This window comes from Citrobacter sp. RHBSTW-00887 (assembly GCF_013728095.1).
Classification (GTDB): Bacteria; Pseudomonadota; Gammaproteobacteria; order Enterobacterales; family Enterobacteriaceae; genus Citrobacter; species Citrobacter braakii.
The window spans coordinates 5232980-5290650 of record NZ_CP056267.1; the positions used below are offsets into that span (position 1 = coordinate 5232980).

Genomic DNA, 57671 nt, shown 5'->3' on the forward strand with positions numbered 1-57671 from the left:
GTTTATTGAGGTAGCGGTTATATTCCAGCGGCTGATGGCTGATGATCGAGTCCATGTTAGGCGCGCGGTTATAGAGATACCAACCCGAACGGTTGGCACGGCCCGGCGGCACATAGATAAAGGTCAGATTCGGTTCCGAGAGATCCGGAGATATCTGCGGGTTCACCAGCGTTACTTTACCTGGTAATGCTTCAAATGCGGCATACAGCTTACGGGTCAGCACGCCGATATCCTGCGGGCTGGCGCTCACGCTGAGGTTATTTCGGCGGGCAAAACGGATCAGGTTACGATAGCTCTGCATCATCGCATCGAGCAGTTCGTTATGCGCTTCGCGTACCTGGTCAATCTTCCAGTTAGCGCGGTTATCCAGCATGGTCAGACGGGCGTCATCCCAGCCCCACTCTTTCACTAACTGACTTAATACTTCACGACGCCAGCCCACGCAGGCACGCTCGCGGCTCAGTTTCTCACACACTTTTAAGTAGAAACATCGACGCACTAAATCCAGACGAGTCGGGTCTTCGATCGCCGTGAGGTACTCGGTAACGCGCTCCAGCATCATGCAGTAAGGGTCGAGACCAAAAGAGACGATCTCGCCATCGTGCAGGCGCTGTTTGATATCTTTCGCCAACAGGCGTGGATTGGGGTATTCCCAGGAATAAGCTTCCAGCAGCAGCGTTTTCAATACCGCTTTGTACGGGGAGTCGATACTCTTGTACAGCTGCCAGAGGCTGGCGCCAAAGTACTCTTCGGCGGAGAGCGAACTGAGTCCGCCGAGATCCAGCCATTCGTTTGGCGTTAACACACCCTGTGCGTAAAGCGTCATGACGTAATCGTCGTAATGCTCTTCTTCGTCGCCCGGCACCATATTCCACAGAATACGTTTACCCGCGAGACGCACAGCGGTGCGATAGAATTCATCAAGCAACAGGATATGCTGCGTCGAGCCACAGTCTTCACCACCCAAACTGCCGCTTTCATTGTGGCGGAAACGGTTTTCATCAATCAGGAAGAAGCTGACTTCCACGCCCAGCGAGGCGGCCCAGCTTTCCAGCAGGCTACATTTACGCTGCAGCAGCTGGCGCTCTTCGCTATCCAGCCAGGATTGATGGCAGACCCAAATATCAAGGTCAGAGGAACAGCTTTGCCCTACCGAAGAGGTGCTGCCCATTGAGTAAACGCCGGTGATAGGCAGTTCGCCCTTGGGAGGATCCTGCGGTGACATACCGCGGTACAGTTCCAGTTCGTTCAGGTAGTGGCGTTGGGTTTCATCAGGCGTGTAAAGGCATATGCCTTTGGGAACGTTACCATCAAGGTAACCCGGCATCAGCGGATGGTGGTAGTGCAATAATGTCGGCAGCAGACTGTATACCTGCTGGAAGGCAGGTCCCATGGCAGCAAGCGCGCGATCCACACGCAGTTGATTTATGGCATCCAGTCTCTGTTTCAGAGTCTCAATATAGAGGTACAAGACGTATCGCCTGATGTTGCTATCCGTCATGTTGTCGATTGCTGCGGCACAAGCGCTCACAATAATCGTCATCAATTCGGATAAACCGTATGTCAAAAATAACCGTTACCTGTTTTTTCGCCCATATTTTTTTATGCTATACAGCCGAAAAAATGGTCTAAAACGTGATCAATTTAACACCTTGCTCATTGACCGTAAAGAAAGATGCGCTACATACAAGTGTAGCACCGTTCGTTACGTGTAAATTCCTTCATACGGTCGGGAGGTTTCTCGTCATTATTCACTGCCAGTGATGATGCAGCGCCTTTTCCTCTCACTCACGTTTGAGCGTAACGCTGACATCCCTTTGATAAGGATGTTAGGATGGTCAATGATTGATAATGACGGTAACAAGCATGTTAGACAATGTTTTGAGAATTGCCACACGCCAAAGCCCCCTTGCGCTCTGGCAGGCACATTATGTCAAAGACGCCTTAATGGCAAACCACCCCGGTCTGATCGTGGAACTGGTTCCGATGGTAACCCGTGGCGATGTGATCCTTGATACCCCGCTGGCGAAAGTCGGGGGGAAAGGGTTGTTTGTTAAAGAGCTGGAAGTCGCGCTGCTGGAAAAACGCGCCGATATCGCCGTGCATTCCATGAAGGATGTGCCGGTTGAATTCCCTGACGGTCTTGGACTGGTCACCATTTGCGAGCGAGAGGATCCGCGTGATGCTTTCGTCTCAAATAAGTACAACACGCTGGATGAACTCCCGGCAGGCAGTATCGTCGGGACATCCAGTTTGCGTCGCCAGTGCCAGTTGGCAAAGCGTCGCCCGGATCTCGTCATCCGTTCACTGCGCGGTAACGTAGGTACGCGTCTGAGCAAACTGGATAACGGCGATTATGACGCCATTATTCTGGCGGTCGCCGGATTAAAACGTTTAGGTCTTGAGTCGCGAGTCCGCACCGCTCTGCCGCCGGAAGTCTCTCTACCCGCTGTCGGGCAAGGCGCAGTTGGCATAGAATGTCGACTGGATGATATGCGCACTCAGGCGCTGTTAGCGCCGCTCAACCATGAAGAGACGGCACTACGCGTCAAAGCCGAACGCGCCATGAATACTCGCCTGGAAGGGGGATGTCAGGTCCCTATCGGCAGTTATGCAGAACTCATTAACGGTGAGATTTGGCTGCGGGCGCTGGTCGGCGCGCCTGACGGTTCGCAGATGGTATGCGGAGAACGTCGCGGCGCCGCGCAGGAAGCTGAACAGATGGGCATCTCTCTGGCTGAAGAGCTGCTGGAGAACGGTGCGCGCACCATTCTGGCTGAAGTTTACAACGGAGAAGCCACCGCATGAGTATTCTGGTCACCCGCCCGTCTCCCGCAGGGGAAGAGTTAGTGAGCCGTCTGCGCACACTGGGGCAGGTGGCCTGGAGCTTTCCGCTCATCGAGTTTTCGCCCGGTCGGGAACTGGCAACGCTTGCTTCCCGACTGTCGGCGCTGACGGAAAACGATCTGGTCTTCGCCCTCTCGCAGCACGCCGTCACCTTTGCAGATGCCGAGCTTCAGCAACAAGGGAAAAGCTGGCCCTCCCTTCCGCGTTATTTTGCCATTGGTCGCACAACGGCGCTGGCGCTGCATACCGTTAGCGGTTTCAATATTCACTACCCTCTGGATCGGGAAATTAGCGAAGTCTTGCTACAATTACCTGAATTACAAAATATTGCGGGAAAACGCGCGCTTATATTACGCGGCAATGGTGGCCGTGAGCTGATAGGTGAAACCCTGACAGCACGCGGAGCTGATGTCGATTTTTGTGAATGTTATCAACGCAGTGCAAAATATTACGATGGTGCAGAAGAAGCGATGCGCTGGCAATCTCGTGGTGTGACCACGGTGGTTGTCACCAGCGGAGAGATGCTACAACAGCTCTGGTCGCTCATTCCGCAGTGGTATCGTGAGCACTGGTTACTACGCTGTCGGCTGCTGGTCGTCAGTGAGCGTCTGGCGCACCTCGCCCGGGAACTGGGCTGGCAAGATATTAAGGTCGCTGATAACGCCGACAACGATGCGCTACTACGCGCATTACAATAACTCTCATAATGGGATGCCATAATGACGGAACAAGAAAAATCCTCCGCCGTGGTTGAAGAGACCAGGGAGGCCGTGGAAACCACGTCACAGCCAGTCAATACTGAAAAAAAGAGTAAGAACAGCACGGCGCTGATTCTGAGCGCAGTGGCGATTGCTATTGCGCTGGCTGCAGGCGTTGGGCTGTACGGTTGGGGGAAACAGCAGGCAACAACGCAGACAGCAACCAGCGATGCGCTGGCGAACCAGCTTACGGCGTTGCAAAAAGCGCAAGAAAGCCAAAAAGCTGAGCTGGAAGGCATTATTAAGCAGCAGGCAACGCAGCTGGATGAAGCCGCTCGCCAGCAGTCCGCGCTGGTCAAACAGCTTGACGAAGTCCAGCAAAAAGTCGCCACTATCTCCGGCAGCGATGCCGGGACATGGCTGCTGGCGCAGGCTGATTTTCTGGTGAAACTGGCCGGTCGCAAATTATGGAGCGATCAGGACGTTACTACCGCCGCGGCGCTGCTGAAAAGCGCTGACGCCAGCCTGGCGGATATGAATGACCCTAGCCTGATTACCGCCCGTCGCGCGATTACCGACGATATCGCGAGCCTCTCTGCGGTGACTCAGGTCGACTATGACGGCATTATCCTGAAAGTGAATCAGCTCTCTAACCAGATTGATAACCTGCGTCTGGCCGACAACGACACCGACGATTCGCCGATGGATTCCGACAGTAGCGAGCTTTCCAGCTCGATCAGCGAATGGCGCGTCAATCTGCAAAAAAGCTGGCAGAACTTTATGGACAGCTTTATCACCGTTCGCCGTCGTGATGAAACCGCCGTCCCGCTGCTGGCACCGAACCAGGACGTTTACTTACGTGAAAATATCCGTTCTCGCCTGTTAGTAGCTGCCCAGGCCGTGCCACGTCATCAGGAGGAAACATATCGCCAGGCGCTGGAAAACGTCTCCACCTGGGTGCGCGCCTACTACGACACCGACGATGCAGCCACCAAAGCTTTCCTTGAAGAGGTAGACCAACTGAGCCAACAAAGCATCAGCATGGACGTACCGGAAACGCTGCAGAGCCAGGCGCTTCTCGACAAGCTCATGCAGACCCGCGTACGTAATTTACTGGCACAGCCTGCCACAGCGCCGGTTGCAGCAGCTCCTGCGCCTTCAGCTGAAACTCCGGCAACTGCGCCGCAAGGAGAATAATGATGCTTAAAGTATTATTGCTCTTTGTGCTGTTGATCGCCGGGATCGTTGTCGGTCCAATGATTGCCGGTCATCAGGGCTACGTGCTGATCCAGACGGATAATTACAATATCGAAACCAGCGTGACGGGTCTGGTGATCATTCTGATCGTCGCAATGGTCGTCTTGTTTGCGATTGAATGGCTGCTGCGCCGAATTTTCCGCACTGGCGCGCATACCCGCGGATGGTTTGTCGGTCGGAAGCGTCGTCGCGCCCGTAAGCAGACCGAGCAGGCGCTGCTCAAGCTGGCAGAAGGCGATTATCAGCAGGTTGAAAAGCTGATGTCGAAAAACGCCGATCATGCAGAACAGCCGGTAGTGAATTACCTGCTGGCGGCAGAAGCTGCTCAACAGCGCGGTGACGAAGCTCGTGCCAACCAACACCTTGAGCGTGCTACCGAACTGGCCGGAAATGATACGATCCCAGTAGAAATCACTCGCGTTCGCCTGCAGTTGGCGCGTAATGAAAATCACGCCGCGCGCCACAGCGTAGATAAACTGCTGGAAGTGACGCCACGTCATCCGGAAGTGCTGCGTCTGGCTGAACAGGCCTACATTCGTACCGGTGCATGGAGTTCGTTACTGGATATCATTCCATCCATGGCAAAAGCGCACGTGGGTGATGACGAGCACCGCGCGATGCTGGAACAGCAGGCATGGGTTGGTCTGATGGATCAGGTTCGCGCCGATCAGGGCAGCGAGGGGCTACGTGCATGGTGGAAAAACCAGAACCGTAAAACCCGTCACCAGGTTGCCCTGCAGGTGGCAATGGCTGAACATCTGATTGAGTGTGACGATCACGATACGGCACAGCAGGTCATCATTGATGGTCTTAAACGCCAGTATGACGACCGCCTGGTGCTGCCGATCCCGCGTCTGAAAACCAACAACCCGGAACAGATAGAAAAAGTGTTGCGCCAGCAGATTAAAGCCGTCGGCGATCGCCCATTACTGTGGAGCACGCTGGGCCAGTCGCTAATGAAGCACGGCGAATGGCAGGAAGCCACGTTCGCCTTCCGTGCCGCTCTCAAACAGCGTCCAGATGCCTATGACTACGCCTGGCTTGCTGACGCGCTGGACAGACTGCATCAGCCGGAAGAAGCCGCCACCATGCGTCGTGATGGCCTGATGTTGACGCTGCAGAACAACAATCCCCCGCAGTAATTCCTTCTTGCCCGGTGACGCTTCGCTTACCGGGCCTACCGTTATTTCATATACACCAAATCATTCGAGATGCTTCGAGGCGACTTGAAGGATGAGGTGTATATGCATAAAAAAACGCCCGCTCTTTTGGAGCAGGCGTTAAACAGGTCTGTATGACAACATAAATGGGTGCTTCACTCAACGTTATGTCCATGGTGTTTGATGAGGCCAGAGCGACATCTGTCTGTGGACGATAAGCACCGTAAACGGCTCTGCATCATTCCTGAGTTTATGAGGCCAGATGGCGAACATAAGAGATGGAATGAGCATCTACCCGTATATTATTGCACAAGGCATGCCACGATTGCACTGCAAAAACAATGGAACCGGACTTTTTAAGACATCAGGAAATTCGGGGAAATAAAGGCTGAGAAGGGAAAATCAGAAAACAAAAAACCCCGCCGAAGCGGGGTTCAAAATTGGTCGGCGAGAGAGGATTCGAACCTCCGACCCACTGGTCCCAAACCAGTTGCGCTACCAAGCTGCGCTACTCGCCGTTTTACTGCTTTTTGAATTTTTAGTTCAATTCTTTAAGTCGTGGTGCGAGGGGGGGGACTCGAACCCCCACATCCTAAGGACACTAACACCTGAAGCTAGCGCGTCTACCAATTCCGCCACCTTCGCATTTCACAACTTTAAATTAATGGGGTGGCTAATGGGATTCGAACCCACGACAACTGGAATCACAATCCAGGGCTCTACCAACTGAGCTATAGCCACCACTGCAAATCTTTTACGCGGTATTAAAACCACCGCAGCTCCGGCACCTTACTAAATGGTGCGCCCGACAGGATTCGAACCTGAGACCTCTGCCTCCGGAGGGCAGCGCTCTATCCAGCTGAGCTACGGGCGCTTAGCGCCGTTGCGGGGCTGGATATTACGGAGGTCTCGGTCTGCTGTCTAGTGCTTTTTTAAAATAAATTATCGTTTGGTCATGGTTTGTGCGTTTTGTCGCTTATTCCTGCAATTTTTGGGCTGTGCCATGACGATTCAGGCCAAAAACCTTATAAATGAGCGTCACGGCCAGTAAGAAGATAATGCCAACAAACAGCGACATTCGGGTATCTTCATTAAAGTACATGCCGATTAATACGCAAATCAGGAACGCCATCGTCAAATAGTTCGCCCACGGGAACAGAATCGAGCGGAAGGGATGACTGGCGATCGCCGCTTTATGCGCCTGACGGAAACGTATCTGGCTTATCAGGATCACAAACCACGGCACCATCCCCGGCAGCACGCTGGCGCTATAGACATAAACGAACACACGCTGCGGGTTGGGAATGATGTAGTTCAGGCACGAACCAACCAGCAGGATCGCGATAGAAATAGCCACGCCGGCAACCGGCACGCCCTGGCGAGAAACTTTTCCAACGGCGGCAGGTAACTGGCGATTCTTTGCCAGCGCGTAAAGCATACGCCCACAGCTGTACATCCCACTGTTACAGCCCGACAGCGCCGCCGTCAGGACCACAAAGTTAATAATCCCTGCCGCGGCGGTAATACCAATCTTGGCAAAGGTCAAAACAAACGGGCTACCGTTACTGCCAATCTCATTCCACGGGAAAATAGTGACGATAACAAAAATCGCACCGACGTAGAAAATCAGAATACGCCACAGCACTTTCCCTACTGCACTACGCAGCGTGACCTGCGGATTCTTCGCTTCACCCGCAGTAATGCCGATCAGCTCCACACCCTGGTAAGAAGCCACGACAATACACAATGCCGTCAGGAAGCCCTTCCAACCACCAGCAAAGAAGCCGCCATGCTCAGTCAGGTTGCCAAAGCCGATCGCCTGACCGCCATTGCCAAAACCGAAGAAAATCACCCCTAATCCAATGACGATCATCACAATGATGGTGGTCACTTTAATCATGGCAAACCAGAACTCAATTTCACCATACAGGCGAACCGCGGCGAGATTTGCCAACGCAACCAGTCCGACAGCTATCAGTGCGGGTATCCATTGTGCCATTTCCGGGAACCAGAACTGGACGTACACCCCGATGGCGGTAATCTCTGATATCCCCACCGCCATCCACATAAACCAGTATGACCAGGCGGTGAGATAACCAAAGAAGGGGCTCATGTAACGATGGGCGTAAACAGCAAATGAACCGGCAACCGGCTCGAGGAATAACATCTCCCCCATAGAACGCATAATGAAAAAGACGAACAGCCCGGCGACAATGTATGCCAGCAGAACCGAAGGTCCCGCCCATTTCAGGGTACTGGCGGCCCCCATAAATAGCCCGACGCCAATTGTCCCCCCAAGGGCAATTAATTCGATGTGACGAGCCTCCAGCCCACGCTGTAGCTCAGGTTTGTTCTCGGCCATAAATCCTCTTGTTGTGTTTGCATACTGTCCGGTATTACCGGTTCTCGTTATGGGTACATCTTGTTATGCCATAACAGGCCATACGGCACCGACCGCTTAACGGTTGGCGTCAAAAACACCACGGCACTGCAATGATTGTTGCGAATGGTTTCCTAAAATCGCTTAAATGGCAATTAAAGCATTCAAAAAATAAATAGATTGTGCGAGAAAGCAGCGATTATGTTGTGAATAAGTAGCGTAATTAGCAGATCACGCTACTTATCAAAGGAGGGAGGGCGTCAGAGGTTGCCGGTATAGTGCCAGCGGAGATAGCGTAATAAGCGAAGTTGACGAGTGATACGGCTTGGCTGCGACAATAAGCGATACAGCCACTCCAGCCCCAGAGTCTGCCAGATTCGCGGCGCACGCTTAACGTGACCGGTAAAGACGTCGTAGGTACCACCGACGCCCATATACAGCGCTTCAGGGTGAATCTTCCGGCAGTCACGCATAAAGATCTCTTGTTTCGGCGAGCCCATCGCCACCGTCACAATCTGCGCACCGCTGGCGTGGATACGTTCAAACAACGCCTGCCGCTGGTCCGGGGTAAAATAACCGTCCTGACTGCCTACAATGTTCACGCGCCACTGGGCACGCAGTTTGGCTTCCGTTTGCGCCAGAACTTCAGGCTTGCCACCAATCAGGAAGACAGGCGTTCCTTCCTGCCCGGCTCGCGCCATAAGCGCTTCCCAAAGATCAGCCCCTGCCACGCGTGAAACCTGCGCCTGCGGAAATTTTTTGCGCACTGAGCGCACCACGCTAATCCCATCCGCATATTTGAACTCAGCGGCGTTGATCAGATCCCGCACTTCAGGGTTATCTTCTGCCGTCAGCATCTTCTCGGCGTTGATTGCCACCAGTGTTCCAGGCCTGAGATGCCCCTCGGCAAACAGGTAATTTAGCGCATGCTGCATATCGCGCCAGCCAATCAATTGTAGCCCGCGCAGCGAGTAGAGTGGCGCAGTTGTGTTATCTGTCATTACGATCCTTCAATCTGTGTCCGGGGCAGCGATTTGATTCGTTTATGGATGAGTCCCGCACTATCGAATAGCCAAAACAGCAGTTTTGCCACCAGCAGACACACGCCGAAAATCACGAGGAAAAAGACCACTCGCGAGACAAACGAATCCAGCCCTTCACGTGCCAACACGATCATATTGAAAATAGCGCCAAAACAGAAACTGTGCAGAATCGCCGCCTTGTAGCGATTGGTTTCGCAGTTGCCTAACTCATACAGCCAGTCAAACCACTTGATGATGAGTCCAACGACAATCGCGCCTAACGGGATAAACAGCGCCCCGCCCATCACCACCAGTGAACCAATTAACGTCGGCGAAATCGCCAGACCTGAGTGGTTGTTCAACACTTCCCAGGTAAAGTAGTTCGCTGAGTTGAGGACAATACTCGGCCGCCCAGGCCAAAGCCAGGAAGGGATAAAGACGTAGAAGTCACGGACAATCGGCGCCAGCCCCTGAAACTCAATATTGTGGTAATTTTGCAGCAACAGCGCCAGATTCTCCCACGGCGAGAAGGTGTCGCGCGTGAGGTACAGGAAGGTATAGAACGCCTCGTCGCCGCTAACGTTCATCCCATAGCGCTTCAGCGCCAGCCAGAACATCCCGACGATACCCAGCACGCCCGCGGCGGCTAGCATCCACAGCGAAATCCAGCCGCGAATGATGCCGATAAACAAGAAGATGGCAAACGCAATGATGATATTGGCGCGCGTCCCGCCAACAATCATATAGGTCAGCAAACCAAACGCGACGGTACTCACCAGGAAGAATAACCACGCTTTGCTGTCCTGACGCAGGAAATAGACCACCAGCATTGCCGGAATGAAGAAGTAGAAGAAACGCTTCAGAGCTACGCCAGAGACTTCGCTGGAAAAAATTTGGCTGTAGGATTGCAGTCTGAACAGCAGGAATCCGTTGTGCATAAAGAAGACGCCCACGCTCACCAATGCAATCGCCATCAGGATAACCCAGGTCAAATGCGCTTCAACGCGATTGATGGTAAATAGCGGCCTGCGTGGCTTATCCTCGACTCGCTTGCGAAGGCGTGTTTTATACGTCACGTAGTAGACGGCATAGAAACAGGCGGCTGACAGCAAGGCCTGCAGCAGGATCTCCGGCGGAGCAACTGCCACATCAAAACGGAACACCAGTATGCTGGTCAACGGGAACCCGAAGAAGAACGTCAGCAAAAACAGCAGTGAGAAGAAAACATTGAAGTTAAAACGCACGCGGCGGAATTCAAACCAGGTCAGCGTGGCGATAAACAAGGTGGAGAGCAGCCATACCACCAGCAGACCGCTAAATTGCATCAGGCTCATACGGTTTCTCCTGAAGCAATACGCAGCGCGTTGCGCCACGGCTGCAGATAATTCGGGCTAAAGAAGGTGATTGTATTTTTATCTACCGATGCCAACTGGCGCTGCGCTTCGCGTACGACGCCTTCATTGAGCTCATCAGTGGTAAATAACACCGGGAGATTCTGTTCCACCATATCCTGCCAGAAGGGATTTTCACGGTTGAGCACGCACGGGATACCGGCCTGAATCAGTAAACACAGGGTACCGATCCCCTGCTGACGGGCAAAAATAAAGTAACCCAAATCACACTGACGTAATAATGTCAGATAGGCATCAAATTCCAGCTTTTCACTTAAAATTTGCAGATTCTCAGCGCTAAACAATGCCAGGCCGGCCTGACGAACCTCGTCGATATAAGCCGCATTATTGGCGGGGTACCCCATCGGTACAATCACATTCACCGTGTCGCCGAACTGCTGATGGACGGCGCGTAGCGCGGCAATATGCTCATTGCTGCGATCGCCAGAGTTGCCAACCAGCACCGTCATCTTGCCGCTGCGCTGACACGCGTTGCTCATATTATTGAGGGAGGGATCCATTCGCGTTGGGAAATAGAGCAACTCGCCACGCACGCGCGGATGCTGTTCGGCGAAATAGCTCAAATCACCCCGCGTGGCAAATACGCAGCCCACGCGATTCTGCGCCATACGGCGAATGGGGTAAAACAGGCGAAATTTCAGTCCACTGGAGACTTCATATAAATCCGCGCCCCAGATATGCCAGTAAAACTGCTCCGGTTTAATTCCCCCGCTCAGCAGCGCTAACCACAGGCTGGTGTTGAACTGACCGTGGAAGAAAAAACGCTGTTGGCGATCCGCTTTTGCTTTCGCGATAACAGCTTCAGCCAGCGCCTTTTTCCCACCATAGAAGCTTAGCGATAACGCCGGGCAGTTCTCACTGAATCCGGCATCCTGACCTGCAACCATAAACGTGCGCGCGTGCTCGCTCGTCGCGGCCAGCGAGTCGTTGAAAAACCGCAGCACGGTTTGGTTATGGTGAGGGATATCCGATCCCAGAACGTGAATCAGTACAGTCATACCCGCCTACGCCAGAGTAAAAACACGCCACAACAAAGAGAGAAATAGACAATGTACGTTGCCATGTAAGCCTGTGCCGCGCCCAGCGCACCATGTGCAGGGATCAGCCAATGGGCAAACGCCGTCAATAACATGAACTGGCTAATTTCTGCCAAGATATAAAACCGCAGCGACGCTTTCGCGATCACCAGATAACCGAAAACATAGGCGCCGACTTTCAGCACATCACCGACCAGTTGCCAGGCGAACAGGTCGCGCATGGCGGTGAATTTAGCGGAGAAAAGCAGCCAGATAGCAAAATCGCGCAGTAGCCAGACGGTAAAGCTTGCGGCAGCAACCGCCGGCAGCACGAATTTCAACGACTTGATCACTTCGCGTGTAATGTCGCGCTTTTCAGTCAAACGCGACAACGTCGGCAGCAAGTAAACGCTGAATGAGGCGGTGATAAATTGCAGATAAGCATCGGAGATACTGCTCACCCCCTGCCAGATCCCCACATCATCCCAGCTGTACTGCGCCGCCAACAGGTTTCGCATCATCACGTATGCCACTGGCAGCGTTACGGAGGTAATCAGCGCCATCAGCGTAAACTTGCTTAACTGCCCTGCCAGACCGTTATCCCACGAGGGTTTCAGGTAATGCAGGGGGATAGTCCCACGCTTAATCAGCATTATAGCGGCAGGGATAGCGACCAGCGCAGGTACCAGCGCCAGGCCCAGCAAGGCGCCTTCATACCCTCCCAGGCGATAACAGCCATAATAAGCCGCTACGCCCACCAGGCTCCCCACAATCAACGACAGCGCGTTACCCGCCGCATCGCGGAAGCCCTTCATCAGCGCCAGCAGCAGGTTCGCCCAGGCTATGCCCATCTGCACCAGCGCAACCAGTCGAACCAGCCCCTGATAATGAGTATGACCAAATAATCCCTGACTGATAGGTGCGGCCGCCAGCAAAAAAATCACCGCCATCAGCGTAGAGAATCCCAGCACCATCGCGGAAGAGGTACCGACCACCTTACGGAGCCGGGCCGGATCGTCATGATGCTGCGCAACGTATTTCGTGACGCCATTGAAAATGCCGGCCCCCGCCAACACGCCAAGCACAGTGACCATCTGGCGGAAGTTACCCGCCAGCCCCACGCCTGCCGGTCCAAACGACACCGCCAGCAACTTCACAACCAGCAAACCTGCACCAATTTTTACCAGCGTACTGGCCGCCGTCCATAAGGACGCTTTTGCAAGCGACATATCAGGCGAAGTAGTTGAGTAAGGTCGTAATGACTGTTCGCTGGTTCACCGGCGACAGATTGTAGAACAGCGGTAAACGCAGCAGGCGTTCGCTCTCTTTGGTGGTGTAACGATCAACACCGGCAAACATGCCGAATTTATCGCCAGCCGGGCAATCATGCAGCGGGATATAGTGGAACACCGCCATAATTTCAGCTTCTTTCAGGAAGTTAATCAACGCCGTGCGATCGTCGATATCGCGCAGTTTGATGTAAAACATATGGGCATTCTGTACGCAACCCTCCGGTATCGAAGGCAGCTCAATACGCCCGGCACGCGCCAGCGGTTCCAGGGCATCGTAATACTTTTGCCACAGCGCCAGACGCTGCTGGTTAATACGATCAGCCGCTTCCAACTGCGCCCACAGATAAGCCGCCTGCAGATCGGACATCAAATAGCTGGAACCGATATCACGCCAGGTATACTTATCTACCTGGCCGCGGAAAAACTGACTACGGTTAGTCCCTTTTTCACGGATGATCTCTGCGCGCTCGACTAATTTTTTATCATTAATCAGCGTCGCTCCACCTTCCCCGCCTGCGGTATAGTTTTTGGTCTCATGGAAGCTAAAGCAGCCGATGTGACCAATCGTACCCAGCGCACGCCCCTTGTAGGTCGACATGACGCCCTGGGCGGCATCTTCCACCACATACAGGTTATGTTTAGTGGCCAGCCCCATGATGGTATCCATTTCGCAGGCCACGCCCGCGTAATGTACCGGCACAATAGCGCGGGTTTTATCGGTGATCGCCGCTTCAATCAGCGTTTCGTCAATGTTCATGGTATCCGGGCGAATATCAACAAAGACGATTTTCGCGCCGCGCAACACGAAGGCATTGGCCGTAGAGACAAACGTGTAGCTCGGCATAATGACTTCATCGCCAGGCTGGATGTCCAGCAGCAATGCCGCCATCTCAAGCGATGCGGTGCAGGAAGGCGTCAGCAGCACTTTCTCACTGCCAAAATGCTGCTCCAGCCACTGCTGACAGCGACGGGTAAAGCCACCGTCACCACACAGTTTGCCGCTATTCATCGCAGACTGCATGTAATCGAGTTCAGTTCCCACCACCGGCGGTGCATTAAATGGAATCATCGTGTCACCTGTATAACCAATACGCGGTGCTTTCCACATTCGCACCACTGTGTATATAACGTTTAAGCGCGGCGGTGTTACCCATTTGGGTCGCCACGCGCAATGTTGTTTTACCGCGGGCCTGTGCCCAACAAAGCGCGGCCTGCATCAGTTCTGCACCCGCACCACGCCCGGCCAGCAGGCCAATTCTCGCCTCGGTCGCATTCAGTTCACGCAGCGAGACATAGCCACGAATCTCACCAGTCGGTTTACGAAAAATGAGGCATTGATGATCAAACGTCCCCAGCACCGCGTTTTCAATCCACTGTGCGTAGAAACGCGCGCTGGCATCTTCGGCATACCACGGGGCGCGAAAACGGCTTTGCGCAAATGCCTGTCCTGCCAGATGGCGTAATACCGGGATATCCGTAGGTTGCGCGACCTGCGCACCGGGGTCGCCGCTGGCACACGTTACCGGCAGTACAAAATCGACTTCACCTTCTACCAGTGAGAAACCCAAATGCTGCAGAGCATCTAATTCATGGCTATTTGCGGCAAGTATTTTTGCTTGTACACGCGACCAGGGCAGCAACGCATCCGCAGTTAGAACCGGCGCGCGTTGGTCAAAACGGACAATGGCGCTATTCACGCCAAAGAACGTATTTTCCCAGCTAAGCGGCTCAATACTGGCGCGGACGAGCACGGAGCAGCTCCAGCAGGTATTGACCATAACCCGTTTTGGCCAGTGAACTGGCGGCACGCTTCACGCCTTCGTCATCCAGCCAACCGTTACGCCAGGCGATTTCTTCCAGACAGGCTATTTTAAAGCCCTGGCGTTTCTCCACCGTCTGCACAAAAGTGCTCGCTTCGATCAAACTGTCATGCGTACCGGTATCCAGCCAGGCAAAGCCACGCCCAAGCAATTCAACCGTCAGATGTCCGTCATCAAGATACATCTGGTTGATAGACGTAATCTCCAGCTCCCCACGCTCAGAAGGTTTCACGCGTTTCGCGTATTCCACCACTTTGCTGTCATAAAAATAGAGCCCTGTCACCGCCCAATTAGATTTCGGCGCTTTCGGCTTCTCTTCCAGAGAGACTGCGCGAAAATTGTCATCAAACTCAACAACACCAAAACGTTCAGGGTCCATGACCTGATAGCCAAACACCGTCGCACCTTGCGTTCTGGCGGCCACATGACGCAGTTTTGGACTGAATCCTTGACCAAAGAAGATGTTGTCCCCTAACACCAGGCACGATGGTTCACCGTTAAGAAACGTTTCACCGATAATAAAAGCCTGCGCTAATCCATCCGGGCTCGGTTGCTCAGCATAGTGCAGTTCAATGCCGAACTCAGATCCATCGCCCAGCAAACGCTGGAAATAGCCTTTATCTTCCGGAGTGGTGATAATCAGGATTTCGCGAATTCCCGCCAGCATCAGTACCGATAGCGGGTAGTAAATCATCGGCTTATCGTAAATGGGCAATAGTTGCTTCGATACGCCCCGCGTAATGGGGTACAGGCGAGTACCTGAGCCACCCGCCAGAATGATACCTTTCATGCGTTGCCTCCTCCGCAAAACCAGGCTGTTAGCCCTTCAGACCTAAACGTTCGCCCTGGTAACTGCCGTCCTGCACGGGTTTCCACCATGCCTGATTATCCAGATACCACTGCACGGTTTTGCGCATTCCACTTTCAAACGTTTCCTGCGGCATCCACCCGAGTTCACGCGCAATTTTTGAAGCGTCAATGGCGTAACGTAAATCATGGCCTGGGCGATCGTCCACAAAAGCGATCAAGTCGCGGTACTGCGCGATGCCCTGCGGTTTATGCGGAGCCAGCTCTTCCAACAGGCTGCAAACCGTTTCGACAACATCCAGGTTTTTACGCTCGTTATGGCCACCAATATTATAGGTTTCCCCAACCGCGCCCGTCGTCGCCACGCAATAGAGCGCCCTGGCGTGATCTTCTACATACAACCAGTCACGGATCTGTTGACCATTGCCATATACCGGCAACGGTTTGCCCGCCAGTGCGTTGAGGATCATCAGCGGAATCAGTTTTTCCGGGAAATGGTACGGACCATAGTTATTGGAACAGTTGGTAATCAGCGTTGGCAGACCGTAGGTACGCAGCCAGGCGCGAACCAGATGATCGCTGCTGGCTTTCGACGCGGAATAAGGGCTGCTCGGCGCATACGGCGTGGTTTCGGTGAAGAAATCATCTGTGGAATGGAGATCGCCATACACCTCGTCAGTCGAGATATGGTGGAAACGAAACGCCAATTTTTCCTCACTGGCTAATGTACTCCAGTAAGCGCGCGCTGCTTCCAACAGCGTGTAGGTTCCCACAATGTTGGTTTCGATAAAGGCGGCCGGACCATCAATTGAACGATCGACATGGCTTTCTGCAGCCAGATGCATCACGCAGTCCGGCTGATATTGTTGAAACACCCTGTCGAGCGATGCCCGATCGCAAATATCCACTTTCTCAAAGGCAAAACGGGAATTCTGCGCAACCGGCTCCAGCGACATCAGGTTTCCGGCGTAGGTCAGCTTATCGACCACAACCACCGCATCCTCGGTATCATGAATGATATGTCGCACAACCGCCGAGCCGATAAATCCCGCTCCACCGGTAACCAGAATTCGTTTCATTAGCGCCAGACCCCTTTGGTATCAACGATGTACTGCTGTTGAACCGCATCGCCTTTGATGCCTTTAAATTCATTATGGTCAACCAACATGACCAACACATCAGCACGTGCCAGAGCATCGTCCAGCGTCGCCAGTTGGCAAATACCATCCAGTTTTTTCGGCAGTTGATGGATGTTCGGTTCCACCACCAGCATTTCGCCTTTGTGCCATTGCGCAATATTCTGCGCAATTCCCATCGCCGGGCTTTCACGCAAATCGTCAATATTGGGTTTGAATGCCAGACCAAAACAGGCAATTTTCACTTCGCTAGCCCGTTTGTTGGTATCCGCCAGACAGTCGGCTACGGCAGCCTTTACCCGATCGACCACCCAATGCGGTTTACCATCGTTTACCTCACGCGCGGTGCGGATCAATTTCGCCTGCTGCGGGTTCTGCGCCACGATAAACCACGGATCGACCGCGATACAGTGTCCACCTACGCCAGGGCCGGGCTGCAAAATATTCACGCGTGGATGGCGGTTTGCCAGGCGAATCAGTTCCCAGACGTTGATCCCCTGATCGGCGCAAATCAGCGACAGTTCATTGGCGAAGGCGATATTGACATCGCGAAAGCTATTTTCCGTCAGCTTACACATTTCTGCGGTGCGGGCGTTGGTCACCACACATTCGCCTTCGAGAAAGATGTTGTACAGCTCGCTGGCGCGCGCGGAACAGACGGAGGTCATTCCTCCAATCACCCGATCGTTTTTAATCAGTTCGACCATTACCTGACCCGGCAGTACGCGCTCTGGGCAATAAGCAATGTTAACGTCCGCCTGTTCACCGACCTGCTGCGGGAAAGTCAGGTCAGCCCGCATTTCTGCAAGCCATGCGGCCATCTGTTCAGTTGCCCCGACAGGTGAGGTGGATTCCAGAATCACCAATGCGCCTTTTTTCAAAACTGGCGCAATAGATTTCGCCGCGGCTTCTACGTAGACCATATCGGGTTCATGATCTCCCTTGAACGGGGTAGGCACCGCAATCAGATACGCATCAGCATCTACGGGTGTCGCGCTCGCACGTAAAAACCCATTTTCGACCGCCGTTTTCACCACCGCCCCCAGATCGGGCTCAACGATGTGAATTTCGCCGCGATTAATGGTATCCACCGCATGTTGATTTATATCTACGCCAATTACGTGTTTTTGACGGGAAGCAAAGGCAGCCGCCGTTGGCAGTCCGATATAACCCAACCCAATGACAGAAATGGTCGTAAAACTCATAGCGATATCCGATTATTTTTTAATGCATCTAAAATGCGGTCACATGCCAGCCCGTCTCCATACGGATTATGGGCGCGGCTCATGATCTGATATTCATTGTCGTCATGCAGCAAACGCGTGACTTCTTCAACAATCCGCTGTGGGTCTGTACCTACCAGGCGTACAGTCCCTGCGGTAATAGCTTCCGGGCGCTCCGTTGTTTCACGCATTACCAGCACAGGTTTCCCCAGAGACGGCGCTTCTTCCTGAATCCCGCCAGAATCAGTAAGGATCAGCCAGGCGTGATTCATCAGCCATACGAATGGCAGGTAGTCCTGCGGTTCAATCAACACCACGTTTTCAACGTGACCCAGGATGCGATTGACCGGCTCACTGACGTTAGGGTTCAGGTGTACCGGATAGACAATCTGCACATTTTGGTTACACGCGGCTATTTCCGCCAGGGCGTGACAGATTTGCTCAAAACCGCGACCGAAGCTTTCCCGACGATGACCGGTCACCAGGATCATCTTTTTATCAGAGCTCAGGAAAGGATAATGTTCTGCCAGTTCAGCACGCAATGCATCGCTCGCCAGTACGCGATCCCGAACCCAGATCAACGCGTCAATAACCGTATTACCCGTGACGAAAATACGATCATCAGGGATAGCTTCTCGTAACAGATTTTGGCGCGAGTTTTCTGTTGGGGCAAAATGATACATTGCCAGACGCCCGGTCAGCGTACGATTAGCCTCTTCCGGCCATGGTGAATAGAGATCGCCTGTACGTAAACCAGCCTCTACATGCCCCACCGGGATGCGCTGATAGAACGCGGCCAGACTGGTAGCAATCGTGGTTGTGGTATCACCATGAACCAACACCACATCGGGTTTGAATTCAGCCAAAATAGGCTTTAACCCTTCCAGGATGCGGCAGGTTATTTCTGTTAGTCCCTGACCTGGCTGCATAATATTGAGATCGTAGTCAGGTACAATGGAAAAAAGATTCAACACCTGATCGAGCATCTCCCGATGCTGCGCCGTAACGCAAACTTTCGCCTCAAAATCAGGATCTTTTTCCAGCGCATGAACCAGAGGAGCCATCTTAATGGCCTCCGGTCGCGTACCAAATACAGTCAGTACTTTCACATCGATTCTCTTCGGATTGGCAGTGAGAGCCCAGCCCCTCACTGCAACGGCATTGCTAAATCGTACGGCGACGGGTTAACGCGACACCAGCACCGATCAGAGCCCCAACGATACCCCACATAATCATCAGGAAGGCGCGACGAGGGCTGTCACGTTTTACCGGCTCTTCCGGCGTTCTCAAATAACGATAGGTCTGAAAACGCGGATCTAAAGTTGGTCCAACGTTCAGGGTGTTCAGCATGGCCCTGTTCTGGAAATAGTCCAGATCGAAATCCGGACCAATTGACTGCAGATTCTCAAGTCGCGCCTGCAACATTGGACGTCCGAGTAAGAACAATTCTGAATCCGGCAATTCATCAGCTGGAACATCTGTGGAAGTACGCGAAATATTATGCTGCTCAGCAATTTTAAGCGCTTGTTCAATGCTGTGGACGCGGCGAGAGAAAATGGATTTTGCCACTTCTTCCTGACGTTTGACCTGCGCTTTCATCTGCACAGTGCGTGCGGCCCATGCGCCTTTTAACTCATCATTCAGATGACGTGCCGCGCGTTGGCTGGCAAACGCGACGTACTGGCGCAGCAAATTGTTGGCATCAGGAGCCGTCTCGGCAATCAGCTTCACGCTGTCATTGGTATTACGCAGCGTATCGCCAGGCAAAAACTGAATGTTATTGATCAGTTCATCCAGCATCGCCGCATCGGCTTTGCTATTACCGACCATACGCTGCTTAAAGTAATCAGTCTGCTGCCAGAATTCTCGGCGTGTATCCCAGGAGGCAAGCTGCATAATGAATTCTTTATAGGCCTCATCCATTACTGACGGTTGGTCCGTGGACGCGAGACTGGCCTTAATATCCAGGTTGCGTAAAAACTGTTGTTGAGAGTAAAAGCCACCCAACATATTGACCGTTGGCCTGTCAGTAATCGCCGTGGCACTCCACTCCTGACGCGCAAAAAACGTATAGGCGAGGGCCGCTATCGCGAAGGCGAGAGCCATACCGACGATCCACACCTTCCCTGACCACAAGGTACGAAACAACCCACGGATATCCAGTTCATTTTCAGCGCTCACGGCATCTTCCCCCGGTAATGGTTGTCTCATCGTACCCTCAATTTATTTGGTTAAGTCTGGTTTACTTTCACGGTTTCTACGCAACTTGCGCTTCAAACGTTTGATAAATCTCGCTACCTTCCAGGCCCGTTTAATACAGATGTCGTACAAGACAAACGCCAGTAAAAAAAACACCAACATCACCCACTCCGGGACAATGCGAGAATATTCAGCCAGCACGCCAATAGATGCCAGAATAGCTGCAGCCAGGGTAATCAGGACAAAAGCCTGTCGGGAGGTAAATCCGGCGCGCATGATTAAATGGTGAATATGTTGGCGATCCGGGGAGAAAGGGCTCATGCCCTTGCGTAAGCGACGATACATAATTGCCACCATATCCATTAACGGAATGGCAATAATCCACAAAGCGGTGACCGGGCTGATAGGATGCGTTGGCCCCTGGGTAGTCTCCAGCAGGATCCAAATCACCGTGAAGCCAATCAGCGTACTGCCCGCATCCCCCATAAAAACTTTATAGCGGCGTCCGAGAATACCCAGATTCAGCAGGATGTAAGGCAGAATGGCGGCGATCATGGCAAAACACCAGATGGCCAGGCTTGTTTGCCCATCGAACCACAGGATAAGCCCCATAGCGGCGAATGACACGCTAGATAATCCACCCAACAGACCATCAATCCCATCCACCATATTGAAGGCGTTTATTGCCGCCCAGACGGCAAACAGGGTAAGGAAATATCCAAAAGGACCGAGCACCATCTCCCAAGGGCCGAAAATATAGCCAAGGCTTAGCAGATAGAGTTTACCCACCGTCATCATAATGATGCCGATAAGGGCCTGGATGGTTGCGCGGATTTTTACACTGATATCAAAACGATCGTCCAGGGCACCGATAAACACCAGTACACCAGCACAACCCAGGTAGAGAGTAGCATGCGGGATATAGTAATCGGCGATAAGAAACGTAAAGCAAATGCCTGCGTAAACCGAAATCCCTCCAACCAGCGGAATCAGTCCCTGATGACGTTTGCGGAAGTTGGGTTTATCCACCAATCCAATCTTTTTCGCGACCTTGCGGGCAAAGAAAAGAAACAGCGTTGTGAATAAAAAAATACTGATGAGATCAGTACTTGCTGTCAATAAATTCACTATACATGCTCTCAGAGAATATCAATACACGAAGTATAACCATCCAGCCAATTATTCAGAAGAGAAACCCGACTCAATATCAGGTGGTTCTATATGATTAGCAACCACAAAATACGAATTTCAACCCTTCTTCGCCATGCGGTATGTCATACCGTATTATCGTTATTGTGTCGTTAAGATTACAGCCACAAAAGCAAAACGCCACGTAAAAACGTGGCGTTTTCGGATGAGACCTGAATTACGAACGCTTCATCATATCGAAGAAGTCGTCGTTAGTCTTGGTCATCGCCAGCTTGTTAATGAGGAATTCCATGGCATCAATCTCACCCATCGGATGGATGATTTTGCGCAGGATCCACATTTTCTGCAGCTCTTCCTGGGTGGTGAGCAGCTCTTCTTTACGGGTACCGGAACGGTTGTAGTCGATAGCCGGGAAGACGCGTTTTTCAGCAATCTTACGAGAGAGATGCAGTTCCATGTTGCCGGTACCTTTAAACTCTTCGTAGATAACTTCATCCATTTTAGAGCCGGTATCGATCAGCGCAGTCGCGATGATGGTCAGGCTACCGCCCTCTTCCACGTTACGCGCCGCACCGAAGAAACGCTTCGGACGATGCAAGGCGTTGGCATCAACACCACCGGTCAGAACTTTACCGGAAGCCGGAACCACGGTGTTGTAAGCACGCGCCAGACGGGTGATGGAATCGAGCAGAATGATAACGTCTTTCTTGTGTTCAACCAGACGTTTCGCCTTCTCGATAACCATTTCCGCAACCTGAACGTGGCGGGAGGCTGGTTCGTCAAAGGTAGACGCAACCACTTCACCTTTCACCAGACGCTGCATCTCGGTAACTTCTTCCGGACGTTCGTCAATCAGCAGCACCATCAGCACGCAGTCCGGATGGTTGTAAGCAATGCTCTGCGCGATGTTCTGCAGCAGCATGGTTTTACCTGCTTTCGGCGGAGCAACAATCAGACCACGTTGGCCACGACCGATCGGTGATGCCAAATCCAGTACACGCGCCGTTAAGTCTTCAGTAGAACCGTTACCACGTTCCATACGCAGACGAGAGTTTGCGTGCAGCGGTGTTAAGTTCTCAAAGAGGATTTTGTTACGGGCGTTTTCTGGTTTGTCGTAGTTAACTTCGTTAACTTTCAACAGCGCAAAGTAGCGTTCACCTTCTTTCGGCGGGCGAATCTTACCAGAGATGGTATCACCAGTGCGGAGGTTGAAACGGCGGATTTGGCTGGGAGAAACGTAGATGTCATCAGGACCGGCGAGGTAGGAGCTGTCTGCAGAGCGGAGGAAACCAAATCCATCCTGCAATATCTCCAGCACACCGTCACCAAAGATATCTTCGCCACTCTTTGCGTGCTGCTTCAGGATGGCAAAAATAATGTCCTGCTTGCGCATACGAGCCAGGTTTTCAAGGCCCATATTTTCGCCGAGAGTGATCAGCTCAGAAACCGGCGTATTCTTTAATTCGGTAAGATTCATAATGGTGTGAGTTCTTAAACTTGGGGTAAATCTCGAACTTAATGTTGTGAATGGTATGGCAGGGTCATCCATGCCTGTTTACGGCCATCAACTCATGTCTGTTCGCTGTCTGGTCACAGGAAAGTACGCAGAACTGAAACGACAAGACGGATTGAGTGACAAGCCAGGAATCTGTCCACTTCTCGCGCGAGAAACAACGGGAAGTATTGGATATAACTAGATTCAAACTTAATAAGGTATGTTTAATACGAAGTCAACACTAACTTAGCACGACTCAAGTCGGGCGTCCAGTCATCCGAATCATTTCGAAGTATGGTCGCCCGATCATGAGACTTCCTTACGCTAAATTAGCGTCGAGGAATTCTTTCAACTGACCTTTGGATAGTGCGCCGACTTTAGTCGCCGCAACTTCGCCGTTTTTAAACAGCAGCAGGGTCGGGATGCCACGGATACCATACTTCGGCGCGGTGCCTGGGTTTTGGTCAATGTTCAGTTTAGCAACCGTCAATTTGCCCTGATATTCGTCAGCGATTTCATCCAGAATTGGAGCGATCATTTTGCACGGACCGCACCACTCTGCCCAGAAATCAACGAGGATAGCTCCGTCCGCTTTGAGTACATCCGTGTCAAAACTGTCGTCAGTCAGGTGAATAATTTTATCGCTCATATTAACTCCACAGGAATAAGCCTGGTGCGTTGGTGTACTCTTAATCAACGACGTGTTGATGTAGCATTAACCAACTAAAGGTTGACTTTATTTCACCGGATACGCTTTCGTAAAGCAATAGTAAGCTGATATTCTACCACACTATGAGCAAAACACATTTAACAGAACAGAAGTTTTCCGACTTCGCCCTGCACCCAAAGGTGATAGAAGCCCTTGAAAATAAAGGCTTTCATAACTGCACGCCCATTCAGGCCCTCGCGCTGCCGCTAACGCTGGCAGGTCGTGATGTTGCAGGGCAGGCGCAAACCGGTACCGGAAAAACGATGGCGTTCCTGACGTCAACGTTTCATTATCTTCTCTCTCATCCCGCGATTGCCGATCGCAAGGTGAACCAACCGCGTGCGTTAATTATGGCGCCAACGCGTGAGTTAGCCGTGCAGATCCACGCTGACGCCGAGCCGCTGGCACAGACCACCGGTTTGAAATTAGGCCTGGCTTATGGCGGCGACGGTTACGACAAACAGCTGAAAGTGCTGGAAAGCGGCGTCGATATTCTTATCGGCACGACCGGTCGTCTCATCGACTATGCAAAACAGAACCACATTAACCTGGGCGCGATTCAGGTCGTGGTGCTGGATGAAGCCGATCGTATGTACGATCTGGGCTTTATCAAAGATATCCGTTGGCTGTTCCGTCGTATGCCGCCAACCACCCAACGTCTGAACATGCTGTTTTCTGCAACCCTCTCTTACCGCGTTCGCGAACTGGCGTTCGAACAGATGAATAACGCCGAGTACGTTGAAGTCGAACCAGAACAGAAGACAGGTCACCGTATTAAAGAAGAGCTCTTCTATCCTTCCAACGAAGAGAAAATGCGTTTACTGCAAACGCTGATTGAAGAAGAGTGGCCAGATCGCGCCATCGTCTTTGCTAACACCAAGCATCGTTGTGAAGATATCTGGGGTAGCCTTGCCGCTGACGGTCATCGCGTCGGTCTGTTGACCGGTGACGTGGCGCAGAAAAAACGTCTGCGTATCCTTGATGAGTTCACCCGTGGCGATCTCGACATTCTCGTTGCGACGGATGTCGCCGCGCGTGGTCTGCATATCCCAGCCGTAACGCACGTATTTAACTATGACCTGCCGGATGACTGTGAAGATTACGTTCACCGTATCGGTCGTACCGGTCGCGCCGGAGCAAGCGGTCACTCTATCAGCCTGGCCTGTGAAGAATACGCGCTGAATTTACCAGCAATCGAGACCTATATCGGTCACTCGATCCCGGTCAGCAAGTACAACCCGGATGCGCTGATGACCGATCTGCCGAAGCCGTTACGCTTAACGCGTCCGCGCACAGGCAATGGCCCACGCCGTACCGGTGGTGCTCCGCGTAATCGTCGTCGTTCAGGTTAACGTTAGATATGCTCACAACCACTTCGCTGTACGCCGCAATTGATTTAGGCTCGAATAGTTTTCATATGCTGGTTGTACGCGAGGTGGCGGGAAGCATTCAGACGCTCACGCGTATTAAACGCAAGGTGCGTCTGGCCGCTGGCCTCAACAGCGACAACGTTCTTTCCGCTGAAGCTATGGAGCGCGGCTGGCAATGCCTGCGCCTGTTTGCTGAACGCCTGCAGGATATCCCTCAGCCGCAAATCCGCGTGGTCGCCACGGCAACATTACGCATCGCGGTAAACGCCGATGAGTTTATCGCCAAAGCGCAAGAGATCCTCGGCTGCCCTGTCCAGGTCATCAGCGGTGAAGAAGAAGCGCGGCTGATTTATCAAGGTGTTGCCCACACCACCGGCGGCGCCGATCAGCGTCTGGTCGTTGATATTGGCGGTGCCAGCACTGAACTGGTTACCGGCTCCGGCGCGCAAACCACCTCTCTGTTCAGCCTGTCAATGGGCTGCGTCACCTGGCTCGAAAGGTATTTCACCAATCGTAATCTGGCACAGGAAAACTTTGACGAAGCAGAGAAAGCGGCTCGCGAAGTTCTGCGCCCGGTCGCCGACAAACTGCGTTTTCATGGCTGGAAAGTTTGCGTTGGTGCCTCTGGCACCGTCCAGGCGTTACAGGAAATCATGATGGCGCAAGGCATGGATGAGCGCATTACGTTGGCCAAGCTTCAGCAGCTTAAACAGCGCGCCATTCATTGTGGTCGTCTGGAAGAGCTGGAAATAGAAGGGTTAACGCTGGAACGCGCACTGGTTTTTCCCAGCGGACTGGCCATTCTGATCGCCATTTTCACCGAACTGAATATTCAATGCATGACTCTGGCCGGCGGCGCACTACGCGAAGGTCTGGTCTACGGCATGCTGCACTTGCCGGTTGATCAGGACATTCGCAGCCGTACGCTGCGTAATATTCAGCGTCGATTTATGGTCGACACCGATCAGGCGAATCGCGTCACGCAATTGGCTGTACATTTACTCGAACAGGTGAAAGATGAGTGGCATCTTGAAGCCATTAGTCGTGAACTGCTGCAAAGTGCCTGTCAGTTGCATGAAATAGGACTGAGCGTAGAGTATAAGCAGGCGCCACTGCATGCCGCCTGGCTGGTACGTAATCTCGATCTCCCGGGCTTTACTCCCGCGCAGAAGAAACTGTTAGCCACGCTGTTGCTCAACCAAACTAATCCGGTCGATCTATCTTCACTCCACCAGCAAAACGCTGTGCCACCACGCATCGCGGAGCACCTTTGCCGTTTGCTACGCCTGGCGATCATTTTCGCCGCTCGCCGTCGCGACGATTTAGTGCCACATATCACCCTGCAAGCTCAGGATGAGAATCTGACGTTAACGCTACCGGAAGGCTGGCTGGAACATCATCCATTAGGTACAGAGTTAATCGATCAGGAAATACAGTGGCAAAGCTATGTCCACTGGCCGCTGGAAGTGCATTAGATGCTGGCTGCCGGATAGCGCTTACGCTTATCCGGCCTACAAAATACCTATTTCTCTTTGGCTTTCGCCATCATTGCCCGAATGTTAGCAATGCTGGCCTGCCCTTTTTGCATCCGCTCCTCGGCACTCACCACTTTACGTTCCTGTTCCCAGATAACGTCATCTTGTGGTAGTTCCAACAGGAAACGGCTCGGTTCAGGTCGTACCAGTTCACCGTACTGACGGCGCTCTTTACACAGCGTGAAGATAAGTTCTTTCTGCGCACGTGTAATCCCGACGTAAGCCAGACGACGCTCTTCGTCGATGTTATCTTCATCGATGCTGCTCTGGTGCGGCAAAAATCCTTCTTCCATTCCCACCATAAATACGTAAGGGAACTCCAGTCCTTTTGAAGCATGCAGCGTCATCAACTGCACCTGATCCAACTCCTCTTCGCTCTCTCCGCGCTCCATCATGTCGCGCAGGGTAAAGCGGGTAACGACCTGAGTCAGGGTCATTGGCTCTTCCAGCTCACTACCTTCCAGCATCTCCGTCATCCAGCTGAACAGCGTGTTGACGTTTTTCATACGCATTTCGGCCGCTTTCGGGCTCGGCGAGGTTTCATACAGCCAGGATTCGTAATCAATGCCGTGGATCAGATCGCGTACGGCGGCAACCGGCTCGCGCTCCGCCAGACGTTGAATTTCACCCAGCCAGTGCGTAAAGCGGGTCAGAGAATCATATCCACGCCCGGTTAGCATCTGGCTAAGTCCCATATCAAAGCTAGCGGTAAACAGGCTTTTATTACGCGTCATCGCCCATTCCCCCAGCTTTTGCAGCGTGGCCGGACCGATTTCACGCTTTGGCGTATTTACGATGCGCAAAAATGCACTGTCATCATCCGGGTTGCTGAGCACGCGCAGATAGGCCAGCAAATCTTTAATCTCCGGACGTGAGAAGAACGACGTCCCGCCGGAAATTTTGTACGGGATGCGGTTTTGCATCAGAAACTTTTCGAACACTCGCGACTGATGATTACCGCGATACAGGATGGCGTAGTCTTTATACTGCGTCTTGTTCACAAAGTGATGGGCAATCAGTTCCCCGGTCACGCGTTCTGCTTCGTGCTCTTCATTATTCGCACTCAACACCTTCAGCTCAGCGCCGTAGCCCAGCTCAGAAAAGAGCCGTTTTTCAAAGACGTGTGGGTTGTTAGCAATAAGGATGTTCGCCGCCTTCAGGATACGCCCTGATGAACGATAGTTTTGCTCCAGCTTCACCACCTGCAGCGCCGGAAAATCTTTGCTTAACAGTACCAGGTTCTGCGGACGTGCACCGCGCCAGGAGTAGATCGACTGATCGTCATCACCCACGACGGTAAAGCGCGCGCGTTTCCCCACCAGCAACTTCACCAACTCGTACTGGCTGGTGTTGGTATCCTGATATTCATCCACCAGCAGGTAGCGGATTCGATTTTGCCAACGCTCACGTACTTCTTCATTGCGCTGCAACAGCAGCGTGGGGAGCAGGATCAGATCGTCAAAATCGAGGACGTTACACGCCTTCATATGCGCGTCATACAGACCATAGCAGTGGGCAAAAATACGATCGCGTTCACCCTTTGCACTGGCTGCCGCCTGCGCTGGGGTCATCAGATCGTTTTTCCAGTTGGAGATCGTTGAAATCAACTGTTGAAGGATAAGCTTATCGTCTTCAATTAGCCCTTCGGTCAATTCCTTAAGCAGGGCCACCTGGTCAGTATCATCAAATAACGAGAAGTTCGACTTCATCCCCAGCGCGGCGTATTCACGCTTAATGACATCCAGTCCCAGAGTGTGGAAAGTAGAGATCATCAACCCGCGCGCTTCTTTACGACCCAACGTTTGCGCCACACGCTCTTTCATCTCGCGCGCAGCCTTATTGGTAAAGGTTACTGCCGCAATATGTCGTGCCTGATAGCCACATTCACGGATCAGATGTGCGATTTTGTTAGTGATAACACGCGTCTTACCGGAACCCGCTCCCGCCAGCACCAGGCAAGGTCCGGTGACGAATTCGACGGCTTGTTGTTGTCCGGGGTTCAAACGCATAGAGGATTGCTCAATCTGTAAACACGGGGATGTGGATTGTAGCAGAAAGTGACGCCAGGGGGATCGGTCATAGCCCATCGTCGAAGACCATGGATTACATGCTACTATTGCGCCCTGATTTATCACTCAACTCAGAGCACAAACCATGGCAAAAACAGCATCAGCAGTGCATATCCTTGTTAAAGAAGAGAAACTGGCTCTCGATCTTCTGGAACAAATCAAAAATGGCGCCGATTTTGGTAAACTGGCGAAGAAACACTCTATCTGCCCGTCGGGCAAACGCGGCGGCGATTTAGGCGAATTCCGTCAGGGCCAGATGGTTCCGGCGTTTGATAAAGTGGTGTTCTCCTGCCCGGTGCTGGAGCCAACCGGCCCACTGCACACTCAGTTCGGTTACCACATCATTAAAGTGCTGTACCGTAACTAATAGAAAGCCCGGTGTGTTCAACCACCGGGCTTTTTTTTGCCGAATGGCAGCCTCTTAGCCAGCTACAGCAATACGTTTCATATCAGTCATATAGCCACGCAGTTTCTGGCCCACTTTCTCGATAGCATGGCTGCGAATAGCATCGTTTACGTCGCGCAGCTGCGCGTTGTCTACCGCACCTTCGGCAATCGCTTTGCCCAGATCCCCGGTTTGCAGGGTAGTCATGAACTCTTTCAGCAGCGGTACGCACGCGTAAGAGAACAGGTAGTTACCGTATTCTGCGGTATCGGAAATGACAACGTTCATTTCGTACAGGCGCTTACGGGCGATGGTGTTCGCGATCAGCGGCAGTTCGTGCAGTGATTCGTAGTAAGCAGACTCTTCGATGATGCCGGAATCCACCATGGTTTCAAACGCCAGCTCAACGCCAGCCTTCACCATCGCGATCATCAGCACGCCTTTATCGAAGTACTCCTGCTCGCCAATTTTACCTTCAAACTGCGGCGCGGTTTCGAACGCGGTTTTGCCGGTCTCTTCACGCCAGGTCAGCAGTTTCTTATCGTCGTTGGCCCAGTCAGCCATCATGCCTGAAGAGAATTCGCCGGAGATGATGTCATCCATGTGTTTCTGGAACAGCGGCGCCATGATCTCTTTCAGTTGTTCGGACAGCGCATAAGCACGCAGTTTCGCTGGGTTAGACAGACGCTCCATCATCAGGGTGATACCGCCCTGCTTCAGCGCTTCGGTGATGGTTTCCCAGCCGAACTGAATCAGTTTTTCGGCGTAAGCCGGGTCAGTACCTTCTTCCACCAGCTTGTCGAAGCACAGCAGAGAGCCTGCCTGCAGCATACCGCACAGGATTGTCTGCTCGCCCATCAGGTCAGATTTCACTTCCGCAACGAAGGACGATTCCAGCACGCCTGCACGGTGACCGCCAGTGGCCGCAGCCCATGCTTTGGCAATCGCCATGCCTTCGCCTTTCGGATCGTTTTCCGGGTGAACGGCGATCAGGGTTGGAACACCAAAACCACGTTTGTACTCTTCACGCACTTCGGTACCCGGACACTTCGGCGCAACCATCACCACAGTGATATCTTTACGGATCTGCTCGCCCACTTCGACGATGTTGAAACCGTGGGAGTAGCCCAGCGCCGCGCCATCTTTCATCAGCGGCTGTACGGAACGTACAACGTCGGAGTGCTGTTTGTCCGGGGTCAGGTTAACCACCAGATCTGCCTGCGGGATCAGTTCTTCATAAGTACCTACTTTGAAGCCATTTTCGGTCGCTTTGCGCCACGAAGCGCGCTTCTCAGCAATCGCTTCTTTACGCAGGGCGTAGGAGATATCCAGACCGGAGTCGCGCATGTTCAGGCCTTGGTTAAGCCCCTGAGCACCGCACCCGACGATGACCACTTTTTTACCCTGAAGGTAGCTTGCGCCATCGGCGAATTCGTCGCGACCCATAAAGCGACATTTGCCCAGCTGCGCCAGCTGCTGACGCAGGTTCAGTGTATTAAAGTAGTTAGCCATGGTGATACCTCGTGATGTTGTACTGTCTTATTGTTCGGTTCGCGTTTCAGCGAGAATGAACCCACATTACAACAGGAAATTTATTGCGGAAATTGATATATTCACAACATCACATTGCAATATCTGCAACGTAGAAAATCGGAGGCTCGTCCGTGGATTTACGCGATCTGAAAATGTTCCTGCATCTGGCGGAAAGCCGCCACTTTGGCCGCAGTGCGCGGGCGATGCACGTCAGCCCCTCCACACTCTCACGCCAGATCCAACGGCTGGAAGAAGATCTCGGCCAGGCGCTGTTTGTGCGCGATAACCGTACGGTCACGCTGACCGAAGCAGGCGAAGAGCTGCGAGTATTTGCCCAGCAGACGCTGTTGCAGTATCAACAATTGCGCCACACCCTCGATCAGCAGGGACCGTCGTTGTCGGGCGAGCTGCATATCTTCTGCTCGGTTACCGCCGCCTACAGCCACCTGCCGCCAATTCTCGACCGCTTTCGCGCCGAGCACCCCTCGGTTGAAATTAAGCTCACCACCGGCGATGCCGCTGATGCGATGGACAAAGTGGTCACCGGAGAGGCCGATCTGGCAATAGCGGGTAAGCCAGAGACGCTGCCCGGTGCTGTGGCATTCTCGATGCTGGAGAATTTAACGGTAGTGTTGATCGCACCAGCATTGCCTTGCCCGGTACGGAATCAGGTTTCGGTCGATAAACCAGACTGGTCGACGGTGCCGTTTATCATGGCCGACCAGGGGCCGGTACGCCGCCGCATCGAGTTGTGGTTCCGCCGTCACAAAATCAGCAACCCATCGATTTACGCCACCGTGGGGGGGCACGAAGCGATGGTCTCGATGGTGGCGCTGGGTTGCGGCGTGGCGCTGCTGCCGGAAGTGGTGCTGGAAAACAGCCCGGAGCCGGTACGGAATCGCGTGATGATTTTAGAACGCAGCGACGAAAAAACGCCGTTCGAGCTGGGCGTCTGCGCGCCGAAAAAACGGCTGCATGAGCCGCTGATCGACGCGTTCTGGAAGATTGTTCTGGAGCGTAAATCCGCCGAGTAGCACCAGCGTCAGGCCTAAAATCAGTGGTAGATTCAGTATTGGCGCTCCTTTTCTGTATAATGTCCCGTGCCATAATAGATGTGGGGGGCTTGTTAACCATCACGTTTAGCAAGCCAGAACAGACGGTGTCATTGCGCACTTGACAGCGAAAATACAAACTTAATTAGCCATCATTATGATAATCAAACCAAAAATTCGTGGATTCATCTGTACAACGACCCATCCGACTGGCTGCAAAGTCAATGTGGAAAAACAGATCGATTATGTGAAGAAAAACGGGAAAATCGCTAACGGCCCTTCCCGCGTGCTGGTCATCGGTGCTTCCACCGGTTACGGCCTTGCTTCCAGAATTTCCGCCGCGTTTGGCAGCGGAGCCGCCACTATCGGCGTATTTTTCGAAAAACCAGGCACGGAAACCAAGCCAGGTTCCGCGGGCTGGTATAACTCTGCAGCCTTCGATGAGGCCGCAAAACGTGAAGGTCTGTATTCCAAAAGCATCAACGGCGACGCGTTCTCCGACGAGTGTCGCGACGAAGTTATCAAACTGATCAAAGAAGACCTGGGTCAGATTGACCTGGTGGTTTATTCACTGGCATCTCCGGTACGTAAAATGCCGAAAACCGGTGAAATCGTCCGTTCTGCGCTGAAGCCAATCGGTGAGGTTTATACCTCTAAAGCGATCGATACCAACAAAGATCAGATCATAACCGCCAGCATTGAGCCGGCAACCGAAGAAGAAGTTCAGAACACCGTCACCGTTATGGGCGGCGAAGACTGGGAACTGTGGATGGGCGCGCTGAGCGAAGCAGGCGTGCTGGCTGACGGCGTGAAAACCGTTGCCTACTCCTACATCGGTACCGACCTGACCTGGCCAATCTACTGGCACGGCGCGCTGGGCAAAGCAAAAGAAGATCTCGACCGCGCGGCAGGCGCGCTGCGTAATCAACTGGCTCCGCTGAACGGTTCCGCTAACGTTGCTGTACTGAAATCCGTTATCACGCAGGCTTCTTCTGCTATTCCGGTGATGCCGCTGTACATCTCCATGGTCTTCAAGCTGATGAAAGAACAGGGCATTCATGAAGGCTGCATCGAACAGATCAACCGTCTGATGACCACCAGCCTGTACGGCGATAAAGTGGCGCTTGATGACAACCAGCGTATCCGTATGGATGACTGGGAACTGCGTGAAGACATTCAGCAGGCATGCCGCGATCTGTGGCCGCTGATCACCACCGAAAACCTGGCGCAAAAAACGGACTATGCAGGATATAAGCAGGAATTCCTGAATCTGTTCGGTTTTGGTCTCGACGAAGTGGATTACGATGCGGATGTAAACACCGAAGTCGAATTCGAAGTCATCACGCTGTAATCTGCTGATACAGTTGCAAAAAGGGTTCATGTTTTTACATGAACCCTTTTTTAATGGCTGCTGCTAACCCGCCAGGAAGAACCTGAACGCCGGGTTATGCGTTTCATCATGACAGTCATAACCCAGTTCGTTCAGTCGCGTTTCGAAATCAGGCTCGTGCTCACCCAACTCAAACGCCGCCAGTACGCGACCATAATCGGTTCCGTGACTACGATAGTGGAACAACGAAATATTCCAGTGCGTCCCCAGGGTATGCAGGAATTTGAGCAACGCCCCCGGAGATTCCGGGAATTCGAAGCTGTACAGCCGCTCCTGCAAGGGTTTCGACGGGCGCCCACCGACCATGTAGCGCACGTGCAGCTTCGCCATTTCGTCGTCGGACAAATCCACCACGCTGTAGCCGCCCTCGTTAAGCAACTGGAGGATTTCCTTACGCTCTTCCAGCCCACGGCTCAGACGGACGCCAACAAAAATACAGGCGTCTTTCGCATCAGCAAATCGGTAGTTAAACTCGGTAACCGAGCGTCCTCCCAACAGCTGGCAAAACTTCAGGAAGCTGCCCTTTTCTTCCGGAATAGTTACGGCCAGCAACGCTTCGCGCTGTTCGCCCAGCTCGCAACGTTCGGAAACATAACGTAGGCCATGGAAGTTAACGTTAGCGCCAGAAAGGATATGTGCCAGACGTTCGCCACGAATGTTGTGCTGGGCAATGTACTTTTTCATCCCCGCCAGCGCCAGCGCACCGGAAGGTTCCGCCACCGCGCGCACATCCTCGAACAGATCTTTCATTGCCGCGCAGATAGCGTCGCTATCGACAGTGATGATGTCGTCGAGATACTCCTGGCACAAACGGAAGGTTTCGTCGCCGATACGTTTCACCGCCACGCCTTCAGCAAAGAGGCCAACACGCGGAAGATCGACCGGTTGACCGGCATCCAGCGCCGCTTTCAGGCAGGCTGAGTCTTCAGCTTCAACGGCAATCACTTTGATCTGCGGCATCAACTGTTTGATCAGCACCGCCACACCTGCCGCTAATCCGCCACCACCCACAGGCACGAATACACGATCAAGGTGGGCATCCTGCTGCAATAACTCCAGTGCCAGCGTGCCCTGCCCGGCAATCACCATCGGATGGTCGAACGGAGGAACCCAGGTAAAACCCTGCTGCTGCGACAGCTCAATCGCTTTGGCTTTGGCTTCATCAAAATTCGCGCCGTGTAACAGTACTTCACCACCGAAACCGCGAACGGCATCGACTTTGATATCAGCGGTAGCCGTAGGCATGACAATCAGCGCCTTCACGCCTAATCGCGCAGAAGAGAAAGCTACGCCCTGAGCATGATTACCCGCCGATGCGGTGATTACGCCATGCGCTTTTTGCTCTTCGGTCAGACCGGCCATCATGGCATAGGCACCGCGCAGCTTGAAGCTGTGAACGGGTTGACGGTCTTCGCGCTTCACCAGAATCACGTTATCGAGGCGCGAAGAGAGTTTTTCCATTTTTTGTAGCGGTGTGACCTGCGCCGCTTCGTATACCGGCGCACGCAGCACTGCTCTGAGATACTCGGCGCCTTCTGGAGCGCCGGAGAGGGGTTGAGAATCCGCCATGGTCATTATCCCCCTAGTTTCGACTTATCGCGCACCGCACCTTTGTCGGCGCTGGTTGCCAGGCTGGCGTAAGCGCGCAGCGCAAAGGAGACCTGACGCTGACGATCTTTTGGCGTCCAGGCTTTGTCACCACGAGCTTCTTGCGCTTCACGGCGCGCAGCGATTTCCGCATCGCTCAGTTGCAGTTGAATGCCTCGATTCGGGATATAGATAGCAATCATGTCGCCATCTTCGATAATTGCGATATTACCGCCGCTGGCCGCTTCAGGAGAAACGTGACCAATGGAAAGCCCCGAAGTACCGCCAGAGAAACGACCGTCGGTAATCAGCGCGCAGGCCTTACCGAGACCCATCGATTTCAGGAAGGAGGTTGGGTAGAGCATTTCCTGCATGCCTGGCCCGCCCTTCGGCCCTTCGTAGCGAATCACCACCACGTCGCCGGCAACCACTTTACCGCCGAGGATAGCTTCAACCGCATCGTCCTGGCTTTCATACACTTTTGCCGGGCCGGTGAATTTCAGGATGCTGTCATCCACACCAGCAGTTTTTACGATACAGCCGTTTTCCGCGAAGTTACCGTACAGGACTGCCAGGCCGCCGTCTTTGCTGTAAGCATGTTCCAACGAGCGAATGCAACCTTCTGCGCGGTCATCATCCAGGGTGTCCCAACGACAATCCTGCGAGAACGCCTGGGTGGTACGGATGCCAGCCGGACCTGCGCGGAACATTTTTTTCACCGCGTCGTCTTTGGTCAGCATAACGTCATAACTATCGAGCGTTTGCGGCAGAGTCAGCCCCAGCACGTTTTTCACGTCGCGGTTCAGTAGCCCGGCGCGATCCAGCTCACCTAAAATGCCCAGTACGCCGCCCGCGCGGTGCACGTCTTCCATATGGTATTTCTGCGTACTCGGCGCAACTTTACACAGCTGCGGGACTTTGCGGGACAACTTATCAATATCACTCATGGTGAAGTCGATTTCCGCTTCCTGCGCGGCCGCCAGCAGGTGCAGAACGGTGTTGGTGGAGCCGCCCATCGCGATATCCAGCGTCATGGCGTTCTCAAACGCCGCCTTGCTGGCAATGTTGCGCGGCAGGGCTGAAGCGTCATCCTGCTCGTAGTAGCGTTTGGTCAACTCGACTATGCGTTTACCTGCGCTGAGGAACAGCTCTTTACGGTCGGCATGAGTCGCCAACAGCGAACCGTTACCCGGCTGCGACAGACCCAGCGCTTCGGTCAGACAGTTCATCGAGTTGGCGGTGAACATCCCGGAGCACGAGCCGCAGGTCGGACAGGCCGAACGTTCAACCTGCTCGCTCTGCGAGTCGGAGACTTTCGGGTCTGCGCCCTGAATCATCGCATCAACCAGATCAAGCTTGATGATTTGGTCAGAGAGCTTGGTTTTCCCGGCTTCCATTGGGCCGCCGGAAACAAAGATCACCGGAATATTCAGCCGCAGAGAGGCCATTAACATCCCGGGGGTGATTTTATCGCAGTTAGAGATGCAGACCATCGCATCGGCGCAGTGGGCGTTAACCATATATTCCACTGAATCGGCGATCAGCTCACGCGACGGCAGTGAATAAAGCATGCCGCCATGACCCATGGCGATACCATCATCCACGGCAATGGTGTTGAACTCTTTCGCCACGCCGCCTGAGGCTTCGATTTGTTCGGCAACCAGCTTACCGAGATCGCGCAGGTGGACGTGGCCCGGCACAAACTGGGTAAAGGAGTTCACCACAGCGATAATCGGTTTACCGAAGTCATCATCGGTCATCCCGGTGGCGCGCCACAGTGCGCGGGCACCCGCCATATTGCGGCCGTGGGTGGTGGTGGCAGAACGATACTTAGGCATGCTTGATTAACTCCCGTCTGTCTTTCCCCTGCATATTTCACGCCGAAGGTGCGTTGGCTGCCTCGCTCCCCCCAGTCACCTACTAAAGTAAGCTCCTGGGGCTCGCTGCGTTGCCGTCTTTCTGCAACATGAACTATTTTGGGGAAATATTAATTTTGTTATTGGTTTACTGAATCCAACCAGCCGTATTTATCTTCCGTTTCACCGGTGAAGAGGCCAAAGAAGGCCTGCTGGATGCGTTTGGTGACCGGACCGCAGCGGCCTTCGCCCACCTGAATACCATCGACGCTGCGTACTGGGGTGATTTCGGCCGCGGTACCGGACATGAACACTTCGTCGGCCAGGTACAGCGATTCACGAGACAGCACCTGCTCACGCACTTCGATATCGAGATCTTTCGCCAGCTTAATGATCGCGTCACGGGTGATACCCGGCAGCGCGGAAGAGGTAAACGGCGGGGTAAACAGAATGCCGTCTTTTACTTCAAACAGGTTTTCGCCCGCACCTTCGGAGATGTAGCCATTCACATCCAGCGCAATGCCTTCCTGGTAGCCATGACGACGCGCTTCACTACCCACCAGCAGCGAAGACAGATAGTTACCACCTGCTTTAGCAGCGGTAGGAATCGTGTTCGGCGCAACGCGGTTCCAGGAAGAAACCATCGCGTCGATCCCCTGCTCCAGCGCTTCAGCACCGAGGTAAGCCCCCCATGGGAATGCGGCGATTATCACATCAGTGGTATATCCCGCAGGCGGGTTAACGCCCATCCCTACGTCGCCAACAAACACCAGCGGACGGATATAGGCGCTGGTCAGGTTGTTTTTACGAATCACCTCACGGCAAGCTTCCATCAGCTCATCAACGCTCTGAGAAACGGGAAAACGATAGATCTTGGCTGAATCACGCAGACGCTGCATATGTTCGCGATGACGGAACACTACCGGCCCTTTGTGAGAATCGTAGCAACGGATCCCTTCAAATACAGAAGTACCGTAGTGCAGCGCGTGGGACATCACGTGGACCTTCGCGTCTTCCCAACGAATCATCTCGCCATTAGACCAAATGTAATCAGCTTTTTTCGTCGTCATTTTTCTTCCTTTTGCGCTCAGGCGCGGATTTGTTGTGATGTGGTTGTGCTCTGGCAGATAGCAACATGTGCAACATCTACCAGTTTACTTAACTGACTAAACAGTAAGTCGACCGACCGGGGGCTGGCAACGGTCAATTCGATATTTATATTCTGCGCATCGCTGGCGGCTTCCATATTCATGGAGCACACCAGAAAACCACGATGGCGTACCACGCGTAAAACACGTTCTAACGTTTCCGGATTGAAACGAGCCTCAACGGCGACCTGATGTTGCATCATGATAATTTCTCCAGCATTTCTGAGTTACTGGCGCCAGGTGGCACCAGAGGCCAGACATTCTCAAGTTCGTCGATTGAGACATGAAGCAAGTATGGCCCCTCGCTGTTCAGCATGGTGTCGAGTGCCGCTTCAACCTGGTCTTTACGGGTGATGTGTTGACCAGGAATGCCGAAGGCTCTGGCCAACATGAGGAAATCGGGGTTATCGGTAAGGGTGGTTTCGCTATAACGTTCCTGGAAAAACAGCTGCTGCCATTGTCGCACCATGCCTAACCGCTGGTTGTCGAGTAAAACTATCTTCAGCGGCAACTGCTTGCGTTTTACGGTGCCCAATTCCTGTACATTCATCATGAAGGAACCGTCACCGGAGATACATATTACCGTATCATTCGGGCGAGCAACCTGCGCGCCAACCGCTGCTGGCAGGCCAAAGCCCATCGTCCCCAGACCGCTCGACGTGATGAAGTTTTCAGGACGAGTGTAGGTCATATGCTGTGCCGACCACATCTGATGCTGGCCAACATCCGTTGTCACTACGCTATCCGCAGGTTTGCGATCGGATAACTGCTTTAACAACAGTGGCGCATAGATAGCTTCCCCCGGATGGTCGTAGCGCCAGATATGTTCTGCGCGCAGTTCAGCGCTGTGCTGACGCCATTCGTCAATCTTCATCAATTGCTGTAATGCTGGCAGAAGAGAATTTAAATCCCCCTGCAGCGCCACGTGTGCCTGGCGCAGTTTGTTCATTTCCGCCGGGTCGATATCCATGTGGATTACGCTGGCGTTCGGTGCGAAGGTATTCAGCTTGCCAGTCACCCGGTCATCAAAACGTGCGCCAACCGCAATCAGTAAATCGCACTCTTGCACCGCGAAATTCGCGGCTTTAGTACCGTGCATTCCCAACATCCCCAAATAGTACGGGTAGTCAGCATCTACTGCGCCCAGACCTTTCAGCGTGCAGGCGACCGGCATTTGGGTTACCGCGATAAATTCACGCAGGGCCGGGACCGCCTGCGCCATACCTACGCCACCACCTACGTACAGGATGGGTTTTTGTGCCTGCGCCAGCATATTACGTGCCTGCTCAACGTCAGCGTGCGGAAACGTCTCTACGTTTTCGACGGTCGTAAAATATGGCTCCAGCGTACCGCTGGCTAATTGGATGTCTTTCGGGATATCAACCAGAACCGGACCCGGACGACCGGAATTCGCCACGGAGAAAGCCTCAGCCATGATACGCGGCAGTTCTTCGAGTGACTGTACCAGGAAGCTGTGTTTGGTGCAGGACAGAGACATCCCCAGCACGTCCACTTCCTGGAACGCATCCGTTCCGATGAAAGGTGATGCCACCTGACCGGTGATCGCCACCACTGGAACAGAATCTAACAGCGCATCGGCAAGGCCCGTGATCAGGTTGGTTGCGCCAGGGCCGGAAGTAGCGATACAAACGCCGGTTTTACCGGTCGCACGGGCATAGCCAATCGCCGCCATTGCCGCACCCTGCTCGTGTCGGCACAACAGGTGCTCTACGCCGCCGTCATACAACGCATCGTAAACCGGCATAATTGCGCCACCAGGATAACCAAAGACGGTTTGAACCCCTTGTGCACGCAACGCATGTACCACCCACTGTGCCCCATTCATAGTTACATCCCCGCCGTAAATCTTGAGAAACAGAATTTTATGCTACCGTTCACTTTCTGCTCCTCGTGTATGTTTTTAAGGTCAAAAAAAACCCCCGGACCTTTCGGTGCGGGGGTCTTAGTTCGTTAAGGCTTGTTTTCTAAGCCTTTCCTCGTCCAAGTGCAGCCCCGCACGGTGGGATAATAATCACCACCACGCTAATCACGACCAGGCTAATCACTCGTAGAAGGGCTGTCATTTTTGTATTTTCTTGCATCTTGTTCGAAGGAATACCTAAAGAGTTACCATAGAATTTGCAGATGACACAAGATATTTTTTTATTCGTTTTTCTGACGTCGTTAACGGTTTAGATAAATACCGTTGTTTTTTATACAAAAAAATCAAAAATGAAAATATTTCACGCTTCAGGCGATCATCGGTAACCCGATCCCCAATACAAACACCATTCAAAAGCATTTGCGGGCGTCATTCCAGGCTTAATGCAAGCAGTTATACGTTGCGCAAAAATACGGGAATCAGCATCTAAAAACCGTAATTATATGAAATCTTGCCGCGATGTATTACGACATAATACTTTTATCAGGAGGGATTATGTCACTATCGATTGTTCACACACGCGCCGCGCTAGGCGTGAATGCGCCAGCCATTACCATCGAGGTACATATCAGCAACGGCCTGCCTGGTTTAACCATGGTGGGGCTGCCCGAAACGACGGTGAAAGAGGCTCGCGATCGGGTACGCAGTGCGATTATTAATAGCGGTTATGAATTCCCGGCAAAGAAGATAACTATAAACCTCGCTCCGGCCGATCTCCCGAAAGAAGGGGGGCGATATGATTTACCTATCGCTGTTGCGCTTCTGGCCGCTTCTGAGCAGCTTACACCCCACAATCTCGACACCTACGAGCTGGTAGGTGAATTAGCGCTTACAGGCGCGCTACGCGGCGTTCCCGGCGCGATATCAAGCGCAACCGAGGCCATTCGTGCAGGCAGGCGAATTATTGTCGCAAAAGAGAATGCCGCTGAAGTTGGACTGATACACGGCGAAGGGTGCCTGATCGCCGATCACCTGCAGACCGTATGCGCATTTCTCGAAGGTAAGCATGATTTAGACAGGCCATCATCCGCAGATTTTACGCCTAACGCATTAGCTGATGATCTGAGCGATGTTATCGGCCAGGAACAGGGTAAACGCGGGCTGGAGCTTACCGCAGCAGGCGGCCACAACCTCTTGCTCATCGGCCCGCCTGGTACGGGAAAGACTATGCTAGCCAGTCGACTCAGAGGGCTACTCCCTCCACTTAGCAACGATGAAGCGCTGGAAAGTGCCGCGATACTCAGTCTGATCCATTCCGACACGATACAAAAACAGTGGAAGCAGCGCCCTTTTCGCTCGCCACATCACAGTGCTTCATTAACCGCCATGGTCGGTGGAGGCTCTATTCCTGCGCCAGGAGAGATCTCTTTGGCGCACAACGGCATACTGTTTCTGGATGAACTACCCGAGTTTGAGCGGCGCACGCTGGATGCACTGCGCGAACCCATCGAGTCCGGGCAGATCCATCTATCCCGCACCAGAGCAAAAATAACCTATCCCGCACGCTTTCAACTCATAGCTGCGATGAATCCAAGCCCGACGGGCCATTATCAGGGGAACCATAACCGCTGTACCCCAGAACAGACACTGCGCTACCTAAATCGATTGTCAGGTCCATTTCTTGACCGCTTCGACCTCTCCCTCGAAATTCCCTTACCGCCGCCCGGTATACTCAGCCAGAGCGCGATGAAAGGGGAAAATAGCGCAACGGTGAAGCAACGTGTTATGGCAGCGCGAGAGCGTCAGTATCAGCGACAAAATAAGTTAAACGCACATCTGGACAGTCAGGATATCCATAAATACTGCCTACTGCGTAGCGACGATGCACAGTGGCTTGAAGAAACGCTCGCTCATCTCGGATTGTCTATCCGCGCCTGGCTGCGCCTGATTAAGGTCGCTCGAACGATTGCGGATATCGAACAATGTGATCACATCTCTCGCCAGCATTTACAGGAGGCCGTTGGGTACCGAGCGATAGACAGGTTACTCATTCATCTGCAGAAATTACTGACATAAAAAAAGGGCTTTCGCCCTTTTTTTATTAATCATCAGATTCGGTGTAGTCTTCTGCGCCTTCCACCTGAGGTTTCCCACCCGATAAGGTGTGGAAACGTTTTGGACGCTTAATACGCGTCATGTATTTAGACCACACACGTTCAGCTTCGGTAACCGGCTCACGTTCACCACGGCATACCGCAACAAACAGTTTTTCTTCTTCAGTTACCGGCTCACGCTTGCCCAGATCCAGCTCGTTGAAAGCATAACCGTGACGCTCAAGCAGTTGTGCTTCTTTAATGGTGAAATCACCATGACGGGAGAATCCGCGGGGATAATATTTATTATCGAAATATCGATTAGTCGTCGTAAAGCTTTCCGCCATCCTGCACGCTCCTAATTCTTTGGCCGAGCTATTTATGGCGCGGAGTATTAGTTACGCTTGACAGAGCGTCAAACAAAAGATTTAAATCATAACGACAAATAATTTTATGGAGCGAGTTGTGGATACGGAATTGTTAAAAACTTTCCTGGAAGTTAGCCGGACACGCCACTTTGGCAGGGCTGCTGAAGCGCTCTACCTGACCCAATCAGCGGTTAGTTTCCGGATCAGACAACTGGAAAATCAATTGGGTGTAAACCTGTTCACCCGACACAGAAACAATATCCGTTTAACCGCTGCAGGTGAAAAATTATTGCCTTACGCCGAAACGTTGATGAATACGTGGCAGGCAGCACGTAAGGAAGTCGCGAATACCTCGCGGCATAACGAGTTTTCTATCGGCGCCAGCGCATCTCTCTGGGAGTGCATGCTTAATGACTGGTTGAGGCGTTTGTATCAATCTCAGGAGCCACAATCCAGCCTGCAGTTTGAAGCGAGGATCGCTCAACGCCAATCGTTAGTAAAACAGCTTCATGAACGACAGCTTGATCTACTGATTACTACCGAAACACCCAAAATGGACGAATTTAGCAGCCAACTGTTGGGATATTTCACGCTGGCGCTCTATTGCAGCTCTCCTTCGCAAACCAAAGATGAGCTGAATTATTTACGCCTGGAATGGGGACCCGATTTCCAACAACACGAAGCGGGACTAATAGCGGGAGATGAAGTGCCGGTACTCACCACCAGTTCGGCAGAATTGGCCAGGCAGCAACTTTCAGTGATTAAGGGCTTTAGCTGGCTTCCCGTCAACTGGGCCAAAACCAAAAGCGATCTCCATACTGTTACCGACAGTACAACGCTTTCACGTCCTTTATATGCAGTTTGGCTGCAAAACAGCGATAAAAATGGACTAATTTGCGATCTGCTGAGAACAGATATTCTGGAAAATTAAAGAAAATATAGGCAAGGATGCCGGGAGTAAAACAGCAGGAAGGCATAATTCAAATTGCAGGTAAAAAAAAATCCTTAGCAAAAATGCTAAGGATTATTTCTGGCAGGGGCGGAGAGACTCGAACTCGCGACACCCGGTTTTGGAGACCGGTGCTCTACCAACTGAGCTACGCCCCTAAATTTTCTTATCATTAAGCCTGCTTGGTAGCAGGCTTAATTTTCTAATAAGTGGCGGAACGGACGGGACTCGAACCCGCGACCCCCTGCGTGACAGGCAGGTATTCTAACCAACTGAACTACCGCTCCACCGAATTTCTTTGTCACTACCCGGATTATTCATCCCGGTTTACTGCAATTTGATGCCTGGCAGTTCCCTACTCTCGCATGGGGAGACCCCACACTACCATCGGCGCTACGGCGTTTCACTTCTGAGTTCGGCATGGGGTCAGGTGGGACCACCGCGCTACAGCCGCCAGGCAAATTCTGTCTATCAACACACTTTTCGCATGTCGATGTAATCTGTAATCAAGCTGAATTTCGATGTCTCATCCGCCAAAACATCTTCGGCGTTGTAAGGTTAAGCCTCACGGTTCATTAGTATCGGTTAGCTCAACGTATCGCTACGCTTACACACCCGACCTATCAACGTCGTCGTCTTCAACGTTCCTTCAGGACCCTTAAAGGGTCAGGGAGAACTCATCTCGGGGCAAGTTTCGTGCTTAGATGCTTTCAGCACTTATCTCTTCCGCATTTAGCTACCGGGCAATGCCATTGGCATGACAACCCGAACACCAGTGATGCGTCCACTCCGGTCCTCTCGTACTAGGAGCAGCCCCCCTCAATTCTCCAGCGCCCACGGCAGATAGGGACCGAACTGTCTCACGACGTTCTAAACCCAGCTCGCGTACCACTTTAAATGGCGAACAGCCATACCCTTGGGACCTACTTCAGCCCCAGGATGTGATGAGCCGACATCGAGGTGCCAAACACCGCCGTCGATATGAACTCTTGGGCGGTATCAGCCTGTTATCCCCGGAGTACCTTTTATCCGTTGAGCGATGGCCCTTCCATTCAGAACCACCGGATCACTAAGACCTGCTTTCGCACCTGCTCGAGCCGTCACTCTCGCAGTCAAGCTAGCTTATGCCTTTGCACTAACCTCCTGATGTCCGACCAGGATTAGCTAACCTTCGTGCTCCTCCGTTACTCTTTAGGAGGAGACCGCCCCAGTCAAACTACCCACCAGACACTGTCCGCAACCCGGATTACGGGTCTACGTTAGAACACCAGCCATTAAAGGGTGGTATTTCAAGGTTGGCTCCATGCAGACTGGCGTCCACACTTCAAAGCCTCCCACCTATCCTACACATCAAGGACCAGTGTTCAGTGTCAAGCTATAGTAAAGGTTCACGGGGTCTTTCCGTCTTGCCGCGGGTACACTGCATCTTCACAGCGAGTTCAATTTCACTGAGTCTCGGGTGGAGACAGCCTGGCCATCATTACGCCATTCGTGCAGGTCGGAACTTACCCGACAAGGAATTTCGCTACCTTAGGACCGTTATAGTTACGGCCGCCGTTTACCGGGGCTTCGATCAAGAGCTTCTCCTTACGGATAACCCCATCAATTAACCTTCCGGCACCGGGCAGGCGTCACACCGTATACGTCCACTTTCGTGTTTGCACAGTGCTGTGTTTTTAATAAACAGTTGCAGCCAGCTGGTATCTTCGACTGATTTCAGCTCCATGAGTAAATCACTTCACCTACATATCAGCGTGCCTTCTCCCGAAGTTACGGCACCATTTTGCCTAGTTCCTTCACCCGAGTTCTCTCAAGCGCCTTGGTATTCTCTACCTGACCACCTGTGTCGGTTTGGGGTACGATTTTGTGTTACCTGATGCTTAGAGGCTTTTCCTGGAAGCAGGGCATTTGTTACTTCAGCACCGTAGTGCCTCGTCATCACACCTCAGCGTTAACAAGACTCCGGATTTACCTGGAATCTCCGCCTACATGCTTAAACCGGGACAACCGTCGCCCGGCTAACATAGCCTTCTCCGTCCCCCCTTCGCAGTAACACCAAGTACAGGAATATTAACCTGTTTCCCATCGACTACGCCTTTCGGCCTCGCCTTAGGGGTCGACTCACCCTGCCCCGATTAACGTTGGACAGGAACCCTTGGTCTTCCGGCGTGCGGGTTTTTCACCCGCATTATCGTTACTTATGTCAGCATTCGCACTTCTGATACCTCCAGCATGCCTCACAGCACACCTTCAACGGCTTACAGAACGCTCCCCTACCCAACAACACATAGTGTCGCTGCCGCAGCTTCGGTGCATGGTTTAGCCCCGTTACATCTTCCGCGCAGGCCGACTCGACCAGTGAGCTATTACGCTTTCTTTAAATGATGGCTGCTTCTAAGCCAACATCCTGGCTGTCTGTGCCTTCCCACATCGTTTCCCACTTAACCATGACTTTGGGACCTTAGCTGGCGGTCTGGGTTGTTTCCCTCTTCACGACGGACGTTAGCACCCGCCGTGTGTCTCCCGTGATAACATTCTTCGGTATTCGCAGTTTGCATCGGGTTGGTAAGTCGGGATGACCCCCTAGCCGAAACAGTGCTCTACCCCCGAAGATGAATTCACGAGGCGCTACCTAAATAGCTTTCGGGGAGAACCAGCTATCTCCCGGTTTGATTGGCCTTTCACCCCCAGCCACAAGTCATCCGCTAATTTTTCAACATTAGTCGGTTCGGTCCTCCAGTTAGTGTTACCCAACCTTCAACCTGCCCATGGCTAGATCACCGGGTTTCGGGTCTATACCCTGCAACTTAACGCCCAGTTAAGACTCGGTTTCCCTTCGGCTCCCCTATTCGGTTAACCTTGCTACAGAATATAAGTCGCTGACCCATTATACAAAAGGTACGCAGTCACCCCATAAAGAGGCTCCCACTGCTTGTACGTACACGGTTTCAGGTTCTTTTTCACTCCCCTCGCCGGGGTTCTTTTCGCCTTTCCCTCACGGTACTGGTTCACTATCGGTCAGTCAGGAGTATTTAGCCTTGGAGGATGGTCCCCCCATATTCAGACAGGATACCACGTGTCCCGCCCTACTCTTCGAGTTCACAACACATGCACTTTTGTGTACGGGGCTGTCACCCTGTATCGCCGGACTTTCCAGACCGTTCCACTACCACACATGCTGATTCAGACTCTGGGCTGCTCCCCGTTCGCTCGCCGCTACTGGGGGAATCTCGGTTGATTTCTTTTCCTCGGGGTACTTAGATGTTTCAGTTCCCCCGGTTCGCTTCATTACGCTATGTATTCACGTAATGATAGTGTGACGAATCACACTGGGTTTCCCCATTCGGAAATCGCCGGTTATAACGGTTCATATCACCTTACCGACGCTTATCGCAGATTAGCACGTCCTTCATCGCCTCTGACTGCCAGGGCATCCACCGTGTACGCTTAGTCGCTTAACCTCACAACCCGAAGATGTTTCGTAAAACACTTCAGCATTGCGAAAATTTGAGAGACTCGGACACACCGCTTTTCATTTCTTATTACGGAGAAATGAAACAGTGTGTCGTTTCAATTTTCAGCTTGATCCAGATTTTTAAAGAGCAAATATCTCAAACGAGACTCGAAAGTCTGTTTTGAGATACTTCGGTCGGCGACTTTCACTCACACATACCAGCAAGTGGCGTCCCCTAGGGGATTCGAACCCCTGTTACCGCCGTGAAAGGGCGGTGTCCTGGGCCTCTAGACGAAGGGGACACTGAAGTCTCAATCGCAAGACGCCTTGCTATTTACTTTTCATCAGACAATCTGTGTGAGCACTACAAAGAACGTTTCTTTAAGGTAAGGAGGTGATCCAACCGCAGGTTCCCCTACGGTTACCTTGTTACGACTTCACCCCAGTCATGAATCACAAAGTGGTAAGCGCCCTCCCGAAGGTTAAGCTACCTACTTCTTTTGCAACCCACTCCCATGGTGTGACGGGCGGTGTGTACAAGGCCCGGGAACGTATTCACCGTGGCATTCTGATCCACGATTACTAGCGATTCCGACTTCATGGAGTCGAGTTGCAGACTCCAATCCGGACTACGACATACTTTATGAGGTCCGCTTGCTCTCGCGAGGTCGCTTCTCTTTGTATATGCCATTGTAGCACGTGTGTAGCCCTACTCGTAAGGGCCATGATGACTTGACGTCATCCCCACCTTCCTCCAGTTTATCACTGGCAGTCTCCTTTGAGTTCCCGACCGAATCGCTGGCAACAAAGGATAAGGGTTGCGCTCGTTGCGGGACTTAACCCAACATTTCACAACACGAGCTGACGACAGCCATGCAGCACCTGTCTCACGGTTCCCGAAGGCACCAAGGCATCTCTGCCAAGTTCCGTGGATGTCAAGAGTAGGTAAGGTTCTTCGCGTTGCATCGAATTAAACCACATGCTCCACCGCTTGTGCGGGCCCCCGTCAATTCATTTGAGTTTTAACCTTGCGGCCGTACTCCCCAGGCGGTCGACTTAACGCGTTAGCTCCGGAAGCCACGCCTCAAGGGCACAACCTCCAAGTCGACATCGTTTACGGCGTGGACTACCAGGGTATCTAATCCTGTTTGCTCCCCACGCTTTCGCACCTGAGCGTCAGTCTTTGTCCAGGGGGCCGCCTTCGCCACCGGTATTCCTCCAGATCTCTACGCATTTCACCGCTACACCTGGAATTCTACCCCCCTCTACAAGACTCTAGCCTGCCAGTTTCGGATGCAGTTCCCAGGTTGAGCCCGGGGATTTCACATCCGACTTGACAGACCGCCTGCGTGCGCTTTACGCCCAGTAATTCCGATTAACGCTTGCACCCTCCGTATTACCGCGGCTGCTGGCACGGAGTTAGCCGGTGCTTCTTCTGCGAGTAACGTCAATTGCTGCGGTTATTAACCACAACACCTTCCTCCTCGCTGAAAGTACTTTACAACCCGAAGGCCTTCTTCATACACGCGGCATGGCTGCATCAGGCTTGCGCCCATTGTGCAATATTCCCCACTGCTGCCTCCCGTAGGAGTCTGGACCGTGTCTCAGTTCCAGTGTGGCTGGTCATCCTCTCAGACCAGCTAGGGATCGTCGCCTAGGTGAGCCGTTACCCCACCTACTAGCTAATCCCATCTGGGCACATCCGATGGCAAGAGGCCCGAAGGTCCCCCTCTTTGGTCTTGCGACGTTATGCGGTATTAGCTACCGTTTCCAGTAGTTATCCCCCTCCATCGGGCAGTTTCCCAGACATTACTCACCCGTCCGCCACTCGTCACCCAAGGAGCAAGCTCCTCTGTGCTACCGTTCGACTTGCATGTGTTAGGCCTGCCGCCAGCGTTCAATCTGAGCCATGATCAAACTCTTCAATTTAAGTTTGATGCTCGTGAATTAAACTTCGTAATGAATTACGTGTTCACTCAGAGACTTGGTATTCATTTTTCGTCTTGCGACGTTAAGAATCCGTATCTTCGAGTGCCCACACAGATTGTCTGATAAATTGTTAAAGAGCAGTGCCGCTTCGCTTTTCTCAGCGGCGCGGGGTGTGCATATTACGCCATCCCGCTACAGAGTCAAGCGTTTATTTTCGCTTTTCTCCGCTGACCCGGCGGTTTGTAATCCGTTGTTCCGTGTCAGTGGAGGCGCATTATAGGGAGTTATTTCAGGCTGACAAGGGGAAATTTAAAATAACTTTCCGAGTGCGTGTTTTTTCAGCAAAACCACCATTAACATGCCATAAAATAAGCAAATTGCCGTTTTTGCAGCCGCAATAACACTTCCAGGTGGCATACTAATGAATAAGAAATAAAGTAAGGAAAACCATTCATGCCGTTAAATGCCCAACAGCTAGCCGCACAGAAAAACCTGTCCTACGTTCTGGCCGAAAAGCTGGCTCAGCGAATATTAAAAGGTGAATACGCACCGGGCGCTATATTGCCTGGCGAAATAGAGCTGGGCGATCAGTTTGGCGTGAGTCGTACCGCGGTAAGAGAAGCGGTAAAGACGTTAACGGCAAAAGGTATGGTATTACCGCGCCCGCGTATTGGTACACGCGTCATGCCGCAGGCAAACTGGAACTTCCTCGACCAGGAGCTACTCACCTGGTGGATGACGGAAGATAATTTCTCTCAGGTCATTAAACATTTTCTGGTGATGCGTATCAGCCTGGAGCCTCAGGCGTGTTTACTGGCGGCGACTATAGGTACGGCAGAACAGAAAGCGCATCTCAACACGCTGATGGAAGAAATGGTCGAGCTGAAAAGAAACTTCAGACGCGAGCGTTGGATTGAGGTTGATATCGCCTGGCATGAACACATCTATGAAATGAGTGCGAACCCGTTCCTTATCTCCTTCGCGTCACTCTTCCATTCCGTTTACCAGACCTACTTTACCTCTATTACCTATAACGACGTGGTCAAGCTGGATTTACACCAGGCCATTGTCGACGCAATAGATGAGAGCGATGGCGATCGCGCCTTCGCTGCCTGTCAGGCATTGCTGATAGCACCGAACGTGCTACCGGATAAATAATATGTCAGAAAAGAAATCACGCAGTATGGCCGGGCTACCGTGGATAGCAGCCATGGCCTTTTTTATGCAGGCACTAGACGCCACGATCCTCAATACCGCCTTACCCGCAATAGCACACAGCCTTAACCGCTCTCCGCTCGCCATGCAGTCAGCCATTATCAGTTACACCCTGACGGTCGCGATGCTGATCCCGGTGAGTGGATGGCTGGCAGACAGGTTTGGTACCCGGCGCGTCTTTATGATAGCTGTTAGCCTGTTTACGCTGGGTTCGCTGGCCTGTGCGCTGTCCAGCTCCCTAAGCGAACTGGTGATTTTCCGCATCATTCAGGGCATTGGCGGCGCTATGATGATGCCCGTTGCCCGTCTGGCATTATTGCGTGCTTACCCCCGCAGCGAACTGCTTCCCGTGCTTAACTTCGTAACCATGCCTGGACTTGTGGGGCCGATTTTAGGTCCGGTATTGGGCGGTGTACTGGTCACGTGGGCCAGTTGGCACTGGATCTTCCTGATTAATATTCCAATTGGGGTTGCCGGTATCTTCTATGCCCGCAAATATATGCCGAACTTCACCACGCCGCGCCGCGGTTTTGATATGACCGGTTTCTTTCTGTTTGGTTTGAGCCTGGTGTTGTTTTCCAGCGGGGTAGAGCTGTTCGGTGAGAAGCTTGTCGAGACCTGGATAGCGCTCAGCATTATTCTTGCCAGCATTCTGTTACTGCTCGCCTACATTCGCCACGCGCGTCGTCACCCAACGCCGCTTATATCGCTTCCTATATTTAAGACCCGAACTTTTTCCGTCGGGATCGCCGGAAACCTTGCCACTCGTCTGGGTACAGGGTGCGTGCCCTTCTTAATGCCGCTGATGTTGCAGGTAGGCTTTGGATACCCGGCGCTGATCGCCGGTTGCATGATGGCGCCAACGGCGCTGGGATCAATACTGGCGAAATCAATGGTGACGCAGGTGCTGCGCCGGCTCGGCTACAGAACCACACTGGTGGGTGTTACGGTATTTATCGGCCTGATGATTGCGCAGTTCGCATTGCAATCTCCCGCCATGCCGGTCTGGATGTTGATCCTGCCGTTGTTCATTTTGGGTATGGCGATGTCCACCCAGTTTACCTCCATGAATACCATCACTCTGGCGGACCTGACCGATGAAAACGCCAGCAGCGGCAACAGTGTGCTGGCCGTTACTCAGCAGTTATCAATCAGTTTAGGGGTCGCCATCAGCGCTGCCGTTCTGCGTATCTATGAAGGTATGGAAGGAACCAATACGGTCGAGCAGTTCCACTACACCTTTATGACGATGGGCGCTATCACGGTAGTGTCTGCGCTGATGTTCATGCTGCTAAAAGCAAAAGATGGACGTAACCTGATTAAAGAGCGACATAATCCTAAACCGACCCCCGCTCCATCAAAACAGGAGTAAGTTGCAGGCGCTGTTGCTGTAATGCGGGCTGCGCCATCCGGTGGATTAATACATCGATGGCCAGTTCGCCCAGTTCATCTTTTGGTTGATGGATGGTCGTCAGCGGCGGCGTCATATAGCGCGCCAGCTCGATATCATCATAACCCACCACCGCCATATCCTGCGGAATGCGCAATCCCGATTGGTACAGTGCCTGATACGCGCCAACCGCCATGGCATCATTGCCGGTAAAAACGGCCTGCGGTCGCTGTTTATGCGACAGCAACGTTTGCATAGCTTCAAAGCCGCCGCCGAACTCAAAGTCACCGGTAATCTCGTAACCTTCCGGGACCGGCAGCCCCGCCCGCTTCATTGCCGCCCGATATCCTTCCAGACGTAAACGCGCCGGGGTTTTATCCAGCGGCCCGGTGATGCAGGCAATGCGCGTAAAACCTTTTTCGATAAGATGTTGAGTGGCTAAATCCCCGCCCAACAGGGAGTTATCCTGGATCAGATCGCTTTCACCATCAAAAGGCGACCAGTCCATCATGACGGTCGGTATAGAAGGATAGCGTTGCATGATCTCCCTGGAAGGTTGATGTGTTTCCGTGCAGAGCAGCAGCAAGCCGTCCACCCGTTTTTGCATTAACGTTTCCAGATTGCGGTTCATGCGCTGTTCATCACCTTCGGTATTGCACAGCACCAGGCTATAACCGCGTTCAAAACAACTACGTTCAACGCCGCGCACCAGCTCGGAATAAAAGGGGTTGGTACTGGCAGTGATTAACATGCCAATAGTGTGGGTCTGGTTTAACTTGAGACTACGCGCCAGCGCTGAGGGCGCGTAGTTAAGCTCTTTAATCGCCGCTTCAACTTTGTCAGTGACAGACTCACTGACAAAGCGATCTTTATTAATGACGTGAGAAACCGTCGACGTGGAAACCCCCGCCAGGCGGGCGACGTCCTTCATTGTAGCCAAGCGTTACCTCTGTTGACTTAAAAACGCTTCTATTTCTTCGCGCCATGGAACGGAAGGCTGTGCACCCTTACGGGTGACCGCAATCGCCGCAGCGGCATGTGCAAATCGGATAGCTTCAGGCAGCGGAGTCTCTTCCAGTAACGCTGTAATTAACGCGCCGTTAAAGGTATCCCCAGCGGCGATGGTATCAACAGCGTCCACTTTAAACCCAGGCACACGCTGACCTTCACCATTTACGCTGGCCCACACCCCGCGACTGCCTAAGGTAATCAGTACAGTATGGATCCCCTTCGCGTGCAATGCCTGCGCAGCTTTGGCCGCGTCTTCATCGTTTTCAACCCGGATCCCCGTGAGCTTTTCAGCCTCGGTTTCATTCGGGGTAATAATATCCACCAGCGCCAGCAGTTCGTCAGAAAGTTCACGTGCCGGGGCCGGGTTAAGGGCTACCGTAGTCTTATTTTGATGTGCAATCTTTGCCGCAGCCAGTACGCTTTCGATCGGCGACTCTAACTGCATCAGTAAGGCAGACGCCTTGGCAATACGCTCATGCTGAGCTTCCACCAGCGCAGGCGAAAGTGCCGCGTTCGCACCAGCATGAATGCCGATGACGTTCTCACCTTCACCATTCACAAAAATCAACGCCACACCGGTCGATTCCCCCGAAATTACGCTAATCGGCGCAATATCGATATTATCTTTAGCTAACTGTTTACGAACACTTTCGCCAATATCATCATCACCCGTACAGGCAATAAATGCGATATTCGCGCCACTACGCCCCGCAGCAACAGCCTGATTCGCGCCTTTACCACCAAATGCGACCTGATAATGGTTACCGGTTACGGTTTCACCAGGTGTCGGGAAAGAGTTAAGGTTGAGGATGTGATCGGCATTGATACTGCCAAGAACAACGAGGTTGCCTGCGGTTTTCATATTTGGTGTTCCAAGTCAAAGTGCGCCACCGGATTAGGGTGGCGCGTGCCCTGCTTTTCTTTTTACGCTTTCATCCCCAAAACCCGATACGGGGATGGCGTCTTTATGTCTCCATCAGGCCGCGAACGACCTGAATCGGTATTACTGCTTGATGACCAGCTTCAGGTCAACCGGATATTTAGCCTGAACCTTCTCGCCTTTCAGGACTTTATCCGCAGTCTCAACGCCTTTCGCGCCGATCTGATCCGGCAGCTGAGCAATGGTCGCAGCCAGTTTGCCATCATTTACTGCTTTTTCGCCATCTGGAGTACCGTCAAATCCAACCACCATCACATCAGATTTACCCGCAGTTTGCAGTGCGCGCAGCGCACCCAACGCCATTTCATCGTTCTGGGCAAATACGGCCTGCACGTCAGGATGCGCGGTCAGCAGGTTCTGCATGACGTTCAGACCTTTGGTGCGGTCGAAGTCGGCCGGCTGGCTGGCCAGTACGTTAAATTTGTGTGCCGCAACAGCCTGCTGGAAACCTTCGCCACGCTCACGCGCCGCTGAAGTACCGGCAATACCCTGCAGTTCGATAACTTTCGCGCCTTCACCCGCTTTCTTCGCGATGTAATCGCCCGCAATCTTACCGCCCAGCACGTTATCAGATGCAATATGGCTTACTACTTCGCCTTTGGACGCAACGCGGTCAAGGGTGATAACCGGAATTTTCGCCTGGTTAGCCATCTTCACAGCGTTACCAACAGCATCGGAGTCCGTCGGGTTAATCAGCAGAATTTTAGTTCCACGAACCGTTAAATCCTGAACGTTAGCCAGCTCTTTCGCCGGGTTGTTCTGTGAGTCCAGAATCACCAAGTTGTAGCCCAGCTTATCGGCCTCTTTTTGCGCCCCATCCTTCAAAGAAACAAAGAACGGGTTGTTGAGGGTGGAGACCACCAGCGCAATGGTATCTTTCGCCATCGCATTCGCGCTCACGGTGGCGCTCAGCGCAACAGCAGAAACCAGGGTAGCCAGTTTTTTCATGTTCATATTTAAGATGTCCTGTAATCGTTGTTACTGCTTTTTGTTGTCTACCAGTACCGCCAGCAAAATCACCACCGCTTTGACGATCATCTGGTAATAGGAGGATACACCTAACAAATTCAAACCATTATTGAGGAAACCAAGAATCAATGCGCCGATCAGCGTCCCAACAATACGTCCTTTACCACCCGCCAGGCTGGTACCACCTAACACCACCGCGGCGATAGCATCCAGCTCATAGCCAGTACCTGCCGTCGGTTGCGCAGAGGAGAGGCGCGCTACTTCAATGATGCCCGCCAGCGATGCCAGCAGACCACACAGGGAGTAAACGATAATTTTGATTTTACTTACGCTGATACCGGACAGGCGCGTTGCCGCTTCGTTACCGCCCAGCGCATAGATATAACGACCCAGACGAGTGTGGTGCAGCATGTACCACGCCGCGAGGAAGACAATCCCCATAATCCACACAGGCGTAGGGACGCCTAACGGACGACCAATACCAAACCAGCCAAACAGATCGGCATTGTCAGTAAACCCGGTATTAACCGGACTGCCGTTGGTGTATACCATGGTCACACCACGCAGCAGCAGCATCATCACCAGGGTCGCGATAAACGCCTGTACCCGGCCTTTCGCGACAATCACCCCGGTTACCGCGCCAATAGCAGCACCGAGCGCCAGAGCCGCAGCGACAGCCACCAGCGCATTGACTTCAATCCCTACAATGGAAGCCGCAACCGCACCGGTAAGCGCCAGCAAAGAACCGACAGACAGATCAATCCCCGACGTCAGGATAACCAGCGTCATGCCAACGGCCATGATGGCGTTCACCGACGTTTGCTGGAGGATGTTGAACAGGTTATTAACGGTAAAAAAGTTAGGGCTCATGGTGGAAACAATCGCGATCAGCACTAACAGAGCGATGAGCGACTTTTGCTCCAGAAGCCATGCTTTAGTGAAATAACGGCGACCAGAAACAGCCTGGGTAGTCATCTTTTTTACTCCTGATTCACGCGATTAAGCTTGCCCACAGCGGCAGCCATTAATACTTCTTGAGTGGCCTGCTCGCGAGTGAACTCACCGCCGAGATGCCCTTCATGCATAACGATAATTCGATCGCTCATGCCCAATACTTCTGGCATCTCAGAGGAGACCAGAATGATGCTCAGCCCATCGGCCTTAAACTGGTTGATAAGCTGATAGATTTCTTTTTTAGCCCCAACGTCAACACCGCGCGTTGGTTCATCGAGGATCAGGACTTTTGGTCGGGTCATCAGACCGCGCGCAATCGCCACTTTCTGCTGATTACCGCCAGAAAGCAGGCCGATAGCCTGTTCCATCGATGGCGTTTTAACATTGAACAGACGAATAAAATCACCTACCGCCTGCTGCTCGTCTTTATGTTTAAGGCTTCCACCAGCGCGACTGAAATAACGCAGCGCGGTTAGTGACATGTTCTCTTTCACCGACATGCCCAGCACTAAACCATCGCGTTTACGGTCTTCAGAAATATAGACGATGCCGTTAGCCAACCCATCCTGCGGCGAACGGGTGACCACTTCATGGCCATCAAGCGTGACGTAACCGCTGGTGCGCGGCAATGCGCCGTACAACACTTTCATCAGCTCGGTACGTCCGGCACCCATCAGCCCCGATACGCCAAGGATCTCGCCTTTACGTAGCGTGAATGAAACATCGTTTACGCCAGGGCCGCACAGGTTATCGACCTTCAGGCGAATATCACCCGGCGCTTTTTCCAGGCGCGGGTATTGATCTTCCAGCTTACGTCCCACCATCATTTCAATCAGCGAGTCTTCGGTCAGCGAGGCGACTTCACGCTCGGCAATAAACTGCCCGTCGCGAAAAACGGTCACGTCGTCACAAATCTCGAAGATCTCTTTCATGCGGTGAGAAATATAGACAATACCGCGTCCCTGGGATTTCAGTTCGCGAATGACGCGGAACAGGGATTCGGTTTCGGTATCAGTGAGCGCATCCGTCGGTTCATCCATAATGATGACCTTCGATTCAAAGCTCAGCACTTTGGCAATTTCAACCATCTGCTGATCGCCAATCGACAGTTCACCGACCAGTCTGTCGCTTTTAAAGCGCAGATTCAGTTTGGCAAGCAGCAGATCGGCTTCGGCGTACATCTTCTTCCAGTCAATTTTGCCAAAGCGATTAACGAACTCACGGCCAAGAAAAATGTTCTCGGCGATAGTGAGTTGCGGGATCAAATTCAGCTCCTGGTGGATGATACCGATTCCAGCTTCCTGGGAGGATTTAGGGCCGTTAAAGGTGGTCTCTTTTCCCAACCACAATAAAGAACCGGCATCACGAGTATAGATCCCGGTCAGCACTTTCATCATGGTAGATTTGCCCGCGCCGTTTTCGCCCACCAGCGCCATTACGCGGCCTGGGTAGACATTCAGCGCGGCGCCGGATAGCGCTTTTACGCCCGGGAACGCTTTATCGATCCCTTTGAGTTGCAGTAATGCGTTCATGATGGCCTCAGAACGTGACGCCAGCACAGAGAATGATATTCGCATACGGAGAACACTCTCCGCTGCGAATTACCGCCTGACTGTCTGCGGTTTGTTTTTTGAATTGTTCATGCGTGGTGTAACGAATTTCTATGGTGTTTCCCTGGTGTTGTTGCAGTTGCTCAATGTGGCTGAGCAACGTTTCGTGGAGTTGCGGATTATGTTGTTTAATTTCCGTCGCGAGAATGGCCGCCTCGACCTGCATTTCACGTGTCACCACATCCAGTACCTGCATAAAAGAAGGTACGCCCTGGGTTAATGCCATATCGATACGCGTTGTGCTATTCGGGATGGGTAAACCTGCATCACACACCACCAGCGTATCGGTATGCCCCAGACGGGAGATCACCGATGAAATTTCAGAGTTGAGTACCGTGCCTTTCTTCATTTTCTTTCCCCACTAGCGAAACGTTTCGCTGAAGATAAGTGTAGAGCGAAGAGTGGAGATAAAACCACCGCAAAGTTACGAAAATGTGATCGCCATCGAAACGTTTCGCAAGGATTATCATTCGATAAAATGAAAACTGGGAGGGACAAAACAAAACGCCCCCTTTCGCGATGAAAGAGGGCGTCGATGAGATTAAATCTCGACCTGAGTACCGAGCTCAATAACCCGGTTCGGTGGGATTTCAAACTGGTCCGGGGCGCGCAGCGCATTGCGTTGTAGTAGCAGATACAGCTTGCCGCGCAGACGCAGATACCATGGTCGTTTGCCAACAATCAACGACTCGTGCGACATGAAGAACGAGGTTTCCATCATCCGACAGCTTAAGCCTTCCAGACCGCAGCGATGGAACACTTCTTCAACGTTCGGCGTTTCGCGCCAACCGTAGCTGGCTACCACGCGCCAGAAGGTGGGCGATAACTGCTCAATCTGCACCCTACGCACGTTGTGAACATATGGTGCATCTTCCGTGCGCAGCGTCAGCAGAATAACGCGTTCATGCAGCACCTTGTTATGTTTGAGGTTATGCAGTAGCGCAAACGGGATGACGTTCAATGCACGAGACATGTACACCGCCGTTCCCGGCACGCGTACCGGTGGTGATTTCTCCAGAGAGGCAATCATCGCCTCCAGAGAGTTGCCGTGCTCATGCATGCGACGCAGCAGACGGAAACGCTCGCTTTTCCAAGTAGTCATGATGGTGAACATCACCAGACCCAGCGTCAGAGGCAGCCAACCACCGGAAATCAGTTTATCGAGGTTCGCGGAGAACAGCGGAACATCGACGCACAAGAACGCCACCAGGATCAGGAAGACGAAGTATTTATTCCAGTGCCAGTTTTTGCGCGCCACGGTGGTCGACAGAATTGAGGTCAGCACCATCGTCCCCGTCACCGCAATCCCGTACGCCGCAGCCAGATTGCTGGAGTGTTCAAAGCTCACAATAACAATAAC

Annotated in this window: 46 protein-coding genes, 7 tRNA genes and 3 rRNA genes (2 of these 56 running past the window's edge); 13 read left to right on the forward strand and 43 right to left on the reverse strand. The window is 52.6% G+C overall.

The window, feature by feature from the left end; translation table 11 throughout:
• Nucleotides 1-1471 carry the 5' portion of a class I adenylate cyclase gene (gene cyaA, locus HV314_RS24975; protein ID WP_181548130.1) on the reverse strand. Its footprint begins 1076 nt before the window's first position, so 1471 of the gene's 2547 nt are visible here — the first part of the coding sequence; the start codon lies at nt 1469-1471; its stop codon lies off the left edge, out of view.
• 395 nt (nt 1472-1866) lie between these two features.
• On the opposite strand from cyaA, the gene hemC reads away from it, so the two are divergent.
• Genes hemC through hemY form a run of 4 tightly spaced genes read left to right on the forward strand, consistent with a single transcriptional unit; the run spans nt 1867 to nt 5944 of the window.
• Nucleotides 1867-2808: a hydroxymethylbilane synthase gene (gene hemC / locus HV314_RS24980; RefSeq protein ID WP_181546969.1), complete on the forward strand. Its 942-nt coding sequence runs from the start codon at nt 1867-1869 to the stop codon at nt 2806-2808.
• Nucleotides 2805-3545, forward strand: coding sequence for a uroporphyrinogen-III synthase (hemD, locus tag HV314_RS24985; RefSeq protein ID WP_016155122.1), 741 nt, complete (start codon nt 2805-2807; stop codon nt 3543-3545). Before hemC ends, hemD begins: the two co-directional genes overlap by 4 nt.
• A gap of 21 nt (nt 3546-3566) precedes the next feature.
• Nucleotides 3567-4742, forward strand: coding sequence for a uroporphyrinogen-III C-methyltransferase (gene hemX / locus HV314_RS24990; RefSeq protein ID WP_181546971.1), 1176 nt, complete (start codon nt 3567-3569; stop codon nt 4740-4742).
• Nucleotides 4743-4744: 2 nt separating this feature from the next.
• Nucleotides 4745-5944: a protoheme IX biogenesis protein HemY gene (gene hemY, locus HV314_RS24995; protein WP_047499566.1), complete on the forward strand. Its 1200-nt coding sequence runs from the start codon at nt 4745-4747 to the stop codon at nt 5942-5944.
• Nucleotides 5945-6403: 459 nt separating this feature from the next.
• Here hemY and HV314_RS25000 read toward each other — a convergent pair.
• The 20 genes from HV314_RS25000 to trxA form a co-directional block, all read right to left on the reverse strand.
• Nucleotides 6404-6480 (reverse strand) — tRNA-Pro (locus tag HV314_RS25000).
• A 41-nt stretch (nt 6481-6521) separates the two neighbouring features.
• Nucleotides 6522-6607, reverse strand: a tRNA-Leu gene (locus tag HV314_RS25005).
• 20 nt (nt 6608-6627) lie between these two features.
• Nucleotides 6628-6703 (reverse strand) — tRNA-His (locus HV314_RS25010).
• 56 nt (nt 6704-6759) lie between these two features.
• A tRNA-Arg gene (locus HV314_RS25015) sits at nt 6760-6836 on the reverse strand.
• Between the two features lie 102 nt (nt 6837-6938).
• Nucleotides 6939-8324, reverse strand: coding sequence for a bifunctional threonine/serine APC transporter ThrP (gene thrP / locus HV314_RS25020; RefSeq protein ID WP_016155119.1), 1386 nt, complete (start codon nt 8322-8324; stop codon nt 6939-6941).
• A 278-nt stretch (nt 8325-8602) separates the two neighbouring features.
• Nucleotides 8603-9343, reverse strand: coding sequence for a lipopolysaccharide N-acetylmannosaminouronosyltransferase (wecG, locus tag HV314_RS25025; protein ID WP_181546973.1), 741 nt, complete (start codon nt 9341-9343; stop codon nt 8603-8605).
• Nucleotides 9343-10698, reverse strand: coding sequence for an ECA oligosaccharide polymerase (wzyE, locus tag HV314_RS25030; RefSeq protein ID WP_047358751.1), 1356 nt, complete (start codon nt 10696-10698; stop codon nt 9343-9345). The genes wecG and wzyE overlap by 1 nt, the downstream gene beginning before the upstream one ends.
• Entirely contained in the window at nt 10695-11774 is a 1080-nt protein-coding gene (locus HV314_RS25035) for a TDP-N-acetylfucosamine:lipid II N-acetylfucosaminyltransferase (RefSeq protein WP_181546975.1), read from the reverse strand. Before HV314_RS25035 ends, wzyE begins: the two co-directional genes overlap by 4 nt.
• On the reverse strand, nt 11771-13021 hold the full coding sequence (gene wzxE / locus HV314_RS25040; protein WP_181546977.1) for a lipid III flippase WzxE: 1251 nt from the start codon (nt 13019-13021) through the stop codon (nt 11771-11773). The genes HV314_RS25035 and wzxE overlap by 4 nt, the downstream gene beginning before the upstream one ends.
• 1 nt (nt 13022) lies before the next feature.
• Nucleotides 13023-14153, reverse strand: a complete 1131-nt coding sequence (gene rffA / locus HV314_RS25045; protein ID WP_046274884.1) for a dTDP-4-amino-4,6-dideoxygalactose transaminase — start codon at nt 14151-14153, stop codon at nt 13023-13025.
• 4 nt (nt 14154-14157) lie between these two features.
• The gene (rffC, locus tag HV314_RS25050; protein ID WP_047358754.1) at nt 14158-14835 is read right to left on the reverse strand and encodes a dTDP-4-amino-4,6-dideoxy-D-galactose acyltransferase; all 678 of its coding nucleotides are present in this window, start codon (nt 14833-14835) and stop codon (nt 14158-14160) included.
• Nucleotides 14813-15694: a glucose-1-phosphate thymidylyltransferase RfbA gene (rfbA, locus tag HV314_RS25055; RefSeq protein ID WP_016155112.1), complete on the reverse strand. Its 882-nt coding sequence runs from the start codon at nt 15692-15694 to the stop codon at nt 14813-14815. Before rfbA ends, rffC begins: the two co-directional genes overlap by 23 nt.
• A 28-nt stretch (nt 15695-15722) precedes the next feature.
• Nucleotides 15723-16790, reverse strand: a complete 1068-nt coding sequence (rffG, locus tag HV314_RS25060; protein WP_047358755.1) for a dTDP-glucose 4,6-dehydratase — start codon at nt 16788-16790, stop codon at nt 15723-15725.
• Complete coding sequence (gene wecC / locus HV314_RS25065) at nt 16790-18052, reverse strand: UDP-N-acetyl-D-mannosamine dehydrogenase (RefSeq protein WP_046274881.1); 1263 nt, start codon at nt 18050-18052, stop codon at nt 16790-16792. The genes rffG and wecC overlap by 1 nt, the downstream gene beginning before the upstream one ends.
• Nucleotides 18049-19179 carry a non-hydrolyzing UDP-N-acetylglucosamine 2-epimerase gene (gene wecB, locus HV314_RS25070; protein ID WP_181546978.1) on the reverse strand — a complete coding sequence of 377 codons (1131 nt, stop codon included), beginning with the start codon at nt 19177-19179 and terminating at the stop codon, nt 18049-18051. Before wecB ends, wecC begins: the two co-directional genes overlap by 4 nt.
• Nucleotides 19180-19234: 55 nt before the next feature.
• On the reverse strand, nt 19235-20281 hold the full coding sequence (gene wzzE / locus HV314_RS25075) for an ECA polysaccharide chain length modulation protein (RefSeq protein ID WP_047358758.1): 1047 nt from the start codon (nt 20279-20281) through the stop codon (nt 19235-19237).
• Nucleotides 20282-20293: 12 nt separating this feature from the next.
• Entirely contained in the window at nt 20294-21397 is a 1104-nt protein-coding gene (gene wecA, locus HV314_RS25080; RefSeq protein ID WP_053389656.1) for a UDP-N-acetylglucosamine--undecaprenyl-phosphate N-acetylglucosaminephosphotransferase, read from the reverse strand.
• A gap of 238 nt (nt 21398-21635) precedes the next feature.
• Nucleotides 21636-22895, reverse strand: coding sequence for a transcription termination factor Rho (gene rho, locus HV314_RS25085; protein WP_002437993.1), 1260 nt, complete (start codon nt 22893-22895; stop codon nt 21636-21638).
• A gap of 87 nt (nt 22896-22982) precedes the next feature.
• A complete protein-coding gene (locus HV314_RS25090) occupies nt 22983-23102 on the reverse strand; it encodes a rho operon leader peptide (protein ID WP_049259789.1) in 120 nt (39 codons plus the stop codon).
• 130 nt (nt 23103-23232) lie between these two features.
• On the reverse strand, nt 23233-23562 hold the full coding sequence (gene trxA / locus HV314_RS25095) for a thioredoxin TrxA (protein ID WP_001280776.1): 330 nt from the start codon (nt 23560-23562) through the stop codon (nt 23233-23235).
• Nucleotides 23563-23705: 143 nt separating this feature from the next.
• Between trxA and rhlB the strand changes: the two genes are divergently transcribed.
• Both rhlB and gppA read left to right on the forward strand, forming a co-directional pair.
• Nucleotides 23706-24974, forward strand: coding sequence for an ATP-dependent RNA helicase RhlB (gene rhlB / locus HV314_RS25100; RefSeq protein WP_003829013.1), 1269 nt, complete (start codon nt 23706-23708; stop codon nt 24972-24974).
• Nucleotides 24975-24982: 8 nt separating this feature from the next.
• Nucleotides 24983-26467, forward strand: coding sequence for a guanosine-5'-triphosphate,3'-diphosphate diphosphatase (gene gppA, locus HV314_RS25105; protein ID WP_016157837.1), 1485 nt, complete (start codon nt 24983-24985; stop codon nt 26465-26467).
• 47 nt (nt 26468-26514) lie between these two features.
• Here gppA and rep read toward each other — a convergent pair whose 3' ends face one another.
• The gene (rep, locus tag HV314_RS25110; protein WP_181546981.1) at nt 26515-28536 is read right to left on the reverse strand and encodes a DNA helicase Rep; all 2022 of its coding nucleotides are present in this window, start codon (nt 28534-28536) and stop codon (nt 26515-26517) included.
• 145 nt (nt 28537-28681) lie between these two features.
• Here rep and ppiC point away from each other — a divergent pair, with 145 nt between their 5' ends.
• Entirely contained in the window at nt 28682-28963 is a 282-nt protein-coding gene (gene ppiC / locus HV314_RS25115; protein WP_016155104.1) for a peptidylprolyl isomerase PpiC, read from the forward strand.
• A gap of 54 nt (nt 28964-29017) precedes the next feature.
• Here the strand turns inward: ppiC and ilvC are convergent, their stop codons facing one another.
• Entirely contained in the window at nt 29018-30493 is a 1476-nt protein-coding gene (gene ilvC / locus HV314_RS25120) for a ketol-acid reductoisomerase (protein ID WP_181546982.1), read from the reverse strand.
• A 152-nt stretch (nt 30494-30645) separates the two neighbouring features.
• Between ilvC and ilvY the strand changes: the two genes are divergently transcribed.
• Together ilvY and fabV are read left to right on the forward strand one after the other, a co-directional pair.
• Entirely contained in the window at nt 30646-31548 is a 903-nt protein-coding gene (gene ilvY / locus HV314_RS25125) for an HTH-type transcriptional activator IlvY (protein ID WP_016155102.1), read from the forward strand.
• A gap of 175 nt (nt 31549-31723) precedes the next feature.
• Entirely contained in the window at nt 31724-32917 is a 1194-nt protein-coding gene (fabV, locus tag HV314_RS25130; protein WP_016155101.1) for an enoyl-ACP reductase FabV, read from the forward strand.
• A gap of 63 nt (nt 32918-32980) precedes the next feature.
• On the opposite strand, the gene ilvA is transcribed toward fabV, so the two are convergent.
• The 6 genes from ilvA to ilvL all read right to left on the reverse strand — a co-directional run bounded on the left by ilvA (nt 32981) and on the right by ilvL (nt 39631).
• Entirely contained in the window at nt 32981-34525 is a 1545-nt protein-coding gene (gene ilvA, locus HV314_RS25135) for a threonine ammonia-lyase, biosynthetic (RefSeq protein WP_016157833.1), read from the reverse strand.
• Nucleotides 34526-34530: 5 nt separating this feature from the next.
• Nucleotides 34531-36381, reverse strand: coding sequence for a dihydroxy-acid dehydratase (gene ilvD, locus HV314_RS25140; protein WP_181546984.1), 1851 nt, complete (start codon nt 36379-36381; stop codon nt 34531-34533).
• A 158-nt stretch (nt 36382-36539) separates the two neighbouring features.
• Nucleotides 36540-37469, reverse strand: coding sequence for a branched-chain amino acid transaminase (locus tag HV314_RS25145; protein WP_003829030.1), 930 nt, complete (start codon nt 37467-37469; stop codon nt 36540-36542).
• 17 nt (nt 37470-37486) lie between these two features.
• Nucleotides 37487-37750, reverse strand: a complete 264-nt coding sequence (gene ilvM, locus HV314_RS25150) for an acetolactate synthase 2 small subunit (RefSeq protein ID WP_181546986.1) — start codon at nt 37748-37750, stop codon at nt 37487-37489.
• Nucleotides 37747-39393, reverse strand: a complete 1647-nt coding sequence (gene ilvG / locus HV314_RS25155) for an acetolactate synthase 2 catalytic subunit (RefSeq protein WP_094761726.1) — start codon at nt 39391-39393, stop codon at nt 37747-37749. The genes ilvM and ilvG overlap by 4 nt, the downstream gene beginning before the upstream one ends.
• Before the next feature lie 139 nt (nt 39394-39532).
• Complete coding sequence (gene ilvL, locus HV314_RS25160; RefSeq protein ID WP_001311244.1) at nt 39533-39631, reverse strand: ilv operon leader peptide; 99 nt, start codon at nt 39629-39631, stop codon at nt 39533-39535.
• A 353-nt stretch (nt 39632-39984) separates the two neighbouring features.
• Here ilvL and HV314_RS25165 point away from each other — a divergent pair, with 353 nt between their 5' ends.
• Nucleotides 39985-41505 carry a YifB family Mg chelatase-like AAA ATPase gene (locus HV314_RS25165; protein WP_046274875.1) on the forward strand — a complete coding sequence of 507 codons (1521 nt, stop codon included), beginning with the start codon at nt 39985-39987 and terminating at the stop codon, nt 41503-41505.
• A gap of 25 nt (nt 41506-41530) precedes the next feature.
• Here HV314_RS25165 and maoP read toward each other — a convergent pair whose 3' ends face one another.
• The gene (maoP, locus tag HV314_RS25170) at nt 41531-41869 is read right to left on the reverse strand and encodes a macrodomain Ori organization protein MaoP (protein WP_003018025.1); all 339 of its coding nucleotides are present in this window, start codon (nt 41867-41869) and stop codon (nt 41531-41533) included.
• A 106-nt stretch (nt 41870-41975) separates the two neighbouring features.
• Here maoP and hdfR point away from each other — a divergent pair, with 106 nt between their 5' ends.
• A complete protein-coding gene (gene hdfR, locus HV314_RS25175; protein WP_095715764.1) occupies nt 41976-42821 on the forward strand; it encodes an HTH-type transcriptional regulator HdfR in 846 nt (281 codons plus the stop codon).
• A gap of 100 nt (nt 42822-42921) precedes the next feature.
• Here hdfR and HV314_RS25180 read toward each other — a convergent pair.
• From HV314_RS25180 to HV314_RS25205, 6 genes are all read right to left on the reverse strand, one after another.
• Nucleotides 42922-42997 (reverse strand) — tRNA-Trp (locus HV314_RS25180).
• A gap of 52 nt (nt 42998-43049) precedes the next feature.
• Nucleotides 43050-43126 (reverse strand) — tRNA-Asp (locus tag HV314_RS25185).
• A gap of 55 nt (nt 43127-43181) precedes the next feature.
• Nucleotides 43182-43297 (reverse strand): 5S ribosomal RNA (rrf, locus tag HV314_RS25190).
• Nucleotides 43298-43393: 96 nt separating this feature from the next.
• Nucleotides 43394-46300: ribosomal RNA gene (locus tag HV314_RS25195) — 23S ribosomal RNA — on the reverse strand.
• Nucleotides 46301-46519: 219 nt separating this feature from the next.
• Nucleotides 46520-46595, reverse strand: a tRNA-Glu gene (locus HV314_RS25200).
• An 85-nt stretch (nt 46596-46680) separates the two neighbouring features.
• Nucleotides 46681-48222 (reverse strand): 16S ribosomal RNA (locus tag HV314_RS25205).
• The 16S, 23S and 5S rRNA genes sit together here with 3 tRNA genes alongside, the layout of an rRNA operon.
• A gap of 453 nt (nt 48223-48675) precedes the next feature.
• Between HV314_RS25205 and HV314_RS25210 the strand changes: the two genes are divergently transcribed.
• Both HV314_RS25210 and mdtD read left to right on the forward strand, forming a co-directional pair.
• Entirely contained in the window at nt 48676-49380 is a 705-nt protein-coding gene (locus HV314_RS25210) for a FadR/GntR family transcriptional regulator (RefSeq protein WP_016157828.1), read from the forward strand.
• Nucleotide 49381: 1 nt separating this feature from the next.
• Complete coding sequence (mdtD, locus tag HV314_RS25215; protein WP_016157827.1) at nt 49382-50809, forward strand: multidrug transporter subunit MdtD; 1428 nt, start codon at nt 49382-49384, stop codon at nt 50807-50809.
• Here mdtD and rbsR read toward each other — a convergent pair.
• The 7 genes from rbsR to kup form a co-directional block, all read right to left on the reverse strand.
• Nucleotides 50775-51767 carry a ribose operon transcriptional repressor RbsR gene (gene rbsR, locus HV314_RS25220; protein ID WP_016155093.1) on the reverse strand — a complete coding sequence of 331 codons (993 nt, stop codon included), beginning with the start codon at nt 51765-51767 and terminating at the stop codon, nt 50775-50777. The genes mdtD and rbsR overlap by 35 nt on opposite strands.
• Before the next feature lie 3 nt (nt 51768-51770).
• Nucleotides 51771-52700, reverse strand: coding sequence for a ribokinase (gene rbsK / locus HV314_RS25225; protein ID WP_131380387.1), 930 nt, complete (start codon nt 52698-52700; stop codon nt 51771-51773).
• Between the two features lie 141 nt (nt 52701-52841).
• On the reverse strand, nt 52842-53732 hold the full coding sequence (gene rbsB / locus HV314_RS25230; protein WP_003023760.1) for a ribose ABC transporter substrate-binding protein RbsB: 891 nt from the start codon (nt 53730-53732) through the stop codon (nt 52842-52844).
• A gap of 24 nt (nt 53733-53756) precedes the next feature.
• Nucleotides 53757-54722: a ribose ABC transporter permease gene (gene rbsC, locus HV314_RS25235; protein WP_003023762.1), complete on the reverse strand. Its 966-nt coding sequence runs from the start codon at nt 54720-54722 to the stop codon at nt 53757-53759.
• A 5-nt stretch (nt 54723-54727) separates the two neighbouring features.
• Nucleotides 54728-56233 (reverse strand): ribose ABC transporter ATP-binding protein RbsA, encoded by a 1506-nt coding sequence (gene rbsA / locus HV314_RS25240; protein ID WP_003023764.1) that lies wholly within the window; start codon nt 56231-56233, stop codon nt 54728-54730.
• A 7-nt stretch (nt 56234-56240) separates the two neighbouring features.
• Nucleotides 56241-56660 (reverse strand): D-ribose pyranase, encoded by a 420-nt coding sequence (gene rbsD / locus HV314_RS25245; protein WP_016155090.1) that lies wholly within the window; start codon nt 56658-56660, stop codon nt 56241-56243.
• A gap of 192 nt (nt 56661-56852) precedes the next feature.
• Nucleotides 56853-57671 carry the final stretch of a low affinity potassium transporter Kup gene (gene kup / locus HV314_RS25250; RefSeq protein WP_003023768.1) on the reverse strand. The gene runs 1050 nt beyond the window's last position, so the window shows 819 of its 1869 coding nt (coding positions 1051-1869); its start codon lies off the right edge, out of view — the gene reads right to left on this strand; it ends in the stop codon at nt 56853-56855.

Coding starts and splice junctions, on each gene's coding strand:
- hemC (WP_181546969.1), top strand. CDS start 1,867: ATGTTAGACAATGTTTTGAGAATTGCCACACGCCAAAGCCCCCTTGCG.
- hemD (WP_016155122.1), top strand. CDS start 2,805: ATGAGTATTCTGGTCACCCGCCCGTCTCCCGCAGGGGAAGAGTTAGTG.
- hemX (WP_181546971.1), top strand. CDS start 3,567: ATGACGGAACAAGAAAAATCCTCCGCCGTGGTTGAAGAGACCAGGGAG.
- hemY (WP_047499566.1), top strand. CDS start 4,745: ATGCTTAAAGTATTATTGCTCTTTGTGCTGTTGATCGCCGGGATCGTT.
- thrP (WP_016155119.1), bottom strand. CDS start 8,324: ATGGCCGAGAACAAACCTGAGCTACAGCGTGGGCTGGAGGCTCGTCAC.
- wecG (WP_181546973.1), bottom strand. CDS start 9,343: ATGACAGATAACACAACTGCGCCACTCTACTCGCTGCGCGGGCTACAA.
- wzyE (WP_047358751.1), bottom strand. CDS start 10,698: ATGAGCCTGATGCAATTTAGCGGTCTGCTGGTGGTATGGCTGCTCTCC.
- HV314_RS25035 (WP_181546975.1), bottom strand. CDS start 11,774: ATGACTGTACTGATTCACGTTCTGGGATCGGATATCCCTCACCATAAC.
- wzxE (WP_181546977.1), bottom strand. CDS start 13,021: ATGTCGCTTGCAAAAGCGTCCTTATGGACGGCGGCCAGTACGCTGGTA.
- rffA (WP_046274884.1), bottom strand. CDS start 14,153: ATGATTCCATTTAATGCACCGCCGGTGGTGGGAACTGAACTCGATTAC.
- rfbA (WP_016155112.1), bottom strand. CDS start 15,694: ATGAAAGGTATCATTCTGGCGGGTGGCTCAGGTACTCGCCTGTACCCC.
- rffG (WP_047358755.1), bottom strand. CDS start 16,790: ATGAAACGAATTCTGGTTACCGGTGGAGCGGGATTTATCGGCTCGGCG.
- wecC (WP_046274881.1), bottom strand. CDS start 18,052: ATGAGTTTTACGACCATTTCTGTCATTGGGTTGGGTTATATCGGACTG.
- wzzE (WP_047358758.1), bottom strand. CDS start 20,281: ATGAGACAACCATTACCGGGGGAAGATGCCGTGAGCGCTGAAAATGAA.
- rho (WP_002437993.1), bottom strand. CDS start 22,895: ATGAATCTTACCGAATTAAAGAATACGCCGGTTTCTGAGCTGATCACT.
- trxA (WP_001280776.1), bottom strand. CDS start 23,562: ATGAGCGATAAAATTATTCACCTGACTGACGACAGTTTTGACACGGAT.
- rhlB (WP_003829013.1), top strand. CDS start 23,706: ATGAGCAAAACACATTTAACAGAACAGAAGTTTTCCGACTTCGCCCTG.
- gppA (WP_016157837.1), top strand. CDS start 24,983: ATGCTCACAACCACTTCGCTGTACGCCGCAATTGATTTAGGCTCGAAT.
- rep (WP_181546981.1), bottom strand. CDS start 28,536: ATGCGTTTGAACCCCGGACAACAACAAGCCGTCGAATTCGTCACCGGA.
- ppiC (WP_016155104.1), top strand. CDS start 28,682: ATGGCAAAAACAGCATCAGCAGTGCATATCCTTGTTAAAGAAGAGAAA.
- ilvC (WP_181546982.1), bottom strand. CDS start 30,493: ATGGCTAACTACTTTAATACACTGAACCTGCGTCAGCAGCTGGCGCAG.
- fabV (WP_016155101.1), top strand. CDS start 31,724: ATGATAATCAAACCAAAAATTCGTGGATTCATCTGTACAACGACCCAT.
- ilvA (WP_016157833.1), bottom strand. CDS start 34,525: ATGGCGGATTCTCAACCCCTCTCCGGCGCTCCAGAAGGCGCCGAGTAT.
- ilvD (WP_181546984.1), bottom strand. CDS start 36,381: ATGCCTAAGTATCGTTCTGCCACCACCACCCACGGCCGCAATATGGCG.
- HV314_RS25145 (WP_003829030.1), bottom strand. CDS start 37,469: ATGACGACGAAAAAAGCTGATTACATTTGGTCTAATGGCGAGATGATT.
- ilvM (WP_181546986.1), bottom strand. CDS start 37,750: ATGATGCAACATCAGGTCGCCGTTGAGGCTCGTTTCAATCCGGAAACG.
- ilvG (WP_094761726.1), bottom strand. CDS start 39,393: ATGAATGGGGCACAGTGGGTGGTACATGCGTTGCGTGCACAAGGGGTT.
- ilvL (WP_001311244.1), bottom strand. CDS start 39,631: ATGACAGCCCTTCTACGAGTGATTAGCCTGGTCGTGATTAGCGTGGTG.
- HV314_RS25165 (WP_046274875.1), top strand. CDS start 39,985: ATGTCACTATCGATTGTTCACACACGCGCCGCGCTAGGCGTGAATGCG.
- maoP (WP_003018025.1), bottom strand. CDS start 41,869: ATGGCGGAAAGCTTTACGACGACTAATCGATATTTCGATAATAAATAT.
- hdfR (WP_095715764.1), top strand. CDS start 41,976: ATGGAGCGAGTTGTGGATACGGAATTGTTAAAAACTTTCCTGGAAGTT.
- HV314_RS25210 (WP_016157828.1), top strand. CDS start 48,676: ATGCCGTTAAATGCCCAACAGCTAGCCGCACAGAAAAACCTGTCCTAC.
- mdtD (WP_016157827.1), top strand. CDS start 49,382: ATGTCAGAAAAGAAATCACGCAGTATGGCCGGGCTACCGTGGATAGCA.
- rbsK (WP_131380387.1), bottom strand. CDS start 52,700: ATGAAAACCGCAGGCAACCTCGTTGTTCTTGGCAGTATCAATGCCGAT.
- rbsB (WP_003023760.1), bottom strand. CDS start 53,732: ATGAACATGAAAAAACTGGCTACCCTGGTTTCTGCTGTTGCGCTGAGC.
- rbsC (WP_003023762.1), bottom strand. CDS start 54,722: ATGACTACCCAGGCTGTTTCTGGTCGCCGTTATTTCACTAAAGCATGG.
- rbsA (WP_003023764.1), bottom strand. CDS start 56,233: ATGAACGCATTACTGCAACTCAAAGGGATCGATAAAGCGTTCCCGGGC.
- rbsD (WP_016155090.1), bottom strand. CDS start 56,660: ATGAAGAAAGGCACGGTACTCAACTCTGAAATTTCATCGGTGATCTCC.